The 56,656-nt window shown below is 63.9% G+C and carries 50 protein-coding genes and 1 pseudogene; 17 read left to right on the forward strand and 34 right to left on the reverse strand.

Features of this window, described 5'->3' with window-relative positions:
- Together Q0L30_RS14170 and Q0L30_RS14175 are read right to left on the reverse strand one after the other, a co-directional pair.
- Nucleotides 1–667 (reverse strand): AMP-binding protein (locus tag Q0L30_RS14170; RefSeq protein ID WP_296657322.1); only part of this gene is annotated, 667 nt, incomplete at its 3' end.
- A 635-nt stretch (nucleotides 668–1,302) separates the two neighbouring features.
- Complete coding sequence (locus tag Q0L30_RS14175; RefSeq protein ID WP_296657323.1) at nucleotides 1,303–1,806, reverse strand: hypothetical protein; 504 nt, start codon at nucleotides 1,804–1,806, stop codon at nucleotides 1,303–1,305.
- On the opposite strand from Q0L30_RS14175, the gene Q0L30_RS14180 reads away from it, so the two are divergent.
- Nucleotides 1,805–2,107 carry a hypothetical protein gene (locus Q0L30_RS14180; protein ID WP_296657324.1) on the forward strand — a complete coding sequence of 101 codons (303 nt, stop codon included), beginning with the start codon at nucleotides 1,805–1,807 and terminating at the stop codon, nucleotides 2,105–2,107. The two genes, Q0L30_RS14175 and Q0L30_RS14180, sit on opposite strands and share 2 nt — an antisense overlap.
- Nucleotides 2,108–2,148: 41 nt before the next feature.
- Here the strand turns inward: Q0L30_RS14180 and Q0L30_RS14185 are convergent, their stop codons facing one another.
- The 14 genes from Q0L30_RS14185 to gbpA all read right to left on the reverse strand — a co-directional run bounded on the left by Q0L30_RS14185 (nucleotide 2,149) and on the right by gbpA (nucleotide 14,340).
- A complete protein-coding gene (locus Q0L30_RS14185) occupies nucleotides 2,149–2,832 on the reverse strand; it encodes a response regulator transcription factor (protein ID WP_296657326.1) in 684 nt (227 codons plus the stop codon).
- Nucleotides 2,833–2,855: 23 nt separating this feature from the next.
- Nucleotides 2,856–3,395, reverse strand: a complete 540-nt coding sequence (locus tag Q0L30_RS14190) for a type II secretion system protein (RefSeq protein ID WP_296657327.1) — start codon at nucleotides 3,393–3,395, stop codon at nucleotides 2,856–2,858.
- Nucleotides 3,382–3,768, reverse strand: a complete 387-nt coding sequence (locus Q0L30_RS14195; RefSeq protein ID WP_296657329.1) for a type II secretion system protein — start codon at nucleotides 3,766–3,768, stop codon at nucleotides 3,382–3,384. Before Q0L30_RS14195 ends, Q0L30_RS14190 begins: the two co-directional genes overlap by 14 nt.
- Nucleotides 3,743–4,231 carry a type II secretion system protein gene (locus Q0L30_RS14200; RefSeq protein ID WP_367277826.1) on the reverse strand — a complete coding sequence of 163 codons (489 nt, stop codon included), beginning with the start codon at nucleotides 4,229–4,231 and terminating at the stop codon, nucleotides 3,743–3,745. Before Q0L30_RS14200 ends, Q0L30_RS14195 begins: the two co-directional genes overlap by 26 nt.
- On the reverse strand, nucleotides 4,228–6,354 hold the full coding sequence (locus Q0L30_RS14205; RefSeq protein WP_296657331.1) for a secretin N-terminal domain-containing protein: 2,127 nt from the start codon (nucleotides 6,352–6,354) through the stop codon (nucleotides 4,228–4,230). Before Q0L30_RS14205 ends, Q0L30_RS14200 begins: the two co-directional genes overlap by 4 nt.
- Nucleotides 6,355–6,388: 34 nt before the next feature.
- On the reverse strand, nucleotides 6,389–6,940 hold the full coding sequence (locus tag Q0L30_RS14210; RefSeq protein ID WP_296657333.1) for a hypothetical protein: 552 nt from the start codon (nucleotides 6,938–6,940) through the stop codon (nucleotides 6,389–6,391).
- Complete coding sequence (locus Q0L30_RS14215; protein ID WP_296657334.1) at nucleotides 6,937–7,491, reverse strand: hypothetical protein; 555 nt, start codon at nucleotides 7,489–7,491, stop codon at nucleotides 6,937–6,939. Before Q0L30_RS14215 ends, Q0L30_RS14210 begins: the two co-directional genes overlap by 4 nt.
- A 2-nt stretch (nucleotides 7,492–7,493) precedes the next feature.
- Complete coding sequence (locus Q0L30_RS14220; protein WP_296657337.1) at nucleotides 7,494–8,009, reverse strand: hypothetical protein; 516 nt, start codon at nucleotides 8,007–8,009, stop codon at nucleotides 7,494–7,496.
- A complete protein-coding gene (locus Q0L30_RS14225; protein ID WP_296657339.1) occupies nucleotides 8,006–8,809 on the reverse strand; it encodes a hypothetical protein in 804 nt (267 codons plus the stop codon). Before Q0L30_RS14225 ends, Q0L30_RS14220 begins: the two co-directional genes overlap by 4 nt.
- On the reverse strand, nucleotides 8,790–10,439 hold the full coding sequence (locus Q0L30_RS14230) for a GspE/PulE family protein (protein ID WP_296657341.1): 1,650 nt from the start codon (nucleotides 10,437–10,439) through the stop codon (nucleotides 8,790–8,792). Before Q0L30_RS14230 ends, Q0L30_RS14225 begins: the two co-directional genes overlap by 20 nt.
- Nucleotides 10,440–10,487: 48 nt before the next feature.
- Nucleotides 10,488–11,678, reverse strand: a complete 1,191-nt coding sequence (locus Q0L30_RS14235; RefSeq protein ID WP_296657344.1) for a type II secretion system F family protein — start codon at nucleotides 11,676–11,678, stop codon at nucleotides 10,488–10,490.
- Entirely contained in the window at nucleotides 11,675–12,199 is a 525-nt protein-coding gene (locus Q0L30_RS14240) for a lytic transglycosylase domain-containing protein (RefSeq protein WP_296657346.1), read from the reverse strand. The genes Q0L30_RS14235 and Q0L30_RS14240 overlap by 4 nt, the downstream gene beginning before the upstream one ends.
- A complete protein-coding gene (gene gspG, locus Q0L30_RS14245) occupies nucleotides 12,174–12,620 on the reverse strand; it encodes a type II secretion system major pseudopilin GspG (RefSeq protein ID WP_296657349.1) in 447 nt (148 codons plus the stop codon). Before gspG ends, Q0L30_RS14240 begins: the two co-directional genes overlap by 26 nt.
- A gap of 238 nt (nucleotides 12,621–12,858) precedes the next feature.
- Nucleotides 12,859–14,340, reverse strand: coding sequence for an N-acetylglucosamine-binding protein GbpA (gbpA, locus tag Q0L30_RS14250; protein ID WP_296657352.1), 1,482 nt, complete (start codon nucleotides 14,338–14,340; stop codon nucleotides 12,859–12,861).
- Nucleotides 14,341–14,726: 386 nt separating this feature from the next.
- Here gbpA and Q0L30_RS14255 point away from each other — a divergent pair, with 386 nt between their 5' ends.
- The gene (locus Q0L30_RS14255) at nucleotides 14,727–17,783 is read left to right on the forward strand and encodes a glycosyl hydrolase family 18 protein (RefSeq protein WP_296657354.1); all 3,057 of its coding nucleotides are present in this window, start codon (nucleotides 14,727–14,729) and stop codon (nucleotides 17,781–17,783) included.
- 135 nt (nucleotides 17,784–17,918) lie between these two features.
- On the opposite strand, the gene Q0L30_RS14260 is transcribed toward Q0L30_RS14255, so the two are convergent.
- The 11 genes from Q0L30_RS14260 to Q0L30_RS14310 form a co-directional block, all read right to left on the reverse strand.
- Entirely contained in the window at nucleotides 17,919–20,216 is a 2,298-nt protein-coding gene (locus Q0L30_RS14260) for a CHASE2 and HATPase_c domain-containing protein (RefSeq protein WP_296657356.1), read from the reverse strand.
- A gap of 534 nt (nucleotides 20,217–20,750) precedes the next feature.
- Nucleotides 20,751–23,828, reverse strand: coding sequence for an efflux RND transporter permease subunit (locus Q0L30_RS14265; protein ID WP_296657357.1), 3,078 nt, complete (start codon nucleotides 23,826–23,828; stop codon nucleotides 20,751–20,753).
- Complete coding sequence (locus Q0L30_RS14270) at nucleotides 23,825–24,946, reverse strand: efflux RND transporter periplasmic adaptor subunit (RefSeq protein WP_296657360.1); 1,122 nt, start codon at nucleotides 24,944–24,946, stop codon at nucleotides 23,825–23,827. The genes Q0L30_RS14265 and Q0L30_RS14270 overlap by 4 nt, the downstream gene beginning before the upstream one ends.
- 8 nt (nucleotides 24,947–24,954) lie before the next feature.
- Complete coding sequence (locus tag Q0L30_RS14275; protein WP_296657362.1) at nucleotides 24,955–26,364, reverse strand: TolC family protein; 1,410 nt, start codon at nucleotides 26,362–26,364, stop codon at nucleotides 24,955–24,957.
- A gap of 414 nt (nucleotides 26,365–26,778) precedes the next feature.
- Entirely contained in the window at nucleotides 26,779–28,080 is a 1,302-nt protein-coding gene (gene gltA, locus Q0L30_RS14280; protein WP_296657365.1) for a citrate synthase, read from the reverse strand.
- 103 nt (nucleotides 28,081–28,183) lie between these two features.
- Nucleotides 28,184–28,456, reverse strand: a complete 273-nt coding sequence (locus Q0L30_RS14285; protein WP_293034636.1) for a succinate dehydrogenase assembly factor 2 — start codon at nucleotides 28,454–28,456, stop codon at nucleotides 28,184–28,186.
- A 9-nt stretch (nucleotides 28,457–28,465) separates the two neighbouring features.
- Nucleotides 28,466–29,167: a succinate dehydrogenase iron-sulfur subunit gene (locus Q0L30_RS14290; protein ID WP_296657366.1), complete on the reverse strand. Its 702-nt coding sequence runs from the start codon at nucleotides 29,165–29,167 to the stop codon at nucleotides 28,466–28,468.
- Nucleotides 29,168–29,194: 27 nt separating this feature from the next.
- Entirely contained in the window at nucleotides 29,195–30,970 is a 1,776-nt protein-coding gene (gene sdhA / locus Q0L30_RS14295; RefSeq protein ID WP_296657369.1) for a succinate dehydrogenase flavoprotein subunit, read from the reverse strand.
- Nucleotides 30,971–30,973: 3 nt separating this feature from the next.
- Entirely contained in the window at nucleotides 30,974–31,342 is a 369-nt protein-coding gene (gene sdhD / locus Q0L30_RS14300; RefSeq protein ID WP_296657370.1) for a succinate dehydrogenase, hydrophobic membrane anchor protein, read from the reverse strand.
- A 3-nt stretch (nucleotides 31,343–31,345) separates the two neighbouring features.
- Nucleotides 31,346–31,762, reverse strand: a complete 417-nt coding sequence (gene sdhC / locus Q0L30_RS14305) for a succinate dehydrogenase, cytochrome b556 subunit (RefSeq protein WP_296657373.1) — start codon at nucleotides 31,760–31,762, stop codon at nucleotides 31,346–31,348.
- 140 nt (nucleotides 31,763–31,902) lie between these two features.
- Nucleotides 31,903–32,727 (reverse strand): GntR family transcriptional regulator, encoded by an 825-nt coding sequence (locus Q0L30_RS14310; RefSeq protein ID WP_296657374.1) that lies wholly within the window; start codon nucleotides 32,725–32,727, stop codon nucleotides 31,903–31,905.
- A 543-nt stretch (nucleotides 32,728–33,270) separates the two neighbouring features.
- Between Q0L30_RS14310 and Q0L30_RS14315 the strand changes: the two genes are divergently transcribed.
- The 5 genes from Q0L30_RS14315 (at nucleotide 33,271) to acnA (ending at nucleotide 40,649) form a co-directional block, all read left to right on the forward strand.
- Nucleotides 33,271–34,254: a malate dehydrogenase gene (locus Q0L30_RS14315; protein WP_293041090.1), complete on the forward strand. Its 984-nt coding sequence runs from the start codon at nucleotides 33,271–33,273 to the stop codon at nucleotides 34,252–34,254.
- 282 nt (nucleotides 34,255–34,536) lie between these two features.
- The gene (locus Q0L30_RS14320) at nucleotides 34,537–35,553 is read left to right on the forward strand and encodes an aldolase/citrate lyase family protein (protein WP_296657378.1); all 1,017 of its coding nucleotides are present in this window, start codon (nucleotides 34,537–34,539) and stop codon (nucleotides 35,551–35,553) included.
- Nucleotides 35,554–35,820: 267 nt separating this feature from the next.
- Nucleotides 35,821–36,357: a hypothetical protein gene (locus Q0L30_RS14325; RefSeq protein WP_296657381.1), complete on the forward strand. Its 537-nt coding sequence runs from the start codon at nucleotides 35,821–35,823 to the stop codon at nucleotides 36,355–36,357.
- 31 nt (nucleotides 36,358–36,388) lie between these two features.
- Entirely contained in the window at nucleotides 36,389–37,840 is a 1,452-nt protein-coding gene (locus Q0L30_RS14330; RefSeq protein ID WP_296657383.1) for a bifunctional 2-methylcitrate dehydratase/aconitate hydratase, read from the forward strand.
- A gap of 91 nt (nucleotides 37,841–37,931) precedes the next feature.
- The gene (gene acnA, locus Q0L30_RS14335) at nucleotides 37,932–40,649 is read left to right on the forward strand and encodes an aconitate hydratase AcnA (protein ID WP_296657386.1); all 2,718 of its coding nucleotides are present in this window, start codon (nucleotides 37,932–37,934) and stop codon (nucleotides 40,647–40,649) included.
- A 131-nt stretch (nucleotides 40,650–40,780) separates the two neighbouring features.
- On the opposite strand, the gene Q0L30_RS14340 is transcribed toward acnA, so the two are convergent.
- The 5 genes from Q0L30_RS14340 to Q0L30_RS14360 all read right to left on the reverse strand — a co-directional run bounded on the left by Q0L30_RS14340 (nucleotide 40,781) and on the right by Q0L30_RS14360 (nucleotide 45,412).
- Nucleotides 40,781–41,659: a hypothetical protein gene (locus Q0L30_RS14340; RefSeq protein WP_296657388.1), complete on the reverse strand. Its 879-nt coding sequence runs from the start codon at nucleotides 41,657–41,659 to the stop codon at nucleotides 40,781–40,783.
- Nucleotides 41,656–42,276: a hypothetical protein gene (locus Q0L30_RS14345; protein WP_296657391.1), complete on the reverse strand. Its 621-nt coding sequence runs from the start codon at nucleotides 42,274–42,276 to the stop codon at nucleotides 41,656–41,658. The genes Q0L30_RS14340 and Q0L30_RS14345 overlap by 4 nt, the downstream gene beginning before the upstream one ends.
- Before the next feature lie 25 nt (nucleotides 42,277–42,301).
- The gene (locus Q0L30_RS14350) at nucleotides 42,302–42,982 is read right to left on the reverse strand and encodes an HAD family phosphatase (protein ID WP_296657392.1); all 681 of its coding nucleotides are present in this window, start codon (nucleotides 42,980–42,982) and stop codon (nucleotides 42,302–42,304) included.
- Nucleotides 42,979–43,746 carry an AfsA-related hotdog domain-containing protein gene (locus Q0L30_RS14355; RefSeq protein ID WP_296657395.1) on the reverse strand — a complete coding sequence of 256 codons (768 nt, stop codon included), beginning with the start codon at nucleotides 43,744–43,746 and terminating at the stop codon, nucleotides 42,979–42,981. Before Q0L30_RS14355 ends, Q0L30_RS14350 begins: the two co-directional genes overlap by 4 nt.
- Before the next feature lie 733 nt (nucleotides 43,747–44,479).
- Nucleotides 44,480–45,412: a LysR family transcriptional regulator gene (locus Q0L30_RS14360; protein WP_296657399.1), complete on the reverse strand. Its 933-nt coding sequence runs from the start codon at nucleotides 45,410–45,412 to the stop codon at nucleotides 44,480–44,482.
- Between the two features lie 65 nt (nucleotides 45,413–45,477).
- Between Q0L30_RS14360 and Q0L30_RS14365 the strand changes: the two genes are divergently transcribed.
- Both Q0L30_RS14365 and Q0L30_RS14370 read left to right on the forward strand, forming a co-directional pair.
- Nucleotides 45,478–46,461, forward strand: a complete 984-nt coding sequence (locus Q0L30_RS14365) for an aldo/keto reductase (RefSeq protein WP_296657401.1) — start codon at nucleotides 45,478–45,480, stop codon at nucleotides 46,459–46,461.
- A gap of 2 nt (nucleotides 46,462–46,463) precedes the next feature.
- A complete protein-coding gene (locus tag Q0L30_RS14370) occupies nucleotides 46,464–47,693 on the forward strand; it encodes an MFS transporter (RefSeq protein ID WP_296657429.1) in 1,230 nt (409 codons plus the stop codon).
- Between the two features lie 162 nt (nucleotides 47,694–47,855).
- Here Q0L30_RS14370 and Q0L30_RS14375 read toward each other — a convergent pair whose 3' ends face one another.
- Nucleotides 47,856–48,470 carry a response regulator transcription factor gene (locus Q0L30_RS14375; protein ID WP_296657403.1) on the reverse strand — a complete coding sequence of 205 codons (615 nt, stop codon included), beginning with the start codon at nucleotides 48,468–48,470 and terminating at the stop codon, nucleotides 47,856–47,858.
- 192 nt (nucleotides 48,471–48,662) lie between these two features.
- Here Q0L30_RS14375 and Q0L30_RS14380 point away from each other — a divergent pair, with 192 nt between their 5' ends.
- From Q0L30_RS14380 to Q0L30_RS14400, 5 genes are read left to right on the forward strand one after another with little or no spacing between them, the layout of a single operon-like run.
- Complete coding sequence (locus Q0L30_RS14380) at nucleotides 48,663–49,406, forward strand: TetR/AcrR family transcriptional regulator (protein ID WP_296657405.1); 744 nt, start codon at nucleotides 48,663–48,665, stop codon at nucleotides 49,404–49,406.
- Entirely contained in the window at nucleotides 49,403–50,356 is a 954-nt protein-coding gene (locus Q0L30_RS14385; protein WP_296657408.1) for an HlyD family efflux transporter periplasmic adaptor subunit, read from the forward strand. Before Q0L30_RS14380 ends, Q0L30_RS14385 begins: the two co-directional genes overlap by 4 nt.
- Nucleotides 50,353–51,324 carry an ABC transporter ATP-binding protein gene (locus Q0L30_RS14390; protein WP_296657412.1) on the forward strand — a complete coding sequence of 324 codons (972 nt, stop codon included), beginning with the start codon at nucleotides 50,353–50,355 and terminating at the stop codon, nucleotides 51,322–51,324. The genes Q0L30_RS14385 and Q0L30_RS14390 overlap by 4 nt, the downstream gene beginning before the upstream one ends.
- 20 nt (nucleotides 51,325–51,344) lie before the next feature.
- The gene (locus Q0L30_RS14395) at nucleotides 51,345–52,475 is read left to right on the forward strand and encodes an ABC transporter permease (protein WP_296657430.1); all 1,131 of its coding nucleotides are present in this window, start codon (nucleotides 51,345–51,347) and stop codon (nucleotides 52,473–52,475) included.
- A 13-nt stretch (nucleotides 52,476–52,488) separates the two neighbouring features.
- Complete coding sequence (locus tag Q0L30_RS14400; protein WP_296657415.1) at nucleotides 52,489–53,973, forward strand: efflux transporter outer membrane subunit; 1,485 nt, start codon at nucleotides 52,489–52,491, stop codon at nucleotides 53,971–53,973.
- Nucleotides 53,974–54,053: 80 nt separating this feature from the next.
- Here Q0L30_RS14400 and Q0L30_RS14405 read toward each other — a convergent pair whose 3' ends face one another.
- Entirely contained in the window at nucleotides 54,054–54,998 is a 945-nt protein-coding gene (locus tag Q0L30_RS14405; RefSeq protein WP_296657416.1) for a LysR substrate-binding domain-containing protein, read from the reverse strand.
- 127 nt (nucleotides 54,999–55,125) lie between these two features.
- Here Q0L30_RS14405 and Q0L30_RS14410 point away from each other — a divergent pair, with 127 nt between their 5' ends.
- From Q0L30_RS14410 to Q0L30_RS14420, 3 genes and pseudogenes are all read left to right on the forward strand, one after another.
- On the forward strand, nucleotides 55,126–55,791 hold the full coding sequence (locus Q0L30_RS14410) for a TIGR00730 family Rossman fold protein (protein WP_296657418.1): 666 nt from the start codon (nucleotides 55,126–55,128) through the stop codon (nucleotides 55,789–55,791).
- Between the two features lie 321 nt (nucleotides 55,792–56,112).
- On the forward strand, nucleotides 56,113–56,499 hold the full coding sequence (locus tag Q0L30_RS14415) for an ectoine synthase (RefSeq protein WP_296657421.1): 387 nt from the start codon (nucleotides 56,113–56,115) through the stop codon (nucleotides 56,497–56,499).
- Nucleotides 56,500–56,524: 25 nt separating this feature from the next.
- Nucleotides 56,525–56,656: pseudogene (locus Q0L30_RS14420) on the forward strand (IS5/IS1182 family transposase); the annotation flags it as partial.

Consider the following 56,656-nt stretch of genomic DNA (forward strand, 5'->3'; position numbering starts at 1 on the left):
CGATCACGCTGTGCACCGCTTCGCAGCCGCCCATCGCGAGCGCTTCGTCAGCGATGTTCTTCAGCGGCAGCGCCTTGCCGCCGCGCATCTGCTCGTCGGCGGTGATGAGCGCGACCGCGCCCACGTCCACTACGCGCTCGTTGAGCGACTTCGACGAGAAGCCGCCGAACACCACCGAATGCGTCGCACCGATGCGTGCGCACGCCTGCATCGCAACCACGCCTTCAATCGACATCGGCATGTAGATCACGACGCGGTCGCCCTTCTTCACGCCGCGCTTTTTGAGCGCGTTCGCAAAGCGCGACACGCGCGCGAGCAGATCACGGTAAGTGACACGGGTGACGGCGCCGTCGTCGGCTTCGAAAATGATCGCGACGCGCTCGCCCAAGCCCGCTTCGACGTGACGGTCGAGGCTGTTGTACGAAGCGTTGAGTTCACCGTCCTCGAACCACGTGTAGAACGGCGCGTTCGATTCGTCGAGCACCTTCGAGAACGGCTTGTGCCAGCTCAGGGTTTCGCGTGCAAGACGCGCCCAGAAGCCCTCGTAATCGCGCTCGGCTTCCGCGCAGAGTGCCTTGTAGGCATCCATGCCCGACACCGTCGCGTTCGCCACCATTTGCGCGGACGGCGCGAACACGCGCTCTTCCCGCAGGACTGATTCCAGCATACGTTTGTCTCCTTCATGAATTCAGCTGCCGAGCAAGCAACAGAAGGCCATATATTTATTTCATTGCAATTGCAGACTGCGTTTTGTGTTTTATATAGCCTCGAACGACGATAACCGCACTCACTTACCCCAAACTTACGCACCACCCTTGCATTTACCCTGGTGTCCGCCAGGCGGATGTCATGGTGGCGTCGGGTTTTACCCGTGTGCGCCGGGTGCAGTTGCGCACGATCATTGCACAGGATCGCGCCCTGTGCTTGCTTTATGTGCGCAGTCACTCCCTCAAATTCCGCGCGATCGGCTCAAAATAACCCGCGCAGATGCAGCAACGTGTCTGTTCGCCCGCCGCACCCCACGCACCCCGCATAGGTCCATTCTTCACGCAACGCGCGCCACGGCGCACCGCCCCGATCGGGTGGCGCAACGCAGCGTCTCGAAGTCCACATGAAGCTCAAGGAAGCGCAACGCGTTGCATACGCACGCAAGCGCGCCGCATGGTGCTCATATGATTCTCGTTTTGATTGCGCACGCAATTTGATGCGGAGGCCCTGGTATCAAGGCTGCAAAGAAAGACTGGCTCCACGCCGCGGAACAAAAAGCGGGCGCCCGCGCAACCGCCCGCCATCGCCATGGCGTTAGCGATGATGCCCGCCGCCCATACCGCCCCGAATCATGTCGCCGCCGTGAAAGCCACCGCGAAAGCCGCCTCGAAAGCCGTCGCCTCGAAAACCATCGCCACGAAAGCCGTCGCCACGAAAGCCGCCATGCATGCCGGGCATGACGCGTATGCCGGGGTGGACGAACCGGACGGTTCTTATCGGGTGGAAACGATGAAAGCGGTCGATGAAGATGAACGACGCCCCAACCGCCACGGGCGGCCACCAGCCGTAGGCCGGCCACGCCTCCGCGGGATAGGAGAGCGTGCCGTAGTCGGCCTGCACGATGGTCCATGTGCCGTCCGGCTGCAGACACGCAAGGCCGCTGAACTGCTGCGGCGCGCCGTCAATGTCGGCGGTCCCCGTGACCGTCCGGCAGACGGGACCAGCAGACGGCGTGTCCATGACTTGCTGCGACACGGCCGATGTCGAACCGACCGCCAGCGCGCAGCACACAATGGCGAAGCCGGGAAGTTTGCGCATGATGTCGCCCCTGGCGATGGACCGGTCACGCGGCGTGCGCGATGCGCGCCGGTGCCGTGAAGACCCCATCGATACGCCTGGCACGCGGCGCGCATTCTGCCGTGGGCCGAGCGGCGACGCCGGACTGCACGTACGTGTCAACTCCAAAACGACCGGCGCCGGGGCGCTATTCCACCGTGGCGGCGGCGACAGACGGCTCATCCGTTACCGAATATTGGCGTCGATTCCGCGCATCGAGCGATGCGCCTCGTGGTGTGCGAGCGGCGTGGCTTGGCGCGACGCGTTGCTGACGAACTGCTGACGCGGACCGCCGATCCGGCCGCGCGCCGATGCGCCCGGGGATTACACCCGTTCAAGCCGATAGCCGTGGTTGTAGATCGTGGAAATGACGAGCCCGTTCTTCGAACGCAGCCCGAGACGCGAGCGCAGCTTGCTGACATAGGTCGCGAGCGTCGCGTCGTATTTACGGTCGATGCCGCCCCAGATCCGCTTGATCAGCGCATCCTTCGGCACGATCCGCCCGACGTTCTCGAACAACATCAGCGCGAGATCGAACTCGCGCTGCGACAGCTCGACCGGCACGTCCGCGACGAGCGCCGCGTGTGCCTCGGGATCCAGCGCGAAGTGGCCGATTTCGATGCGCTTGCCCTGGCGCTGCTCGGGGTAATACTTGCGCGCCTGCGCGCCAACGCGGGCGATCAGCTCGCGCTCGCGCAACGGCTTGATCAGGTAGTCGTCGGCGCCGTTGTTCAGGCCGTAGACGATGTCCTCCTCGCCGTCGTGATGCGTCATGATCACGATCGGCATCTGCCCGCCGAACTGGCCGCGCACCCAGCTCATGACCTCGACGCCCGACTTGCCCGGCACGTCCCAGTCGAGCAGCAGCACGTCCACGCGCTGGTTCTGCACGAGCGCGATGAAGCTGTCGCCGTCGTGGCGCACGATCACGTCATACCCCGCCTTCTCCAGCCAGGCAGCCACGGTATTCGCCTGGGTCACCATGTCTTCCAGAATACCGACAATCATTTCCACTCCCTGTTCGATGGGCTTTACGGACTGCCAGGCGATGCCGACGATGTCGTCGATGCCTGCGGTGAGGCGGCTATCGGCGACGGCAGATACACGAACGCCCAGTCAGCATACGCGTCCTTGCCGTCGAAGCCCGCATAGTCGTCCGGGAAACCCTGTTGCTTCAGTGGCCTGCCTTCCGCTTTGCTGTAGACGCCCATCACGCCGCCTTCCGGCGCCTCGATGAGGCCCCATTCGCGGCTGCGCGTCAGCGGGTCCGGATACACGCGCCGCAGATGGCGCAACGGCTGCGGACCGCGACGGTCTTCGACGAGCGCATCGAGCGACGCCGGGAACCGGCTGCCCTCCGCCGAATTGTAATAATGCGCGATCGCCTGGCGAATCTGGTCGCCGACGAACAGCAGTTGCGCTTCGCGGTCGCGCTGCTGGACCGTCTTCCAGATCCGCGCGGCCTGGGTCGCGCCGAGCGCCAGCGCACCGGTCAGCAACAGCACCCCGAGATACGCGATGCCGCGCGCCGAATCGCGCCGACTATGCGGCCCGCGCTCACCACGCCGCATACTCGCCCCCGTTCAGCGCACGGCCCTTCGCGCCGCTCCTCACGTCGTACACACCACCGGTTTCGCCCGGCACGAGCACCCAGGTGGTGCGCCTGCCGGTCAGCGGATCGATCGGCACGTCGCGTAGATAGCGGCCATCGACGAGCGCCTGCAGCGAGTCCGGATCGCGCCCGTGATCCGCGCGGTAGTCGTCGATCGACTCGCGCAGCGTGTTCAGATTGTGGCGCAGCACGGTTTCCTTCGCGCGGTCGCCCTGCTTCAGATAGCCGGGCGCGACGAGCGCCGTCAGCGCCGCGATGATCGCCATCACGACGAGCAGTTCGATCAGCGTGAAGCCGCGCGTGCGCCTACCACTGGTGGTACGGGACGCCATTCAGCCCCTCCATTCGGTTGCGTGAGCGCACATCGAACACGTCGGCGCCCGGCGAGAACGCGTCCGGATCGCTGGCGTAGCTGCGGGTTTCCCACATCGCTTCCGGCGCAGTGCCTTCGCATTCGCACATCGGGTCGACCGGAATCCGCCTCAGGAAATAGAGACGTTCGCCATTCGCACTCTTCTTGTCCTCGACGCCGTCGACAAGCGTGCGCAGATCCTCCGGATAGCCGCTCTCGTCGACACTGCGTTCGATGCGGCCCGCGTCAGCCGCGCGCTTGTATGCGTCGAGCGCGGTGCGGATCGTCACCAGCGCGCGCCGCAGTTCCGCCTCGTTCGCACGCCGCTTGACGAGATCGGACAGCGGCAGCGCGACGGTCGCGAGCAACGCGAGCAGCGTCAACGCCACGAGCAGCTCGATCAGCGTGAAGCCGCGCGCGCGGCGGCGGGGCCGTGCCGTCACGTCAATGCTCCGGAGCGCACGGCTATGCGCGCCGACGTGCCGGGCGCGGCCGGAAGCCGTAAGGCCGCATCCAGCGCGCGCACGAATCGATCCGCGTTCGTTTGCGGATGCGGCGCCGTGGCTTCGGCGCCGCGCGTCCGCATCATTCCCGTGCCGTGCGGCGAATGCGCGTCGACATCCTCGGCCTCTGCATCGTCCGGGCGTGCGGCCGCCTGCGGTGCGTTCGATTGCTCCGCACCGGCCGGGCCGGTCGCTTCACCCGCCGCTTCATCGGCCGCTTCATCCGCCGCTTCATCATCCGCATCGCCGGGCAGAATCGGCTCGTCGAGTTCGGGCGGCGTCGTGCGGGCCGCAGCGCCCGGCGCGAACGCGGCATCGAGCGTCAGCGCCTCGGTTGTGATGCGGGTTTCCGTGCCGGACAAGAACGTCGTCACGGCCGCTTCCGGCAGGTCGAGGTTGCGCTCGATGTGCGGCGTGACCAGCAGCACGATCTCGGACTTCTCGCTGGCCGTCGCGTTCGTACCGAACAGGCGGCCGATCACGGGCAGCCCGGACAGCCCCGGCAGCCCGATGATGTCGTCGCTTTCGCTGCGCTTGACGAGGCCCGCGAGGATCTGCGTCTCGCCGTTCTTCGCGGTCATCAGCGTCTCGGCGTTGCGCGTGCCGAGTGCATACGCAACGAGGCCTGTCTTCGTCGTTTCCTTCGACAGAATGCTGCTGACTTCGAGGTTCACCCTCACGCTCACTTCGTCGTTCAGGCTGATGCGCGGCTCGACCTTCAGGATCAGGCCCACGTCCTGGTAGCTGACCGATTCGCTGACGACGCCGTTCGCGTTGGTCGTCGTGACGATCGGCACGCGCTCGCCGATCTTGATGTTGGCCTTCTCCATGTTGCGCACGCGGATCTTCGGATTCGCGAGCGTCTTCGTCTTGCCCTGCTTCTGCAGCATATTGATCGCCGCCGACAGCACGCCGGTATCGCCGGACACGCCGATCCGGTCGCGGTTGATCCGGAGCAGGTCGCCAAGCGTCGTCGGCAGCGAACCGTCGCCGCCGGGCGCGTTGAACTGGATCCTTCCCGGATACTGGACGCCCAGATCGATCTTGTCGTTCATGTTGAGTTCGAGCACCTGCACGTCGAGCGTGACTTCCGACTGCGCAATGTCGAGTCCCATCACGATGCGCTCGGCGACCTGGATCGTTTCCGGCGTATCGCGCACAACGACCGCGTTGATGCGCTCGTCGACGTACACGTCCTTCGGCTTGATCATCTGGCGCAGCGCGGCCATCACGGATTTCGCATCCGCATGCGACAGGAAGAACGTGCGCAGCGCGAACTCCTGGTAGTTGCGCACCTTGTCGGGTTGCGCCGGGTAGATCAGCAGCGTGTGCTTGTCGAGCACCTTTTTGTCGAGCTGGTTGGTGCGCAGCAGCAGGTTGATCGCGTCCTCGGCGGTCGTGCGCCCGGCGAGCAGCGTCGCGGGCTGATCGACCTGCACGTCGCGGTCGAACACGAAGTTCACGCCGGACATGCGCGAGATCACGTCGAAGATGCCCGACAGCGGCTGCGAGCGGAAATTCAGCGACACCGGCTTGCGCAGCGCGTCGGCGAGCTGCGGCCGCGTGGTGCGGCTCGCCTTCGACGCGCGCAGCAGCGCGTCGTTCAGGCGCTTCGACTCCGGGTGGTTCGGCTGCTCCGCGAGGATGCCGCGCACGATTTCGAGCGCTTCCTGCGGGCGGCTGTCGCGCAGGCGCGCCGCGCGCGCATAGTCGATCTGTATCTGCTGGCGGCGCTCGATCCGGTGCAGATCCTGTTGCGCCTTCAGGTTGCCGGGCTCCTCGCGCAGCACGTTGGCGAGATGCTCGATCGCGGCCCCGTATTCGCCTTGCGACGCATCGGCTTCGGCCTCTTTCAGCTCGATGCGCACGTAGTCCTGCTGGCGCGTCGGCACGGCGGCGGCGAGATCGAGATCGTCCGGGGCGGCCTGCTGCCGCGTCTTCAGCGCGGCGAGTTCGTTGGCCGCGGACGCGGTATCCGGCGCAACGGAGTGGAATGCGGTGCCCGCGCAGCCCGTCAGCGAGAACGCTGCGAGCAGGACGAGCAGACTGGCGACACGTTTCATGATGAGGTTCGATGCAGGTTGAAAGGAGCCGGACTCAGGGCGTGAGTCCCGGCGTGGGCAGCGCGATTTCGGCGCCGTTGGCGTCGACAATCAACGCCTCGCGATCGGTCAGGTGCTTCAGCCGGTAGCCGGGGGCGATCTCGTCGCCCGGTCCGACCGCGCCGCGCACGTCGCAGCGACGTTCGCAGAGGAGCCGCAGTTCGGGTCCGGTTTCGGGCGCGGCCTGGAGCATGGTTTCGAGCACAACCACGCGCCGCCCGCCCTCGCGCCATTCGCCTGTCACCGCGAACGGCGGCGCAGCCGGTTCGGGTTCGGGCTCGGGCGCGGCGACGTCGGCGCCGCCGAACGCGTCGGGATCGATCTGCGCAGGCATCTCGGGAATCTCGGGTGCAGCAAGCTCGCCGAGCGCGTCCCAACGTTGCGCAGGAAACAGATCGACCGATGCGGACACATCGGTTGTGTTGCCAACGGGTTCGTCAGCGAATGCAACGGACGTGAGGGGCGCCACGGCAGCTAACGCCGCCACGGCAAATGCGAGCGACGCCGCGCGCGCGACGCGTTGCCGGGTGCGAAGCGAGGCCGTCATGCGTCCGGCCCCAGCAGGCTCACGCGCAGGTTGATCTCAAGCTGCGCGGTGTCGATCCTGTCGCGTTCGAGCGCGACGCTCTCGACCCTCGCCATCGGTTGATCCGCGATCGCACGCAATGCCTCGCGCAGCCCGGCATACGGTCCCGACGCGGCGATGTCGATCGTCAGCCGACGCAACTTGCCTTTCGCCTCGATCTCGTGCCGGTAGGTCGCGTGTTTGCGCGCGATGCCGTTCTGCTCAAGCAGCTCGAACACCGAATACGCCTGTTCGCGCACCCGCAGCTTCTGCACGTCGCGCAGCGTCATGCCGTGCGCGTTCTGCGCCGCGCCCGGCTTCTGTATCGCGGCGAGCGCCTTGCGTGCGGCGGCCCGCTCTGCATCGAGCCGTTCCGTCTCGGGGTTGAAATAGCAGGCGCAGGCAACCGGCACGGCGGCGAGCACGGCCACAGCCGCGAGTCCTGGCACGCCGAGCCGGCGTCCAGCCGCGTAAGCGCGCCAGCGGGCACGCTCGCGCAACTGGCCGAAATCGATGCGGGTCCTGATGTTCATGTTCATTCGACGCTCACGCTGAAGAGATGGATCGTCCGGCCATCGACCACCTTCGCGCGGTGCTGCAGCAGGCCGGTGCGCCGTTCGGCGCGCCCGTCGTTCAAACGTTCGACGAACTGATAGATATGCGACAGGCTTGCCGCGCCGCCTTCGATCCGCGCGACGGTGCCTGCCTTGTCGACGCTCAGCGAGGTCAGCGCGAGGTCCGGCGTCCAGGCGCGCTCGATCCGGTCGACGACCGGCAGCGCCGAGCCTTCCGTGTGCGTCTGCTGCGCGGCGATCACACGCTCGATCCGTTTCTGCTCCGGCGTCATGCTCTTCCGGCGGCGCTGTTCGCGTTCGTGCGCGCGCTGCCGCTGGTCGAGCTGCGCCTGGATCTGTTCGACTTCGTCATTCAACGCATCGACGCGCACCGCCTCCTCGGCGGCGAATGCGGCGGTGAGCGCCGCCGCGCCGATCATGGCGGCGGCCCATGGCGTAATCCGGCGCCGCACGGGCGCGAAGTCCAGCGACCTCATGCCGCCACCTCGGCCTGGAGCCGATCGAGCAGCGTCGCGCCGCCATCGTGAACGTGAGCGTCGTCCTTGCCATCGCGCATGTCGATGCACTCGTCGATGCGCTCGTGCGCGTCGAGCATGCTCACGAAGGTCCGGCCATCGGGCGGCTGAGCGCACATCAGCGCCGCGGCGCCAATCAGATCGCCGAGATGCTGCCCGGCATGGCGCGGCAGCGTGACAACATCGCGCCATTCGCCATCGCAGCGGAACAGGCACGTCACGACACCGGGCTGCAACAGCACGAAGCAGCAATCACCCGTCCCGAGGCTCGCCCGTTGTTTCCGCAGCGCAGCAGATAACGCTGCCGAAAGTGCATCGCGGCAGCCCGCGAGTTGCCAGCCCGCCGCACGGCTGACCTCGGCGCAGGCGCGCAGCACGTCGTCGTGCAGCGCAACCGCGAGCCGCGCGCTGCCGAAGCGCGCATACGCGACGCGCACCGCAAGCGGCACGCGCAGCGCACGCGCCTCGAACAGTGCGCGGGCATAGGCTTGCCACGCGGATTCGGAGCACAGGCCCGACTGCCACGGCAACACCGCCGCATGCGCCCACGGATGCCCGATGCGCAGATAGAGCCGGTTGCGAAACGCGCCGCGCACCTTCGGCAGCGCGCCGAGCACCGTTGCGAGCGCAACCGCCGGATCGCCGCCGTGCTCCGCCGCGAACGCCGGCTCGCCGGCGTAATCGCGCGCCCCGGCGCCGGTCCAGACGCGCAGCCGCTGCGCATCCGCGACGGCATGGACATCATTGAAGATCGATTGCACGCTGCACCTCCTGGAACGTGGTCAAGCGCTGGCGAATCGCCGCCAGCGCGGCGTCGCGCATGGACTGGTAGTCAGCGTTGCCCGCAAGCGCCTGCTCGCGCCTGTCGAGCGAGCGCGCAAGCAGCGCCGATTTCATCGCCGCGTCGAGCGTCAGAATCTCGGCAAGTCCGATCCGGCCGTGATAACCGGTGCCGCGGCACGCGTCGCAGCCCGCGCCCGGCGTCACGAATTGGCGCAGATCGTCGAGCGACGCGCCCTCGAGCGCGCTGCCGTCGCCGTGCGCACCGCCGTCCGTGTTACCGCACGTGGCGCAGATGCGCCGCACGAGCCGCTGCGACACGACGCCGTTCAGCGCCTCAAGAAACGTCGACGGTTCGACGCCCATGTAGATGAAGCGATCGATCACGCTGAAGCCGTCGTTCGCGTGCACGGTCGACAGCACGCGGTGGCCGGTCAGCGCGGACTGCACCGCAATCGAGGCCGTTTCCTCGTCGCGGATCTCGCCGACCATCACGGTGTCCGGGTCGTGCCGCAGGATCGCGCGCAGCCCGCGCGCGAAGGTCAGTCCCTTGCGCTCGTTGACGGGAATCTGCAGCACGCCGGGCAGTTCGTATTCGACCGGGTCTTCGATGGTGACGATCTTGTCTTCGCCGTGATTAAGCTCGGACAGCACCGCATAGAGCGTCGTCGACTTGCCGCTGCCGGTCGGGCCGGTTGCGAGCATCAGCCCGTATGGCCGGTTGGCGAGCGCACGCACGCGCCGCGCGGTGCGCGCGTCGAAACCGAGCACGTCGAGGCTGATCCGCTCGCCGCGCTGCGACTTGTCGAGCACGCGCAGCACCGCATTCTCGCCATGCGTGCCCGGAATGACCGACACGCGGTAATCGATCTCGCGCCCTTGCAAAACGACCTTGAAGCGGCCGTCCTGCGGCACGCGCTTTTCGGCGATGTCGAGCGACGCGAGCACCTTGAGGCGCGACATCGTCTGCGTCGCGACATCGACGCCCGGAATGCGCCGGATCGCCTGCAGCACGCCGTCGATCCGGTAGCGGATTGCCAGCCCGTCCGGCGCCGCTTCGAGGTGAATGTCGCTCGCACGGCTTTGCAGCGCGTCGTACAGCGTCATGTTGACGAGCCGGATGATCGGGCTTTCGTCCTTCGCGATGCTCGCGGGCGTGATCGACTCGATGGCCTGCGCGAGCGAATCGCCGTGCGGGCCGAGCGTCACGTCGCCGTCCATCAGCCGCTCGGTCGCTTCGGCATCCTGCAGCAGCCGCTCGACTTCGCCCGGCATGCTCATCGCGGTCACCGCCGACGCATTGGGAAAGCGCGCGAGCAATGCGTCGCGCGCCGCACGCGAAAACGGATCGGCCAGCACGAAATACGGCGCGCCGTCGAGCTCGACCGGCAGCACGCGCAGCGTCAACGCGTCATGCAGCGGCAGCAGGTCGAAACGCGTCCCGGCCGCTTGCAGCACATCCGGCTGAAACGCGTGCACGCCGAGCGCGACGGCCGCTTCGTCGAGCAGGCGCGGGTCGCTGGCGATCAGGCGCGAAACGTAGTCGGCGATGCCGAGCCCGGCGTCGGCCGCTTCGGTTTGCCAGAGTCCGGCGAGAAAATTCGTAGGCATGTTCAGTTATCCTGCCCGGTTCGGGCCGCGCATCACGCTGCGGAGCGGTCAGCCAATGCTGCCCGCGAGTTCGAAAATCGGCATATAGAGCAGCACGACCACCGCGCCAACGATGCCGCCGACCACGAGCATCAGCACCGGCTCGAACACCTTGCTGGCCATTTCGATTGCGCGGTCGAGCGCCGAATCGTGGAACTGCGCGATGTGCTCGCACATCCCGCCGAGATCGCCGCTCTGTTCGCCGACCCGCAGCAGCCGTTCGGCGACCGGCGTCGTCAGCGCGTGCTGCGCGAGCACGGCCGATACCGTTCGGCCCGCACGCAGCTCGACGAGCGCGGTATCGAGCCGTGCGCGATGCTGCGCGGGCAGCGTCTTGCCCGCAAGTTCGAGCGCGCCGAGCGCGGGCGTGCCGCCTTCGATGAGAAGACCCGTCGTGCGGTAGAAACGCGTCAGCGCGAATAGCCCGGCGATGTCGCGCACTTTCGGCACGCGCCACATCAGCCTCGCGCCCAGCCGCTTTGCCGCGCCGCCGCGGATTGCGCCGACTGCGAGCACTGCCGCCGCCGCGAGCGCGACGCCCATCGCGCCGCCGTGCTTCGCCAGCAGGTTCGACCACGCGAGCATCGCGCGCGCGGTCGCGGGCAGCGTGTTCATGGTTTCGAACACCGTCGCGAAGCGCGGAATCACGAAAAACGCCATGAACATCAGAATCGCGCAGCCGATGCCGATCACGAGCGCCGGGTAGACGAGCGCGTCCGTCACCCGCTTGCGAATCTGCGCAATGCGCATTTCGTACTGCAGATAGCGCTTCAGCACGACCGGCAACTGGCCGCTGCCTTCCGCCGATTCGATGGTGGCGACGAGCAGCGCCGGAAACACGTCCGGCTGCTTCGCAAGCGCCTTCGAGAACGGCTGACCCTCGACCATCACCCCGACCACGCGGTCGAGCACGGGTTTCGATCCGCGATCCGCGCCCGCCTTGTCGCGCAGCGCTTCGAGCGCCTCGATCAGCACGAGGCCCGCGTCGAGCAGCGTCGACAGCTCCTGCAAAAACAGCGTGAGCGCGAAAGCCGGCGCCTTGCGGCGCGCGCCAAAGCGCGCGCGGCGGCCGATCTTCAGCACGATCCCCGACGACGCGCCGAGCTGCGCGCGCACATCCGCTGCGTCGCGGCCGTGAACGACGCGCTCGACCAGCTTGCCGTCGACAAGCAGGCGAACGTCGAATGCCTGCGTGCTCATTGCGCCCACTGCGCGAGTTCGGCCATGCTCGTCGCGCGATCTCGCGTGAGCTCGGTGTACGTTTCCCACACCTTCGTCGCATACGCCTTGCGAGCCGGCGCGCGCTTCGGCGACGAACCGGCGTTGTACGCGCCGACCGCATTCCACGTATAGCCGTGGCGGTCGATGAAGCCCGCCAGGATCGACGCACCCGTGTCGATCGACGTGCACGGCTCGTCGATCAGCCGCTTGCGCGTCACGCCCACTTTGACGAGGCGCGGCAGGTGCGTGCTGTTGATCTGCATGAGGCCGATGTCGTAGGTGCCGTTGCTGTTGCGATTGAACGCACGGGGGTCCATCGAGGATTCGACCTTCGCAATGGCCGCGAGCAGCAGCGGATCGATGCCGTAACGTTCGCCCGCGCGGGTCCAGCAATCCTTCGCGGCGGCGCAGGTCGCGCACACCGCCATGCCTGCCATCGCGAGCAGCTTGCACGCTTGCGCGCGCAAGCTGCGCTTACATGCCGTAGACGAGATCCGCATCGACCCCACTCCCGCCCTGTCGGCCATCACGCCCCAGCGAGACGATTTCCGCCTCGCTGTCGCGGCCCGGCACGTTCCATTGATACGCACGCCCCCACGCGTCCCTCGGCACCGCCTTCGCGAGATACGGCCCGTTCCAGCCTTCCGCGGCCTGAGGCTCGGCAACCAGCGCGTCGAGCCCTTCCTCCGCACCCGGATAGCGGCCCGTGTCGAGACGGAACTGCGTGAGCGCGTCGCCGAGCGTCTTCATCTGCGCCTCGGTCGTCTTGACCTTCGCCTTGTCGACCTGCGAAAAGAGCTTCGGGCCGACATAGCCCGCGAGCAGCGCGATGATGAGCAGCACGACCAGCAGTTCGAGCAGCGTGAAGCCTTGTTGCGCGCGCAGCGGTCTGCCCGCGCGAAATGCACGATTGAGTTTCAAGATTTCTGTCCTCGTTGGGATGACGATCGGTGTCGATCGAGGTCCGGTGCGGCGCGCCGGGTTGCAACGCCTGCATGGCGCGGCGCCAGAAGAGATGCGTGAAGACTGTCGATGAAGGCATTTTCCCGGCTGATCGACATCGCCTCAATCAAGCTCAACGAAGTCTCAAAAGTCGCCGGGGAAACGAAAAAAACCGCGCATCGAGCCGATGCGCGGTCTTCGAAGTCAAAGCAACGACTTACTTGCTGCAGGTGCCCAGATCCCGCCAGACCTTGCCGGAGTAGTCCGGGCCGGTGGTCGCCGGATCGCCCGGCATCTCGCCGCGAGTCCACCAGCGAGCCTGATAAACGCGGCCCTTGTACTGCACCTTGCCGTTGGTCTTGTACGCCGTGCCGTTCTTCCATTCAGCGTGGCACTTCGCGCCGGTGCCGCCGGTCTCGCCGCCAGTGGCTTCGCCGATCAGCTTGAATGTGATGGTTTCCTGCTTCAGCGTGCCGCCGTCGATCTGCGACGTCGCAACCGCCGTATGCGCACCCGCCTTCGCGTTCGCGATGTCGACGCTCACGTCGCCCTGCGTCTGCATCTTCAGCGACTTCGAGCCGACCAGCGAATTCGCTGCGTCGTACACCTTCACTGCGACGTTCGTGTCCTTCTGGTGGTTGAACTTCACGAAGAACTTCGCGGTCGCCTTGCCGTTCTGGATCTTGAACTCGGAGTTGCTCGTGATGCTGAAGCCTTCGTCAATGCCGACTTCGGGCTTTTGCTCGATCGTCGTCTCGGTGCGCACGACGCCGCTGCCGCTCTTCGCATACACGTCGTTCTTGCCGAGCGCCGGTTCGATGACGCCGTCACGCTCGATGCCTGCAAGCAGGCTCGCGCTTTGCGCGCGGTTGATTTCCTTCGCGAGCAGCATCGACCACATGTTGCGCTCGCCCTGCTCCGCCTTGTCGATCGTCACCGTCGTCTTCATCGACGGCACTTCGCCGCTCGACTTGAACACGCGGTTCGTGACCGTGTCGCCGACGTTCAGGTCCATCGTCGGCGCAATGCTGCCGACCGTCGACCACTCCGGCTTGGCCGGCTCAACCGGCTCGACCGGCTGGGCGCCGCCGCCGTCCGACTTGATGTTCAGGTCGGCGACGTTGTACCACATGTTGGACGTATCCGCGACGTGCCACGTCGCCAGCATCACGTGATGGCCGGTGCGATCCGTTGGAATCGTGCAGTTATGCGCGCCGATAGCATCGGCTTTCTTGCCGTGGGCGTCGATCGTGCAGAACGGCGTGAGGTCGAACTGATCGCGCGTGAGCTTCGCGTTCGGGTTCCAGCCCTGCTTCGTCAGGTAGTACTTGAAATCCTTCGTCTTGTGCGGTGCGGTGAACACCCACTTGAAGTTGTGCGCGCCCTGCTTGATGTCGTTGATCTTCCAGCGGTCGACCGACTGCGCGTTCAGTTCGCTGAATTGCGAAACGCCGCCGCTCGCGATCTGGCCGTCCGGCGCGCCGGCTTGCGGGAAGCCCTGCTTGCCTTCGACGCTTTGCGGTTCCCAGGTGACCTGGCCGCAGTTGAAGTTCTGGGCCTTGCCCGCGTGCGAGCTGCACAGCAGGTTGCGCGACGGCGGCTCGGACAGATAGCCGTGCGCAGCCGCGTGCTGGGCGAAGAACATGGATGCGCACGCGACGAGCGGCGACAGTTTGAAGAGGGTACGGCGATTACTCATAGTCTGGTGTCGAATGAACGGTCAGTCGATATCGCTTTCGATAGCAATGTGGATCGTTGCCGGCAAATCTTCCGGCGCGAATACGCTGCCGGATGCGTCGCCGAATGCGTGACCCATTGGCAATCCGTGCAGCGCGGAACGGAGTTTCGACGAAGGCTGTCGCACCGGAAATCATCCTTAACAATTCCTCAAAGAATCGCCGCAGCGGCGTGCATCGGGGTTTGGGGCCGGAAACGCTGAGACAACGCTGAGACAACGCTGAGACAACGCTGAGACAGCGTTGAGACAACGTTGAGGTTGATTGGCGGTCCCGTCCGGGATGAAAACAATGCGCAGGGCTTCCCAGCCCCCCATTTCATTCATCAAGGACGACGATTAAATTGAGCTTGAAAAAATCTTCCCGCCACCCGATGCCCGCCATCGCGGCCGGCGGAATCCCTGCACTCGTCACCGCGACGATTGCAGCGGCCAGCGCGCTTTGTTTCGCGAACGCGGCGCTCGCCGCGCCCGGCACCCCCAACCTCAAGGCGTACGAAATCACGTCGCAGCCGCACGGCTTCGTCGAGATCAATCTGGAAAAAGCCAATAGCGGCGCACCCGCCTACAAGGACGTCGTCAAGCTGAACCAGCAGGTCAACGTGCCGCTGCCGTTCAACATCTGGAGCGGCGGCACCGCGGTGAAGGCCGTCGCCGTGGTCGACGGCGTGGTCGACCCGTCTTCCGAGATCCAGTTGACGCCGGGCACGGCGCAAAGCGGCACCGTCTTCGCGAACGTGGCGACGCCCGGCGTGAAGAAGATGCAGGTGCGCGCAATCGACGCGAACGGCGCATCCAGCGACAGCACGCCGTTGTCGGTGACCGTGTTCGACACCGTCTCCGAACTCGCGGACGACCTGCCGAACAACGCGAGCTCGCATCACAAGCCGTATGCGAACAAGTCGGGCTCGGTGGTCGGCAGCTACTTCGCGACGTGGTCGATCTATGAACGCAAGTTCAATGTGGACAACGTACCGGTCGAGAATCTCACGCACCTGCTCTACGGCTTCGTGCCGATCTGCGGCGGCGCGAACGTGAATGCGTCGCTCGCGCATGACATGCCGAGCTCGTTCAGAACGCTGCAGTCGAGCTGCGCCGGTCTGCCCGATTTCAGCGTCGCGATCCACGACATCTACGGCGAAATGGCGAAGTCGCTGCCGGGTCAGGGCACGAACTCGAAGCTCAAGGGCGTGCTCGGCCAGATGATGGCCGCGAAGAAGCGCAACCCGGACCTGAAGATCCTGCCGTCGATTGGCGGCTGGACGCTTTCGGACCCGTTCTTCCAGATGCACGATGCGGCCAAACGCAAGGTGTTCGTCGATTCCGTCGAGCAGTTGCTGCGCACGTGGAAGTTCTTCGACGGCGTCGACATCGACTGGGAATTCCCCGGCGGCAAGGGCGCGAATCCGCAAATCGGCGATCCGGTGAAGGACGGTCCGCTGTACGTCACGCTGATGAAGGAACTGCGGCAGATGCTCGACGGCCTGTCGCAGGAAACCGGCAAGACCTACCAGCTGACGTCCGCGATCGGCGCGGGCAAGGACAAGATCGACGTGGTGAACTACAAGGACGCCACGAAGTACATGGACTACATCTTCGACATGACGTACGACTACTACGGTGCGTTCAGTCTGACGAAGCTGGGTCACCAGGCGGCGATGTACGCACCGGCATGGAGGCCGGACACCGTGTACACGACCGACAACTCGATCAAGGCGCTGATCGCGCAGGGCGTCGATCCGAAGAAGCTCGTCGTCGGCGCGGCGGCCTATGGCCGCGGCTGGACGGGCGTGTCGGGCTACACCGACGGCAATCCGTTCACCGGCACGGCGAAGGGGCCGCACGCCGGCCAGTGGGAAAAGGGCGTCATCGACTACAAGGAACTGAAGGCGAAGATGATCGGCGCGAACGGCGTCGGCATCAACGGCTACGAGTACCACTACGACCAGGCCGCGGAAGGCCCCTATGTGTTCAACAAGAGCACGGGCGACCTGCTCACGTTCGACGATCCGCGCTCGGTGCGCGCGAAGGGCGACTACGTGCGCGCGCAACAACTGGGCGGCCTGTTCTCCTGGGAAATCGACGCCGACGACGGCGACATCCTGAACGCGATGCACGCGGGTCTCGGCCACGATGAAGGCGGCAGCGCTCCGGCCAACCATCCGCCGGTCGCCAACGCCGGTCAGAACATGACGGTGAACGGCGCGCAGACCGTCACGCTCGACGCATCGAAGTCGCGCGATCCGGATGGCGACAAGCTGACCTACCAGTGGGAGCAGGTACAAGGCGCGCCGCTCGCGATTGCCGACGCGGCCAGCGTGAAGGCGAGCGTCGCGATCCCGGCCGTCGAGCAGGAGACGAACTTCGTGTTTCAGGTCACGGTGACCGATCCGGCCGGACTTTCGTCGAGCGCGCGCGTCACGGTGACGGCGCAGGCCGAAGCGACGATCGCACCGCCGGCCGAGAACCAGCCGCCCGTCGCGCATCTGAGCGGCCCGGCAACGGCCGACGCGGGCCAGACAGTCACGCTGTCCGCTGCGAAATCGAGCGACCCGGACGGCGACAAGCTCACGTTCGCCTGGACGGTGCCGGGCGGCATCGAAGCGCAGAAGAACGGCGCGACGCTGACGTTCACGGCGCCGCCGCTCAGCGCCGACAAGACGTTCACGTTCGAGGTGAAGGTCAGCGACGGAAAGCTGTCGGCGACGGCGAAGCATTCGGTGCTCGTGAAGGCTGCGCAGACCGGTGGCGGTGAAAGCGGTGGTAACGGCGGCAATGGTGGTAACGGTGGTGGTGAAAGCGGCGGTAACGGTGGCAACGGCGGCGGTGAAAGCGGCGGCAACGGCGCACATCCGCAGTACAAGCCGGGCACGCAGTACAAAGCTGGCGACGTCGTGACGAACGGCGGCAAGCTGTATCAGTGCAAGCCGTTCCCGTTCAGCGGCTGGTGCTCCGCTGCGCCGAGCGCGTATGAACCGGGCAAGGGCTTCGCGTGGTCCGACGCGTGGACGCTCATCGGCGAAAGCAGCGGTTCGGGTAATGGCTCCGGCAACGGCTCGGGTGGCGGCGAAAACGGCGGCTCGGGTAACGGTTCCGGCAACGGTTCGGGCAGCGGCGAAAGCGGCGGCTCGGGTAACGGTTCCGGCAACGGTTCGGGCAGCGGCGAAAACGGCGGCTCGGGCAACGGTTCCGGTAACGGTTCCGGCAACGGCGAAAGCGGCAGCTCGCACCCGTCGTACAAGGAAGGCACGAAGTACGGCCCGGGCGACATCGTCTCCAACCACGGCAAGCTCTACCGCTGCAAGCCCTCGCCGTTCGGCGGCTGGTGCTCGCTGGCTGCGTGGGCGTACGAACCCGGCAAGGGGACGGCGTGGGATCAGGCGTGGGAGGTCTACCAGGGTCGATAACCCCGGCTGAAAAATGACGTGCGCCGCGTGCCGGAATATCGGCCGCGGCGCAGGCGGCAGGCATCGAAGGATGCACATGCCGTTTCTCATCCCGCCCCGCGAACGCAAGCTCGCGGGGTTTTCTCGCTGAACGCGCTATTCGGCCAGCGCGTCCGCCTCGACCCTCGGCAGACGAATCGTGAAGCTGCTGCCGCGGCCCGGCGTCGACGCGACGTCGATCCGGCCGCCGTGTCGCGTAACGACCGCCTGCACGAGCGGCAACCCGAGACCGACGCCGAGCGCGGGATCGTCGCTCGCACCCGCTGCCTGAAAAAACGGCTCGAACAAATGCGGCAGCGCGTCGGCGGCAATGCCGATGCCGCGATCCTCGACGCGAATCACCACGTCGACATCCTGCGTCTCGACGTGGACATCGACCGTCGTTCCAGGCGGCGAGTACTTGATCGCGTTGTCGAGCAGATTGATGAGCGAACGCAACAGCATGTCGCGGTTGCCGAGCACGAAGGCCTCGTCGCCGTGCACGTGCGGCCCCTCGACGTCGATCTTCTTCGCCGCCGCGCCATGCCAGACCTGATCGACGGCCTCGGCCGCGAGATCCGCGGCGGCCAGCGGCACATAGGTGCGGGCATCGAGATGCTCGGCGCGCGACAGTTGCGTGAATTCCTGCGCGACGCGCAGGCTGTAATCGACGAGCCGCTGCAGGTTCGCGAGAAAATCCGCGTCCGTGCGGCGCCCGCTCGCCCCGTGTTCGTTGAGCAGCAGCAGCATCGTCGCGAGCGGATTACGCAGATCGTGCGCCATGTGCCGCAGCGTCATCCGGTCCCGCTCCGCCGCGGCCTTGATCTCGTGCACGTCGACGAAGCAGATCATGCTGCCCGCGTCCGCGAGATCGGCGCCGTCGCCGAACGGCGTCACCATCATCATCTGCGTGCGCCCGTTCAGCGTCAGCTCGGCCGTGCGGATTTCGCACGACGCCTTTGCAGCGGCGCTTTCCTTGCGCGCGAGCGAGAGAATCGCGCGATGCGCCTCGTCCTGATCGTCGCCCGCGAGCAGGTCGAGCAACTCGCGCCCCTGCTCGTTGCTCAGCACGAGCTTCGAGCCCTGCTCGACGAACACCGGATACGGCAGCGACTGAATCAGTTCGACATACGCGGTGCGGGATTCGCGAATGCGGCGCATCAGGTCGCCGATCTCGTCGATGGGCCGCGAATCGTCCGAAACCGGCGGCAGCACGCCGCCCGCCGTGCCGGAACGCAGCACGTCCAGCTCGCGCTGCAGCGCACTGTGCGCATTGTTCGCGCGCCGCCAGCCATACACCGCATAGACGAGTACGCAGATCGCCAGCGCCGGTCCGACCGGCATCCAGTGATGGCTCACCTGCGGCAGCACGGACAGCGCCGCGATGACGAAGACCGCCCATCCGAATGCGAACAGGTTCAGACGGCGGCGCGGCGTGAGCACGCAGATCGCGATCATGCCGAGCGCGATGCCCACGCCGATCGCCATCTGCGCGAGCGGCGGCACGCGCAGGTCGATGCGGCCGTGAAGCAAGGCATTGGTGGCGATTGCGTCGATCTGCACGCGGGCCAGCGGCGCGCTCGCTGCGGACAGCCGGTATGGGCCGCCCGCGAGATCGGTCGCCGTGTCGCCGACGAATACGATCCGCCCCGCCAGCGCGCTGTCCGGCACGCGCCCTTCGAGCACGTCGATATAGGAATACTGATCGAGATTGAAATGCGTCGGCAGCGCGAGCGCCAGTGCGCCGGGCACGATCTGCCCCATCGACGACACCTGCGCCTGGATGAAGCGGCGAATATCGCGCAGCGGCTCGACGTCGCCCGCGACGCGCAGCGCCTGCAGCACCACGTGCGGCTCCTCCTCGCCCGTCGCACGCACCTTGAGATACGGCACGATGCCCTGCACCGTATGGCCCGCCCCGACGAGCAGATTGCGCTGGCCGATTGCGGCAGCCGCCGCGGCTAGCGCCGGCGACGGCGGCAGCACCACCTCCGCGTGGCCGACCTGCGCGCTCGACTGCGCGCTCAGCACGACGCGCCCATGCCGGGCGATTGCGGGCGCGAGCAGTGCGTCCTCCGGTTGCGGCGTCACCATCGCGAAATCGAGACACACGGCCGCCGCGCCATGCAGGCGCGCGAGCAGCCGCACATCCGTCGCCCGCGAATAGGCAGCGACCGGCCCGAGCGCCGCGACCGTGCGCGCATCGATCACGACGGTCGCGACCCGGCTACGGCTGACCGGCCGCGCGCGCGGCGCAACGAGCCCCCAGTGAAGGCGGTCGAGCGGCGCGAACAGCACCTCGCCGGCCGGCGTATAGCCATACGCGGCAGCGGCGAGCAAACCGATCGCGACGCCCCAACTGGAAAAGCCCGCGCCGACGATCTGATCGAGCACGCGCGCGAATCCTCTACGCATGTACGTTTTTCCTCTGTCTTATTCGGACATCCGCATTCGGTGCAATCGATCCGCACAGCCGATCCGCACAACTGCACCGCTTGATCGTCGTGATGACGGCATGGCCTGCTCCGGATGGGAATCACAGCAAGAACAATGCATCGGGGTGCAACGTGCAGCGGGCCGGATGATGTCCGGCGAATGCGCAATAGGAACCGAACGATCCCGAACGGGAATCGCGGCTGGAACAATGAATCGGGATGCAATATGCGGCGGACCGGACGATATCCCGGCGGATGCGGGAGCCGGTCCGAATGACCCTGGATCGGGCTGGATCGGGATCGGGAGACTCAGCGATGGTATCCAATCGCTACTGGAAAAAGCGCCTCAAAGCCTGTTTTTAGTTCTTGTCCTGGTTATATCGCCAACTCATTAGGACGAGTCCTGGGTTTTGTTGTGGGCTCTATCCTGGATTTTGGCGCGCGCCGATCCGCCGCTGCTTACGCAGCGGCGAGTCTGTTGCATCCTCCGGTTGAATCCGCGGCCCGTTTCGACCTATCGCCGTGCAGCGGGGAGCGCATGCCGCACGCCCAGCAGCAGACGCAGCAGCACCGGCAGCACCACCAGCACCAGCGGCATTTGCACGATCAGGCCCGAGATGATGGCCACCGCGAGCGGCTGCTGCATCGCGGCGCCCTGGCCCAGTGCGAACGCGAGCGGCAGGAGCGCGAGGATTGCGGCAATGGTCGTCATCGCAATGGGGCGCAGGCGGTTGCGGCCCGCGGCCTGCAGCGCCTCGTGAACGCCCATCCCTTCGTCGCGCACGAGGCCCTGAAATTCCGACACGTAGAAGATCGCGACTTCCGTCACGATGCCGACGATCATCGTCATCCCCATCATCGCCGAGATATTCAGCTCGATGCCGGTGACCCACAGGCCGATGAACACCGCGCCGGCCGCAAGCAGCGGCATGGCCAAGACGGCCAGCGCCACGCGAAAGCGCTCGTAGAGGAACAGCAGCAGTCCGAACACCAGTGCGAGCGCGGCGCCGAACACGGCAATGAGGCCCTTGAAGGCAATTTGCTGTTGCTGATAGAGGCCGCCAAGCTCGTAATAAACGCCCGCTGGCAGCAGGTGCTGATCGGCGAGCGCGTGCTGCACGTCGGCGATGGTCGAGCCGAGGTCGCGCCCGTCGATGCGCGCCGTCACCGCCACCATGCGCTTGAGATTGTCGCGGCTGATCTCGGGCTGGCCGCTCACCGTCACGCGCTCGGCCACACGCGACAGCGCGAACATATGCCCGTCCGGCGCGCGTATCGGCAACTGGCCGAGCGCGGTATCGGTCATGTGCATCGCGCCCCGTGCGCGCACGCGCACGCCGATACTCTTCGGGCCGTCCTGATACTGCGTGGCCACGTTGCCGTCGAGCAGGTCGTTCACCTGCTGCGCGATAGCCTGCGGGTCCATGGCCTCGGCGGCCGCGGCATCGGCGCGGATGTGCAGGTCGATGGCGTCGCCGGCCGGGTTGATGCCGTCATCGACGTCGACAATGCCGGGAATCTTGCCGATGCGCGCGGCGACGCGCTCCGCGGTGTCGTCGAGAACGTTCTGGTCGTCGGAGTAGATCTTGATCTGCACGGGCTGCGGCACATCCGTGAGGTCGCCGATGAGATCCTCCATCAACTGCGCAAGCTCGATGCTCACGCCGGGAACCTGGGTTTCGATCTGCGAGCGGATTTCCTCCATCACGGTGTCGATGGGTTCGCGCTTGCCCGGCTTCAGGCGCACGAAGAAGTCGCCCATGTTGGGTTCGTTGAGGTCGCCGCCCAGGCCCGCACCCGTGCGCCGCGAGTAGGTGGCCACGTTCGGATTGGCGCGGATGATCGCCTCGATCTGCTGCATGAGGCGATCGGTCTCGGTGATCGAAGTGCCCGGCTTCGTGTGGTAGTCGAGCACGAAGCCGCCTTCGTCCATCGACGGCATGAATCCGCTGCCCACCCGCGTGAAGGCGAGCGCCGCAACGAGCGTGAGCGGCACGACGAGCGCCAGCACCCAGGCGGGCCGTGCGCTCACGGTTGCGACGAGTTGGGCGTAGCGGTGATTCAGCCACGCGGCGAAGCGTGTTTCGCTGTGCTCTTCGGCGTCTTTCGCGGTGAGCCAGTGGTCGCACAGAATGGGGATGGCCAGCCACGTCACGAGAAACGAGATGAAGAGCGCGCTCGCCATGGTGATGGAGAGCGCCTTGAAGAACGCGCCCGTCACGCCCGAGAGAAACGCCAGCGGCACGAAGATGATGAGCGTGGCCGCCGACGAGCCCGCAAGCGGTCGCGTGAATTCGAGCGCCGCACTCATCACCCGGCCATGGAAGGCGTGAGCGCCGGCCTCGCGCACGCGCCGCGCGATGTGCTCGATCATGACGATGGCGTCGTCAATCACGAGACCCACGGCAGCAGCCATGCCGCCGAGCGTCATGATGTTGAAGCCCATGCCGAAGATGTCGAGCATGAGAATGGTCGCGGCCATGACGACAGGCACGAGCGCGACGGCGATCAGCATCACCTTCACGTTGCGCAGGAATACGAAGAGCGTGAGCGCGGCGAGCACCAGGCCGATCATGATGGCATCGCGCACGCTCGTGGCCGAGGCGATCACGAGCTCGCTCTGGTCGTACCAGTTTGCGAGATGCACGCCGGGCGGCATCTGCCTGTCGAAGGCGGCAAGGCGTGCGCGGATGGCCTGCGCCATCGCCACGCTGTTTGCGCCCGGTTGCTGGAAGACATTGATCAGTACGGCATCCTTGCCGTCCGCCGTCACGCGAATCCACTGCGGCACGGTGCCCTGCGCGACCGTTGCAATATCGCCGAGACGTACCTGATTCGCCTGGTTCGTGCCGCGCGTGGCGACGACCACGTTTTTCAGCGCATCGAGGCCGTCCACGGGGGAATTCGCCACCACGAGATAGAGCTTGTCGTGGTCCTCGATGCGCCCGGTGGCCATCAGCACGTTGCCCGCTCCGATCGCCCGCGAGACATCGGCGACCGAGAGCTTGTACGCCGCGAGGCGCGCCGGATCGACGGCGACTTCGAGTTCGTCGCGCGCGCCGCCCGTGACCTCGACGCGCGCCACGCCTTCAACCGACGACAGCAGCGGGCGCAGCTGGAGCTGCGCGAGATCGTGGAGTTGCGACAGCGAGAGCCGCGACGACGTGAGGCTGTACGCGAGCACGGGAAACACGGTCGGGTCCATGCGGCGCACCTGCATGGTCGTGCCGGGCGGCAGCGTCGCGAGGATCTCGGCAATCGCCGATTGCGCCTGCAACGTGGCCTGCGACATGTCGGTGCCCCAATCGAAGTTCAGCGAAATTTGCGCTGAGCCCCGGCTGGTCGTCGATTTCACGTCGCGCACGCCCGGCACGCGCCGCAGCGCTTCTTCGACGGGCACGGTGACGAGCGTGGCCATCTGTTCGGCGGGGCGGTCGCCCGCATCGAGCGAGACGACCGCGCGCGGAAACGCGACGTTCGGAAAGAGCGAGATCGGCAGACGCAGGCCGGTGAGCGCGCCTGCAATGGCGCCAAGCGCGATCACGAACAACAGGGAGCGCCGGTGGCGCTGCATCCATTCGCTGAAATTCATTGCGCGCCGCCTTGTGCGACGCGCACGGCCATGCCGTCTTCGAGTTCGTAGTTGCCGCTCACAACCAGACCGCGCGTGGCGTCGAGCGCGCCGTCCACGCCGTACGTCCCGCCGTGCTCGACTTTCACGGTCACGTTCACGCGGTGCGCCTTGTTACCCGGCATCAACTGGTACACGTACTGGCCCCTGGCATCCTGCAGCACGGCTGCGCGCGGCACCTCCCACCAGGTGCCCGTCTGCGTGTCGATCTCGGCGCGCACGCGCATGCCCGGCAGGAACGCCGCGCCCGTGAGCGGCACGGCGGCGCCGACATTCACGAGCTGGGTCTGCGCATCGACGGCCGCCCCCACCATCGCGACCTGACCTTGCGCCTGCGCGGACGCCTGGGCGGCAGTCAGCGGATGCAGCACGACGCGGTCGCCCGCGTGGATCATCGCGGCATCGGCGGATTCCACGCCGAGCGAGACGTTGGCCGCGTGCGCGCCGGAAGCGTTCATGCTGACCAGTTGCGCGAGCGAGGTGCCGGCCTGCACCTGGTCGCCGGGTGCGACACTCATCTGCGCGACCACGCCGGAGGCCGGCGCCGTAACGGTCGTTGCGCCCGCAGCGATGCCCGACGCTTGCTGCGCGGCGAGCGCCTGCTGAGCGTCTTCGAGCGCCTTCTGCGCGGTGTCGAGCTGCGATTGCGTGGCCAGGCCATCGCGAAAGAGCGCCCCGGTGCGCGAGAGCTCGCCGCGTGCGAGCGTGGCGGCGCTCTTCGCCTGGGCGAAGGCGACCACCGTGCCGGGATCGCCCTGCACCACGACAAGCGGTGTGCCGCGTGCAACCGTCTGGCCCGGCTGTACCAGAACGCGCATCACACGCGCCACGTAGGGCAGGCTAACGGTGACCGCATTACCGGCGGTGCTGCCGACCACGCCGTAAGCGACGACCCGTTGCGAGACGGGCTTGCGCATGACCGGCACGACCTGCACGGCAACGGAGGCCGCAGGTTCGGCGGCAGCGGCATCATCGGCGTGCGCGCTGCGCGTGCACAGGAGCGCCGCGCCGGCAGCGATCGAACCGGCGGCACACAGGGCATACGCGGCGGCACGCAGGGAAAAGTAGCGTTCTGGCATGGGCATCATCAGCGAGTAGCAGGAGCGTTCGTGGCGGCGTCTGCCGGGGCATGCGCCGGACCGTTGGAGTTGCCGTGCGCGGCGGGTGCATCGGCGTACGGATCGGGGATCGCGCTGCCGAGCAGGGCTTGCAGCGAAATGCGCTGCTCGGCGAGCGCCTCGCGAGCCGTGGCGGCGTCCACCTGACGCGCGAGCGCGGCGCTTTGCGCATCGACGTATTGGCCGAGCACGATGTTGTGCGCCGCGTAGGCGTCGTGCGCGCGGGCAGCCGCTTCGTTCAGCCCGGGCAGCGCTGCTTCGTCCTGTGCGAGCTGCTGCCCGGCGAGTGTGTTAGCGGCGCGCAGATGCGCGATATCGGCGTAAGCGGTGTTCAGGCGGTCCTGGTATTCGTCGGCGAGACGCTGGCGCGTGGCCTGCTCGATGGCGATATTGCCGCGATTGCGGTTGAACACCGGCAGCGTGAGATTGATGGCGAAGCCGCTCGTGTAGATTTCCGATGTGTCGCGCTGACGGGTAAAGCCGACCGAAAGGCTCGGAAACTGATTGAGGATCGCCGCGCGGTACTTCTGCTCTTGCGCTTCATAGCCCGCCTGCAACGCGATCAGGTCAGGCCGGCGCTGCGGCAGTGCTGCGACGGCGGCGTCCAGCGTCGCCGCGTCGAGCGGCTCGACGGCGGCCGCGCCGACGAGCGGCAGGTCGACTTCCGGCGCGAGACCCAGCAGCGCGTTCAGGTCGTGGTGCGTCTGCTCGCGTGCCTGCTGTATGTCGCTGTATTGCTTGCGCGCGTCCTGCCAGGCCGTGAGGGCGGCGGTCGCGGTGTCGGCGGTTACGTTGTGCTCGCTCGCCGCGTGCGCCGTGCGCGTGTAGCGCGTTTGCGCGAGTTCGGCCTGCTGCGCGAGCAGAGGCAGCACGTCGTCCTGGAAGCGCATCTTCACGAAGAGCTGGCGCGCCTGCGCCACCACCTGCCATTCCTGCCAGAGCAGGCCGAGGTCGGTCTTGCTCACCGTTGCATCCGCGGACTTTTTGTTCGCGCTGCGCGTGACGATGGCCATGACGTCCATGCTCAGGCCATAGCTGAACGCGCGTGAAAATCCGGCCGCGCCAGGATAGTCGCTCGATATGCTCACCTGGGGATCGGGCAGCAGTCCCGCCGAAAATGCCTGCGCCCGAGCGATGCCGAGATCGTCGCGCGCGAGCCTGAGATCGGGATTGTTCGCGACCGCCAGTATCGCGACGTCTTCCATGTCGAAGCCATCGGATGGGTCGAAGCGGTGCGCGGCGAGCTCGGGCAGCGGCATCTTCGCAGGATCGATCCGTACGCGCGCGAGTGCTGCCTGGGTGAGCAGCGAGTCGCTCGAAGGCAGGGGTTTTGCGTGATAGACGGCGCAGCCGGAAAGCAGCGTGGTGGCAGACGCCATGACGGCCAGCGCGGCACGGATTGGGGAAGCAGTGGAGCCGCCGACACGATTGCGCGGCGCGTGAGGTAAAAGGCAATGCAACGTGTGCTCCCGGAAGCGAACCTGGATCGCGGGAAGGCAGCGTGCTGCCCGCGAAATCCGACTGCCGCGAGCTTTAGGGCCGCGCTGCAGACTCGCGGGGCATTCTATGGGACAGATGCTTATGCAATCCTTAAGCGCTGCGCGTCGCCGATCCGGCGTATAGCTTTCAGCGTGCGCAGCGCACTATCAATTCTGACGCAAATCCGGAAACCTCATCGGATGCACTAAAACCATCGCGCAAATAAAACACCCCGGCGGGCGAACCCGTCGGGGTGTTTGCGCAACATCTCGTGCACGGCGCGCCGCGGTGGGCGCGCCGCTCGACGCATATGCTTAACGCTGTGCGATCGGCTTGGCTTCGCGCGGCGTGTTGCCGATGAACAGCTGACGCGGACGGCCGATCTTTTGCTCGGGGTCGGCGATCATCTCGTTCCACTGCGCAATCCAGCCCACCGTACGTGCCATCGCGAAGATGCAGGTGAACATCGACGTCGGGATGCCCAGCGCGCGCTGAACGATGCCCGAGTAGAAGTCGACGTTCGGGTACAGCTTGCGCGACACGAAGTATTCGTCTTCGAGGGCGATCTTTTCGAGCGCCATCGCGAGCTTGAACAGCGGATCGTCGTGCAGGCCCAGTTCTTCGAGCACTTCGTGGCACGTTTCGCGCATCAGCTTCGCGCGCGGATCGTAGTTCTTGTACACGCGGTGACCGAAGCCCATCAGCTTCACGCCCGAGTTCTTGTCCTTGACCTGCTTGATGAAGTCGGGGATGTTGTCGACCGAGCCGATCTCTTCGAGCATCGTCAGCGCGGCTTCGTTCGCACCACCGTGCGCCGGGCCCCACAGACATGCGATACCGGCGGCGATACACGCGAACGGGTTCGCGCCCGACGAACCGGCCAGACGCACCGTCGAGGTCGACGCGTTCTGCTCGTGGTCGGCGTGCAGGATCAGGATGCGGTCGAGCGCGCGCACGAGCACGTCATTGACCTTGTACTCTTCGCACGGGTTCGAGAACATCATGCGCATGAAGTTCGCGCTGTACGACAGGTCGTTACGCGGATAGACGAACGGCTGGCCGATGCTGTACTTGTACGCCATCGCGACGAGCGTCGGCAGCTTCGCGATCATGCGGATGGCCGAGACTTCGCGGTGACGCGGGTTATTGATGTCGAGCGAGTCGTGGTAGAACGCGGACAGCGCGCCGACTGCAGCGACCAGGATCGCCATCGGGTGCGCGTCGCGGCGGAAGCCACGGAAGAAGAACTGCATCTGCTCGTGAACCATCGTATGGTTCGTGACGGTCTTCACGAACTCGGCCTTCTGCGCCTGGTTCGGCAGTTCGCCCTTCAGCAGCAGGTAGCAGGACTCGAGGAAGTCTGCGTTTTGCGCGAGGTTGTCGATCGGGTAGCCGCGATACAGCAGTTCGCCCTTGTCCCCGTCGATGTACGTGATCGCCGAATTGCACGCTGCCGTCGACATAAAGCCCGGGTCATACGTGAATTTGCCGGTCTGACCGTACAGTTTGCGGATATCGATCACATCCGGGCCCATCGAGCCCTTGTAGATCGGCATTTCGACGCTCGGCGAATTGTCGCTGAACGACAGCGTGGCTTTTACATCAGACGGAGTCATAGCACATCCTCAATCGAAGATTAATTCGGGATTCGATAATTTGCACGTCGGGCGCGGCGCAGGCTGGCGCCACTACGGGCGCCAGTGCGAACACCACTGCGAATCAGACGTTGCGAAGCAGGTCCAGCACGCGCTTCACGTCCGCGTCGGCAAGATTGCCCTCAGGTTCCTTGCGTGCGAGAAGCAAGTCCATCAGGTCGTTATCGCTCAGCTCGAGCAGGCGAGTGAGCGCACCCACATCTGCATCGCTGAGGTCTTGTTCGTAGCGTTCAAAAAAACGCTCGAAAATCAGATCGTTTTCGAGCAAACCGCGCCGCGAGCGCCAGCGAAGGCGCGCGCGGCGAAGGGGATCGGATTGGTGCGTTTCCATTTCCAGAATGCCGCGTCAAACCGCCCGGCGGACCATCAGTTCCTTGATCTTGCCGATCGCCTTCGACGGGTTCAGGCCCTTCGGGCAGACGTCGACGCAGTTCATGATCGTATGGCAACGGAACAGACGGTACGGATCTTCAAGATTGTCCAGACGCTCGCCGGTCGCCTGGTCGCGGCTGTCGGCGAGGAAGCGGTAAGCCTGCAGAAGACCTGCGGGGCCCACGAACTTGTCCGGGTTCCACCAGAAACTCGGGCACGACGTCGAGCAGCTTGCACACAGAATACACTCGTACAGGCCGTCGAGTTCGTCGCGCTGTTCGGGCGTCTGCAGACGCTCCTTCTCGGGCGGCGGCGTGTCGTTGATCAGGTACGGCTTGATCGAGTGGTACTGGTTGAAGAAGTGCGTCATGTCCACGAACAGGTCGCGGACCACGGGCAGGCCCGGCAGCGGGCGCAGCACGATCTTCTGCGGCAGGTCGTTCAGGTTCGTCAGGCACGCGAGGCCGTTCTTGCCGTTGATGTTCATCGCGTCCGAGCCGCACACGCCTTCACGGCACGAACGGCGGTACGACAGCGTCTCATCGACTTCCTTCAGCTTGACAAGGGCGTCCAGCAGCATGCGCTCGTGCGTGATTTCCAGCTCGTACGTCTGCATGCGCGGCGCCGCGTCCTTGTCCGGATCGTAGCGGTAGACTTCAAAAATTCGTTTGGCCATTTCCGATTCCTTTTGACTGGCTTTGGCTTAGAACGTACGCGCCTTCGGCGGCACAGACTCGACGGTCAGCGGTTGCATATGAACCGGCTTGTATTCGAGCCGGTTGTCGCCGCTGAACCAGAGCGTGTGGCGCAGCCAGTTTTCGTCGTCGCGGTGTTCGTGGTCGCTTAGTGCGTGTGCGCCGCGGCTTTCCTTGCGCGCGTCCGCCGATACCATCGTCGCGTTGGCCACTTCCACCATGTTGGCCACTTCGAGCGCTTCGACGCGCGCGGTGTTGAACACCTTCGACTTGTCCTTCAGATGGATGTGCTTGACGCGCTCGGACACCTTCCTGATTTCTTGTACACCTTCCGCCAGGATCTTCGACGTGCGGAACACGCCTGCATGCTTTTGCATCGTGCCGCGGATTTCGTTCGCCACGCTTTGCGCGTATTCGCCCGAAGTCGAGCTGTCGAGCGCCGCAAGACGCGAGAGCGAGAAATCGGCTGCATCGGCCGGCAGCGGCTTGTGCTCGCGGATTTCCTTCACGTGCTTGACGATGTGGTTGCCGGCCGCGCGGCCGAACACGACGAGGTCGAGCAGCGAGTTCGTGCCGAGGCGGTTCGCGCCGTGCACCGAGACGCACGAGCATTCGCCGACCGCGTAGAAGCCGTTGACCGGATCTTCGTGGCCCTTCTTCGTACCCACGACCTGGCCGTGGATGTTGGTCGGAATGCCGCCCATCTGGTAGTGGATGGTCGGAACGACCGGAATCGGTTCCTTGATGCAGTCCACGTTCGCGAACTTCAGCGCGATTTCGCGGATCGACGGCAGACGCTTCATGATCGTCTCGGCGCCGATGTGCGACAGGTCGAGCAGCACGTGATCCTTGTGCGCGCCCACGCCGCGGCCTTCCTTGATTTCCTGGTCCATCGAACGCGAAACGAAGTCACGCGGCGCCAGATCCTTCAGCGTCGGTGCGTAGCGCTCCATGAAGCGCTCGCCGTTCGAGTTGCGCAGAATGCCGCCTTCGCCGCGCACGCCTTCGGTAATCAGCACGCCCGCGCCGGCCACGCCGGTCGGGTGGAACTGCCAGAACTCCATGTCCTGCAGCGGGATGCCCGCACGCGCCGCCATGCCGAGGCCGTCGCCGGTATTGATGAACGCGTTCGTCGACGCCGCGAAAATCCGGCCCGCGCCGCCCGTGGCGAACAGCGTGGTCTTGCCTTCGAGGATGTAGACGTCGCCGGTTTCCATTTCCAGCGCGGTCACGCCGAGCACGTCGCCTTCCGCGTCGCGGATCAGGTCGAGCGCCATCCATTCGACGAAGAACTGCGTCTTCGCCGCGACGTTCTGCTGGTACAGCGTGTGCAGCAGCGCGTGGCCGGTACGGTCAGCAGCAGCACAGGCGCGCTGAACCGGCTTCTCGCCGTAGTTGGCCGTATGGCCGCCGAACGGGCGCTGGTAGATCGTGCCGTCGGCGTTGCGGTCGAACGGCATGCCGAAGTGTTCCAGCTCGTACACGGCGTTGCCCGCTTCGCGGCACATGAACTCGATCGCGTCCTGGTCGCCGAGCCAGTCGGAACCCTTGATCGTGTCGTAGAAGTGGAAGTGCCAGTTGTCTTCGCTCATGTTGCCGAGCGAAGCGCCGATGCCGCCCTGTGCAGCAACGGTGTGCGAACGCGTCGGGAACACCTTCGAGAGCACGCAGACCGACAGGCCCGCGCGTGCGAGTTGCAGCGACGCGCGCATCCCCGAGCCGCCGGCGCCGACGATGACCACGTCGAACTTGCGACGCGGCAGAGAATTCTTGATTGCAGCCATTCTTTACACTCTCCAGAGAATCTGCGCGGCGTAGCCGAGGCTCGCGACCAGCCAGACGATCGACAGCACGTACAGCGCGACGCGCACGCCGACGTGGTGGACGTAGTCCATCCAGATGTCACGGATGCCAACCCACGCGTGATAGAACAGCGCGAGCAGCGTGACGAACGTCGCGAGCTTCATCCACTGCGTGGCGAAAATCGACGCCCAGCCGTCATACGAAAAATCCTGCGCACCGAAGAACCAGGCAAGCAGAATGACCGTGTACACGGCCATGATTACCGCGGTGCCGCGTTGCACCATCCAGTCGCGCAGGCCGTAGTGAGCGCCTACGACAAGGCGCTTCGGGCCAATTCCGTTTTTTGCAGACATGTTTTAGAACGCTCCGAAGAGTTTCGCCGCGAAGGCGATCGTGAGAATCGTGGAGACGATCACGACAACGAGAGAAGTCGACTTGCCCTGCTGCTTGCCAGTCAGTTCATGGTTGAAGTCCATGCACAGATGGCGCACGCCCGCGCAGAAGTGAAACAGGAAGGCCCAGCCGAGCACGAGCACGACGAGCTTGATGATGATGCTGGAGAGGAAACCCTTGAATACCTCGAAGCTGAGTTCCGAGGTGAGACTTTGGTCAAACAGATACAAGAGGAAGGGCAGGAAGATAAACATCAACGCGCCACTGACACGGTGGCCGATGGATACGCGACCCGCGAGCGGCAGGCGGTACGCGAACAATATCTGCCCAAGCCCGATGTTCCGGATCACCGGCCTCGGTTTTTTTGCGGCTTCTGCCATGCTAGACCCCCAACTATGTAAAAACACCAATATGCAACTTGCAAATTTTAACGCTTTTTCATTTCGCGCTGCAGCGAAAACCGTGCTAACGGTCTATTGCTTGCGCGCGCAATGATTGCGCCGGGCGGGAGCCGCCCGTTTCAACTCAAATCGTTCTGATAGTAGTACCCGGTTGTGACATACCACCCGCGGCGCACCTCAACCGGCCGATCTCCATAGGTATAGGACACGCGCTCGACAGAAAGCAATGGGAAGCCGGACGGAACGTTGAGCAGGTCGGCTACCGCAGGCTCGGCGGCCACGGCGCGGATCTTTTCGGTCGCGCGTATCATGCGCGTGCCGAACTCCGTCTCGAACATGGCGTAAAGCGGGCCTTTGTACTCGGCAAGACGCTCCGTCGTGAGGCCCCGGAACACCAGGCCCGGCAGCCAGATTTCGTCGAGCACGGTGCTTTCGCCGTCGAACTGCAGAAGGCGGCGGATCAGCACGACCGGATCGGCGGGCTTCAGATCGAGCTGGCGGGCGATCTCGGCCGTCGCGCGCAGGCGCCGGCAGTCGAGCAGCTTGCTGATGTGAGGATGTTCTGCGCCGTCATCGGCCAGCAACCGGAGGAAGCGAAACTGGGCGCGGTCCTCGTTGTGGGTGGCGACGAACGTGCCCTTGCCCTGGCGGCGCACCAGCAGATTGTCGGCCGCGAGTTCGTCGATCGCCTTGCGCACCGTTCCCTGGCTTACCTTATAGCGGCCTGCCAGTTCGATTTCGCTGGGGATGATCTCGCCGGGCTTCCATTCGCCGGCTTCGAGGCTCTGCGTGATGAGCCCTTTGATCTGCTGATAGAGGGGACTGAACGTGGGCGACGGCGATGCAGCGGGCACAGCGGGTGTAGCGGAAGTAGCGGACGCGGACGCACCCACGCCGCTCTCAGGAGCGGGGGTTGTTGCGTTGCTGGCCGGGTTCGCACTCATGGCGCGCATTTCAACATAAAGCGGTCCCCGGCGTCCAGCGATTTCCCTGCAAAATAGATATATCTTATATAAGACATAAGATGCAGTTGACTTTGCCCTATGCCACTCCTAAACTCCCGATCGAGCAAGGGTTTGCGGGCGATTCACGGGATTCGCCGGCGGGATTCGCCGGCAGCATCTACCTGGTCGCGCACTGCGCTGCAGGCCGCCTTCGCATCATGCTGTTCCCTCACCGCAGTCGAGGTTTCGATCCGCCCCGCCAGCGCCTCTCGCGCCGCGCCTTCGTGGACCAGCCAAAGCGAGCTGTTGCAGGAGTCGGCACACTTGATGAGGCCAGCGCCAGGTCCCGGGCGTGCCCGTCCATCCTCGCTTTGTCGCACAGGTTACCGGCCCGACGGCCCTGCCGCGGCGCGCCGCCCGGCCGCAGAAGCCGCGAGACGCCAGCCCGGCAGTCCGTCAGCCCGTTTCACGAACGCTTTGCGTAACGCGCATATAAACTAGCGTTTTACGTTGGCGTATAACGCATCTTCCTGGAGATTTTCAATGGCTAAGCCCGCAAAGCGCGTTGCCGTCACCGGCGCCGCAGGTCAGATCGGTTACTCCCTGCTGTTCCGCATCGCGAACGGCGACCTGCTCGGCAAGGATCAGCCCGTCATCCTGCAACTGCTCGACCTGCCCCAGGCGCAAGCCGCCGTCAAGGGCGTCGTGATGGAACTGGAAGACTGCGCATTCCCGCTGCTCGCGGGCGTCGTGGTCTCCGACGACCCCAAGGTTGCGTTCAAGGACGCCGACGTCGCCCTGCTCGTGGGTGCCCGTCCGCGCTCGAAGGGCATGGAGCGTAAGGACCTGCTCTCGGCCAACGCCGAAATCTTCACGGTTCAGGGCAAGGCGCTGAACGACGTCGCCAGCCGCGACGTGAAGGTGCTGGTCGTCGGCAACCCGGCCAACACGAACGCTTACATCGCCATGAAGTCGGCTCCGGATCTGCCGAAGAAGAACTTCACGGCCATGCTGCGCCTCGACCACAACCGCGCGCTGTCGCAACTGGCCGCCAAGTCGGGCAAGCCGGTCGCATCGATCGAGAAGCTCGCCGTGTGGGGCAACCACTCGCCGACGATGTACCCCGATTTCCGTTTCGCCACCGTCGAAGGCCAGTCGCTGACCAAGCTGATCAACGACGACGAATGGAACCGCAACACGTTCATCCCGACCGTCGGCAAGCGCGGCGCAGCGATCATCGAAGCGCGCGGCCTGTCGTCGGCAGCGTCGGCTGCCAACGCCGCCATCGACCACGTCCGCGACTGGGTCCTCGGCACGAACGGCAAGTGGGTCACGATGGGCATTCCGTCGGACGGCTCGTACGGCATCCCCGAAGACATCGTCTACGGCGTGCCGGTGACCTGCGAAAACGGCGAATACAAGCGCATCGAAGGCCTTGAAATCGACGCGTTCTCGCGCGAAAAGATGGACGGCACGCTCAACGAGCTGCTCGAAGAGCGCGACGGCGTCTCGCACCTGCTCGGCTAAACCCGGCGCAGGCAAACCGGGACTCCGTTGTTCCAACGGGTTCCGGTTTTTTTGCGCGCCGCGCAGCAGGTCAACCAGTTGGCCAACGTTAGTGAATCGACTACTGACGGCGCGCAAAAAAATGTGCGCGCGCATGGCAGGACATCCCGCCTCGCGCCGCACCTGATCCGGACGCGCCTTGCCGCGTGCGCAGTGCTCTCGTTCAGGGCTCTCGCGCCGTGCTCTCACTCAGGGCGCATCCGAATCAGGCTTCACCTCCCCACTCGACACCTGACGCCGACGATGCGCGCCCTGACTCCCGCCGAAGTGCTCTTTGACGGCGAAGCGCCGCCCACTCTCCTGCCAGCCTGCGATCACTACGCCGGCAGCGAAAAGCTGATGCTCAAATCGCTCGCGCTCCAGCAGCAGCTCGGGCCGGTGTTCGACATCACGCTCGATTGCGAGGACGGCGCCCAGGTGGGCCGCGAGGCCGAGCATGCCGAACTCGTCGCCTCGCTGATCGGCAGCGAGCACGACCGCTTCGGGCGCGTCGGGGTCCGCATCCACGACTTCCATCACCCGCACTGGCGCGACGACGTGCGTCTGATCCTGCGCGCCGCAAAGCGCGCGCCGGCCTATATCACGCTGCCGAAAATCCGCGCCGCAGGCGACGCCGCCGAAATGATCGCCTTCATCGAGGCGACGCGCGTGGAACTGGGCATCGCGAAGCCGATCCCGGCGCAGCTGCTGGTCGAAACGCACGGCGCGCTCGCGCGCGTATTCGATCTCGCGGCGCTGCGCGGCGTCGAGGCGCTCAGCTTCGGCCTCATGGACTTCGTTTCGGCTCACGACGGCGCGATTCCCGATTCGGCGATGCGCTCGCCGGGCCAGTTCGACCACCCGCTCGTGCGCCGCGCGAAGCTCGAGATCGCCGCGGCCTGCCACGCCTTCGGCAAGGTGCCCTCGCACAACGTAAGCACCGAGGTGCGCGACATGAGCGTGGTCGCCACCGACGCGGCCCGCGCACGCAATGAATTTGGCTACACGCGCATGTGGAGCATTCACCCGGCACAGGTGACCACTATCGTGGCTGCTTTCGCGCCCCGCGACGAGGAAGTGACGCTCGCGGCCGAAATCCTGCTGGCCGCCCAGGCCGCGCAGTGGGGCCCGACGCGCCACGGCGACACCCTGCACGATCGTGCGAGCTACCGCTACTACTGGTCCGTGCTGCGCCGCGCGCGCGCAACGGGCCGCAGCGTGCCCGCCGGGTGCGCGCCGCTCTTCGCACCGGGCGAGTGGCAGCAGGGAGCCGCGACGTGAATCGCCTGAGCGCTTCGACGATGCGCGCAAAAGTGCGCAAAAGTGCGCCGAAATGCGCGTGGAAGATCGGACAACGCATCAGCAACGAGGAGATCAGGCACGGTGCAACGAGCAACGAACGCGTGTCACCGATAATTACAAGCCAGAATCCGTAAATAGGTGAAAATAGTGTCCGCTGCGCGCTTTCGGGGCGCGCGTAGTGCTAGATGGCGACCGCAAACCCGGCCGCGCACTGATCAACCGACTTAGATATAAAGGTTTGACTCCATGAAGAAACTGCTTATCGCCGCCGTTGTTGGCGCACTGTCCTCGACGATGATGCTGGCCGCGACCGACGTCGCCGCCCAACCCACGACCACCGCCAAGAAGACCGCGACGCCGAAGAAGCCGGCCCCGAAGCACCGCATCATCAAGCGCAAGGTCAACCCGGCCAGAGAAGCCAAGGTCGACCCGATCCTGGCGGGCTCGGAGCACTGGAGCTGCGCCGAAGGCATGCAATTCGACATGAAGGGCGACATGGCGCGTGACCAGGTCGTCACCGTCCACTGGGCGAACAAGAACTACGCCCTGCCGCGCCAGGTCACCACGACGGGTGCTGACCGCTTCCACGACTCCGCCACGGGCCTCGACCTCGTCGTGATCCCGACGAAGGCCATGCTGTTCTCGGACCACGACAGCTCGCGTCTCGCCGACGAGTGCAAGACCGTTGCAATGCAGCAAGGCGCCATGGCGCCGACCCAGGCCGCCGCGCTGAACCCGGCGAACCGCGCTCCGGCAGCCGCCAGCGCCACAAGCGGTCAGTAAGCGCCGCACCTGCGCCTCACGGAGCGTCTCGATGTCCGCATCGATCGCCAATGTCCGGCCCGGGCCGGATCAGGTCCTCGTCGATATCGTCGACTATGTCCTGAGCTATTCCGTCGACAGCGCCCTCGCGCTGGCCACGGCGCGTCATTGCCTGATCGACACGCTCGGCTGCGGACTCGAGGCGCTCGCCTACCCGGCCTGCACCAAGCTGCTGGGACCGGTCGTGCCCGGCACGATCGTCCCACAGGGCGCAAAAGTGCCGGGCACCTCATTCCAGCTCGATCCGGTTCAGGCCGCGTTCAACCTCGGCGCGATGATCCGCTGGCTCGACTTCAACGACACCTGGCTCGCCGCCGAGTGGGGCCACCCGTCCGACAACCTGGGCGGCATTCTCGCGACCGCCGACTGGCTCTCGCGCACCGCCGTGGCGGCGGGCAAAGCGCCGCTCGCCATGAAGGACGTGCTCGTCGGCATGGTGAAAGCGCACGAGATCCAGGGCTGCCTCGCGCTGGAAAACTCGTTCAACAAGGTCGGCCTCGACCACGTGCTGCTCGTGAAGCTCGCCTCGACCGCGGTGGTCGGCCAGCTCATCGGCCTCACGCGCGACGAGCTGATCAACGCAGTCTCGCTCGCGATGGTGGACGGCCAGTCGCTGCGCACCTACCGGCACGCACCCAACACCGGCTCGCGCAAATCGTGGGCCGCCGGCGACGCGACCTCGCGCGCCGTGCGTCTCGCGCTGATCGCGAAGACGGGCGAGATGGGCTATCCGTCGGCGCTCACGGCGAAGACCTGGGGCTTCTACGACGTCTCGTTCAAAGGCCAGCCGTTCGGATTTCAGCGTCCGTATTCCACATACGTAATGGAAAACGTGCTGTTCAAGATTTCGTTTCCCGCCGAATTCCACGCGCAAACGGCAGCCGAAGCCGCGATGAAGCTGCACGGCGTGCTCGCGCAGCAAGGCAGGACGACCGCGGACATCAAGCGGATCACGATTCGCACCCACGAAGCGGCGATCCGCATCATCGACAAGACCGGCCCGCTCGCGAACCCCGCCGATCGCGACCACTGCATTCAGTACATGGTCGCCGTTCCGCTCCTGTTCGGGCGCCTCACGGCGGCCGACTACGAGGACGACATCGCGTGCGACCCGCGCATCGACGCGTTGCGCGCGAAGACGGTCTGTGTCGAAGACCCGCAGTTCACGAAGGATTACCACGACCCCGGCAAGCGCTCGATCGCCAACGCGCTGACCGTCGAACTGAACGACGGCACGACGCTCGACGAAGTCGTGGTGGAGTACCCGATCGGTCACCGGCGGCGCCGCGACGAAGGCATCCCGCTCCTGATCGAGAAGTTCCGGACCAACCTCGCACGCCGCTTCCCCGCGAAGCAGCAGCAGGCGATTCTCGATGTCTCGCTCGATCCGGCGCGGCTCGATGCCATGCCGGTGAACGAATACGTCGACTTGTATGTGATCTGAGCAGTCAAGCAACTATCAGGTATAAACCTCAGGCTACAGCAGCAAACGTGTAATCAAGCGTTATTTCCGCGATTAAACGAAGGAAAACACCATGGCTCACAACCTCCACAAAACGCTGAAGGAATTCGACAGCGGTTCCGGCAAAGGCAAGTTCTACTCGCTGCCGCAACTCGGCAAGCAGCTGGGCGTGAAGATCGATCGCCTGCCGGTCTCGATTCGTGTCGTGCTCGAATCTGTGCTGCGTAACTACGACGGCAAGAAGATCGCGGAAGAGCACATCGAGCAGCTGGCCAACTGGAAGCCCACGGGCACCCGCGTCGATGAAATCCCGTTTGTCGTGTCGCGCGTCGTGCTGCAGGACTTCACGGGCGTGCCGCTGCTCGCCGACATCGCCGCGATGCGCGGCGTCGCGAGGCAGGTCGGCAAGAACCCGAAGGTCATCGAGCCGCTCGTGCCGGTCGATCTCGTCGTCGACCACTCGGTCCAGGTCGACTACTTCCGCCAGAAGGATGCGCTCGACCTGAACATGAAGCTGGAATTCGAGCGCAACAACGAGCGCTACCAATTCATGAAGTGGGGCATGCAGGCATTCGACACGTTCAAGGTCGTGCCGCCGGGCATCGGCATCGTGCACCAGGTCAACCTGGAATACCTCGCACGCGGCGTGCACAAGAAGACGGAAGGCACTGACACCGTCTACTACCCGGATACGCTCGTCGGCACGGACAGCCACACGACGATGATCAACGGTATCGGCGTCGTGGGCTGGGGCGTGGGCGGCATCGAAGCGGAAGCCGGCATGCTCGGCCAGCCGGTGTACTTCCTCACGCCGGATGTCGTCGGCGTCGAGCTGAAGGGCAAGCTGCGCGAAGGCTGCACGGCAACCGACCTCGTGCTGACCCTCACCGAAATGCTGCGCAAGGAGAAGGTGGTCGGCAAGTTCGTCGAATACTTCGGCGAAGGCACGTCTTCGCTGTCGCTGCCGGACCGCGCGACGATCGGCAACATGGCGCCGGAATACGGCGCGACGATGGGCTTCTTCCCGGTCGACGAAAAGACGATCGATTACTTCCGCGGCACGGGCCGCACGCAAGCGGAAATCTCGGCCTTTGAAAACTACTTCAAGGCGCAGGAACTCTTCGGCATTCCGAAGGCCGGCGAGATCGACTACACGAAGACGGTCACGCTCGACCTTGCGACGGTCACGCCGTCGCTGGCCGGTCCGAAGCGCCCGCAGGACCGCATCGAAATCGGCAACGTGAAGTCGACCTTCACCGACCTGTTCTCGAAGCCGGTCGCGGAAAACGGCTTTGCCAAGAAGGCCGCCGACCTCAAGGCCGAGTACACGACCTCCGACGACGTCAAGCTGCACAACGGCGACGTGCTGATCGCCGCGATCACGTCGTGCACGAACACCTCGAACCCGAGCGTCCTGCTGGCTGCCGGCCTGCTGGCGAAGAAGGCGGTGGAAGCGGGCCTCACGGTCGCGCCGCACATCAAGACCTCGCTCGCCCCGGGGTCGCGCATCGTCACCGAATACCTGACGAAGACGGGCCTCTTGCCGTACCTCTCGAAGCTCGGCTTCGAACTCGCGGCGTATGGCTGCACGACCTGTATCGGCAACGCGGGCGACCTGACGCCGGGACTGAACGACGCCATCACGAAGAACGATGTCGTCGCGGCGGCGGTGCTCTCGGGCAACCGCAACTTCGAAGCGCGCATCCACCCGAACATCCGTGCGAACTTCCTCGCCTCGCCGCCGCTGGTCGTCGCTTACGCGATCGCGGGCAACATCACGCGCGACCTGATGACCGAGCCGGTCGGCAAGGGCAAGAACGGCCGCGACATCTACCTCGGGGACATCTGGCCGACCAGCGACGAAATCAACGCGCTGCTCAAGTTCGCGCTCGACGCCGACGCCTTCCAGAAGAACTACAGCCAGCTCACGAAGAAGGGCGACCTGTGGAGCAAGATCGAGGGCGAAGAAGGCCAGGTCTACGACTGGCCGAAGTCGACCTACATCGCCGAGCCGCCGTTCTTCGGCAAGGAATTCTCGATGACGCCGTCGTCGGCGGTGGCTGAAGTCAAGGGCGCGCGCGCGCTCGGCATCTTCGGCGACTCGGTCACGACCGACCACATCAGCCCGGCCGGCTCGATCAAGGAAGACTCGCCCGCCGGCAAGTGGCTCAAGGCCAACGGCGTGCAGAAGTCCGACTTCAACAGCTACGGCTCGCGCCGCGGCAACCACGACGTGATGATGCGCGGCACCTTCGCGAACGTGCGGATCAAGAACCTGATGATTCCGGCGAAAGCGGACGGCACGCGCGTTGAAGGCGGCCTGACGATCCATCAGCCGAGCGGCGAACAGATGTCGATTTACGACGCCGCGATGAAGTACATCGACGCCGACACGCCGACCATGGTGTTCGCAGGCGAAGAGTACGGCACGGGTTCGTCGCGCGACTGGGCAGCCAAGGGCACGCAGTTGCTGGGCGTGAAGGCCGTGGTTGCACGCAGCTTCGAGCGTATCCACCGCTCGAACCTCGTCGGCATGGGTGTTCTGCCGCTGCAGTTCAAGGGTTCGGACAGCGTGCAGTCGCTCGGCCTGACCGGCGAGGAAACGTTCGATGTCGAAGGACTGACCCACGACTTCAAGCCGCAACAGGACCTGACGCTCGTGATTCACCACAAGGATGGCAAGGAGCAACGCATCCAGGTGCTGCTGCGCATCGATACGCCGATCGAAGTCGACTACTACAAGCACGGCGGTATTCTGCCGTTCGTGCTGCGCTCGCTGCTGGCAGCGTAAGCGAGAAGCTTGCAGGTACCGCATCCGGCAACGGATGCGGTTACATTTGGGAGCCCGACGTGAGTCGGGCTTTTTTTTGCTTTTTCACGGAGCGCATGAGCTGGCAGGAGCGTCATGCGCACCATCGCCCACTACTCCTCACGCGTAATGAGTTCAGAAAATGCGAGGCGAGGAATCTTCAGCTGGGCGTGGATGTCCGCGCCCAGACCGTGAAGACCAATTGCGCCTCCATAAGACGCCTGGGTGCTCATGAACAGAACGACAATGTTCACGATGCGGTTACCCGTGCCCGGTGCCGGAAATGGATTGCGCATGCGCGCCACATATCGTGCATGCCCCCTCTCGTCCGTGACGAAACAGTTGGGAATGCCTAGCGGACCGGGGCGCGTCGGATTGGATTTACGTAGATCAAATTCGCGCAACGACATGACGGTATACAAGCTCCGCGGAACAAGACTGTCCATCTCGATACAGAACGTTGCATGAATGCCGTCGGTATCTAAGTCGACGGTTACCTGTCCGCTAGCTTTAACCCACTGACCCAGCGTGATGGGATGCGGATGCTGTCTCCCATCTTCAACGCGAAAGTCCGGCACCGCATCGTGCAATGGTTTGCTCGGGGCGACGAAGTTGTGAGCATCGGGGCATTGCTCCGGTGCGAACAACATCTGGTAGTTGGTGCACGGCAAAGGTAACGGCAACGTGTGCAGGAGGCAGTCCGCGTCAGTGCCGAGACTATCGAGTGACAGCATGCGAAGGATCGTGTACGGAGCGATTTCACCAAATGGCGGAATGGGTGACTCGGAACTCACGATTGCGGCGCCCCATTCCGTGGTCACTTTCCCGTCCGATTTCGTGCGAGGGATGGCCCCCACGACGACGAAATTCCCCTCCGAATCACAAATTTCACTGGGCGGATAGAGAGGTCCCTGGGTAGTGACAGCAAGCGGTTCGGTTACGCTTGTCACAACACCTGTACTGGCCCGATCGACATGTGCGCGCTGGTTCATGATTCCTCCCGCACGAAGACTCGCGTGTACAGGCCATTTTCGCCGCCGGCGATAAAACGGCTACCAGCCTGCTTGACAATTTCCTGATACCGTTCGGTCTCAAAGACGTCCTTCGAATAACTCACGGTGTCCCCTTCGAACGCGGACAGGAACATGACTCCAGGCTGCATGCTGAGCAGCGTGTGGTAGGCCGCGAAGGAGGACACCTGGGGCGCATTTCGCACTACGTCGAAGATGGTCGATTCGCGCCAGGCAAGGTACTCGTCCTGCACACTCAGCGGCACTTCGATATAACGCAGTTGAAGCTTTCCCGCCCTCGGCAGCGGCGCCTCACCGGGTTTAACTTCATTGACGAGCGTAAGCACCTGCTGATGCCAGTCCGATGCCAAGGTATTTCGCATGTTGCGTACGAATTCCTGCCGCCCTTCGAGCACGGAAAAAAGAGACTCAACGGTGGGCAAGGCGATCAGTTCGAGAAAACGCTGAGGTTCAGATTCCCCGCGATATGCCTCTCGATGAAAACCGGCGATTTCACCGTTTTTCCAGAGGTCCCACGCGTCCTGGGCCGCCTCTTTGTGAACGATAATTTCGCTGCTCAATATCAGACTTGCCGACATCTTGTTTTCCTCTACGGTTGTGACGTTAAACGGTGTTGATTGCCCAATTACGCTGCCTGGCTAATTCGATAAGCTCGGCGCACTTGCCTCCAACAACGACAGCTGATCCGACTGCCTCCAGCATCGCGCGATCGCTTATATGGTCGCCAAATGCTATGCACTGGTTGCGGTTACTCCCGAGCATGGCCATCAGTCTCTCCACAACCTTGGCTTTGCCGTCGCCAATGGTTTGCTCCAGGAGCCTTCCAGTTACACGCCCGCGAACCACTTCAAGCTCGGTACACAGAACGTAATCAGCACCCACGCGCTCGGCGAGCGGAGCGAGACAAGGATGGAAAGAGCCGGAAACAAGTGCGATCTGATAGCCACGTTTCTTGAGTACCGCCAACTCCGATCTTGTTGACTGGATGTAAAAGCCCGGCTGCACTTCCTGTGCCGCGAACCATCGTCTGCCCGCCGCTGCGAGGGCATCCCATCGGACGCCCTCGTACATGCTGTAATAGCGACGATTGACTACCTCTCTGCTACTGCCGCGCCTGGACATTCGCCGAATGAGCCCCATGCGCCAGGCGAACACAAGCCCACCCACTGGCCCATAACGCTCACGGAGAAAGAAGCGCATAAACGTAAACATGCTCTTCTGGTCGATAAGCGTCTCGTCGACGTCGAAGAACGCGAGCACTGGCGATCTCAATGACGCGGTCATGCCGCTTCCGCTGCGCTGCGCTCAACCTCCTGCATATTGCGGTAGCGAGTCAGCGCGGCCGTCGCCAATTCATGCTCCTTGCGCGAAAGCTGGGACTTCGGATATGCGGCGAAGTCAATTTCGACGCGCGCAACAACCTGCCCTGCTTGCGAAAACTCGCTCACGCAAGATGCCTTGATCGGGCCATTGGTCTTGCGCTTGTAATCGGTCAGCGTGAAGATGCAGTCCGTTTCGATCGGAAACGCGAATGCGAGAAAGGTGGTGCGCATCTCATTGAGCACGAAATACGAGGACAGTCGAGCATGCTCGTCGAGAACGTACTTTTCTGTTACGCAAAGCATCAACTGGCGAGCGGCTTCGACAAACACCATCCCCTGGATATGCTGCCCCGTAACGTGATCGGCGAGCTCAGCGCAGTCGTCATGGAGCTGAAGCTTCGCGCCAAATCGAGTCTCGTCGATTCGCTCTGGAGGGGTAACCAGGACATTATGTCCGTACTGCTTATGAACCAATCGACGATGAGATTCGTCGTGGTGGCAATCGACAACCTCCGCTGGTTCGACTCGAACTCCTTCTTGACCCGATAGTCGAATCGTTTCGCTGAGACGATGCAAGTCAACCCCTTGCCCAACCACGATGCCATGTTCGGGGAATTGGTCCGACTGAACCACTAGCTGAAGCATCGAATACGTCTTGACGCCCTGCTGCAATGACGCGAAATTGGCGAACTTGTCGCCAACAAGGACAATCACCTCATTATTCATAACCGCCTCTCAGATTCTGCTCGAGCCGATTCCTCAAGGCGAATCCTCGCCTTGCCGGCCACGGGCAATGTGTTGGGGATTTGGGGTGGATCTTCGAACAGTCCCGCCTGACATGAAGGGGACAGCTCCACATCATACAGAGAGGCTACGAGGTGTAAAGTGGGCTATGCAAATCAGCTTAACTAATGAATAAATGCGGCACTGCCTTTACATTCCTTCATCCTGCCTTCATCTTGTCGACTTTTTAATATGCCGTGCGGCGCAGCGCGCCGAAGCTGCGCTTGAGTCAGTGTCCAGATCCATTGCAAAAAACTCCCCTCAGGAGCGACCGAAGGAGCTTCTGTTTGGCACGATCAGCGGTACAAGGCCAAGGATTTTAATGGCTGTCCGTTTGCGAGTGCACCTTCCGAATTTCACAGTAAATCTGGTGAAATTATTCGAATCTAGATGGAGAAAAATCCACTCGGCGATTTTTTATAGAAGCTCTACTTACAGACCTGGCTCCTTCAACTCAAACAGATAAAATATTCCGCCAAATCGTCATGCATCTCGATGGGTCAACGCTCTCTGTCGCCGCTGTCAATCAGACTGACTCCGCACGGGAAGCCTGGCTAGCGCCGAGAAGCTTTTAAGCCGCAGGAGACGAAACCATTAACGCTCTTATTCCGGTATCGGCCAATCAGCAATTGAGAAACCCAGATTGAGATCTCACTGATTTCGTATCCATCGCAACCTATCGCAGCTGCGTAGCCTGGCGCAATACGAGATCGCTTAAAAAGTCGGCCAGGAGGCGCACGCGTCGAGAATGCGCCAGGTCGGCGTGGACAGCGAGCCAGATAGGCTGATCGCAGCCGATGTCATTGCGTACGCACGTCAGTCCCTGAATTCGCGCGAGGAAATGCGGCAGTACCGCCATGCCCAGTCCGGCACGCACCGCGGCGAGTTGCGCGGAGAGCGTGGTGGCAATCAAGCGGCATGGTCTCCCGCGCAAAGTGCGCTCCAGCCATTGCGCGGCGGGTAGATGCTGCTGTCCTTCCGACCAACCGATGAAGTCTTCGGCTTCCAGCGACGTCGTCCGCTCTGAAACCGGGTGTCGGCTTAAGTAGTCAAGCGAGGCGTATAAGCCAAAGCCAAGCACGCCGAGCCGGCGGATGCTCACGTTTCCCCGTTCCGGCCTGACCATGCGGATCGCAAGATCCGCGTCTCTTCGGTGCAGGTTGACCGTGGTGACGCCCGTGACAATTTCTACGGTCAGCGCAGGATTGGATTCCAGAAGCTCCGGTAACGCGGGGATGATGAGATGATCGGCCACTCCCTGTGCAGTGGCCAACCTGACATGACCTGCCACCTGTTCTGTGCGGCCCTGCCCGGCCGCGCCAAAGGCGTGTCCCGCCAGTTCAAGCGCCTCGGCCCGTGCAACGAGCGCCGCACCGTCGTCAGTCAGGCTGTGGCCGCCCTGATTGCGCGTAAACAGTGCAACACCTAGCGCCGCTTCAAGCCGCTCCAGACGGCGAGATGCGGTCGCGAGGCCCAGTCCCAGCATTTTCGCTGCCCCACTGAGCGTGCCGACGCGAGCGATGGCCAAGAACACTCTGGCGTCATCCCAAAGCAACTCATTTCCAGACTGCTTTCCAGATTCGGAAAGCAGTCCTGCATTCTTGTGCATATCGTCCTCCATTCCTGAGCAGCATACTGGCGCCCATCTCACTGCACAAGGAAGGAGATTGAGATATGCAAAATCGCACACTTGGAAAGGACCTGACCGTTTCGGCGATAGGTCTCGGGTGCATGGGAATGAGCGAGTTCTATGGTCCGCGCGACGACGTCGAGGCGATGACCGTGCTCCACCGTGCAGTCGATCTCGGTATTACGTTTTTCGATACTGCGGATACCTATGGAAATCACCACAACGAAGAACTGTTGGGGCGCTTCCTGGCCGGAAAAAAGGCAGACGTACGCGTTGCAACCAAATTTGGCATCGTGCGCCGTCCCGGTGAATATCAGCGTCGGATCGATAACAGCCCCGACTATATCCGGCAGGCCTGCGAGGCGTCGCTGCGGCGTTTGGGCGTCGAGTGCATCGACCTTTATTACGTCCATCGCATCGACCCGAACTCGTCCATCGAGGCGACGATGCAAGCACTGGCTGACCTCGTCGCCGAAGGCAAGATCGCGCATCTCGGCTTGTCGGAAGTCAGTGCCCTCACGCTTCGGCGCGCCCATTCTGTTCATCCCGTCACCGCAGTGCAGACCGAGTATTCGCTCTGGACGCGTGACGTCGAATCCGAGGTTCTGCCGGCGTGCCGTGAGTTGGGAATTGGTTTTGTGCCGTATTCGCCGTTGGGACGTGGTTTTCTGACCGGCGAGTTCCACCGCGACACGGTGTTTGCCGAAGACGATGTGCGAGGCGCGCTGCCTCGCTTCACGGCGGAAAACCTGCAAGCCAACCAACCGCTTGCCCAGGCTGTTGCATCCCTCGCTCATAGCAAGTCGTGCACGCCTGCCCAGATCGCGCTCGCCTGGCTGCTAGCGCAGGGCGAAGACATCGTGCCGATTCCTGGCACCAAGCGGGTTCCGCATCTGGAGGACAACGTCGGCGCCGCTACGCTCGCCCTTACGGAAGCGGAGCTGGCTGATCTCTCGATTGCACTCAGGAACTTCCGGGCGGTCGGTGATCGCTACACCGAAGCAGGCATGAAAGGAGTCAACGCGTGACTATGGCACAGCACAACTCCACAATGCGCGACTGGATGGCCGTGGTTGCACTGGCTGTTGGCGCCTTCATCGTGGTCACCACCGAGTTAGCCCCCATCGGAATGCTCTCCGGGATTGCGGACAATTTTTCGCAAAGCCCCGGACGAACGGGATTGGTCGTAACAGCGTACGCGTGGATTGGCGCAGTGGCGGCGCTGTTCTCCGTTCTGGCGATTAGTGGATTGCGACGGAGGCCATTGATGGTGAGCCTGATGCTGCTACTGGCGCTCTCCAATGCAATCGCCGCGGCGAGTAGCACGTTCAACATGTTGTTGATGGCTCGCCTCTTTGGCGCGCTTGCTCATGGTGCGTTCTGGACAATGGTGGGTACGTTGGGCGCCCAACTCGTTTCAACACGCCAGGTCGGCCGCGCCACAGCCATCATTTTTGGCGGGGTGTCGGCCGCAAGCGTAATTGGCGTCCCGCTTGTTAACCTGATCTCCAACCACGGAGGGTGGCGTGTCGGCTTCACATGCCTCGCGGTTCTCTCGTTACTGACAGGCCTTGCGTTGGCTGCCCTGTTGCCGCGCATACCCGGAAGCGAGCCGTTGAATCGCTCCGTTTTTAAGGTGGTCCTGAGTAACAAGCAATTGCGGCGACTCTACGCGATCGCCGCTTTGGTCATTGTGGCGCATTTCGCAGCTTTCACTTTCGTCGAAGTGTTGCTGTCTTCCCGGTTGAACGTATCGGCCTCAAGTATCGCGATCTGCTTGTTTGCCTTCGGGGCTGCCGGCATTGCCGGAAACTTTTTGTGCGGAGCGCTGATCGACCGCCATCCGAAATACCTGCTCGGATCGGCCCTGCTATTGATGTCTCTGTGCCTCATCGTCATCGGCTCCGGCATCGCGGGCGGCACGACGGTTGCCACGATACTGGTTTTCGGCTGGGGGATGGGCATCGCCATGGTGTTCGTGAGCATCCAGACGTCGGTCCTTCGCGTCGCGGGGGATGCTGCATTGCCCGCATCGGCCATCTACGTTGCAATTTTCAACGGAGCAATCGGCACCGGCGCATTCGTTGGCGCGGGGATACTCGACAACTGGGGTGTCGGACTACTGTGCACGGGAGCGGCTGCACTATCGCTGATCAGTCTCGCAGTCGTCCCGCGTCTGCAGGTCACGAGCGTTGGGGGCGCCAGTGGAGCCGCCAACGGCATGCACAAAGCTGAATCCGCCCTGGAAAAGCAGGCATGATCCGATGAACTTGCTTCTGTTTGACGTATCCATCCGCTGAGGCAATCGGGCCGCCTGCTCTTGCTGAGCGGCGGCCCGACTCTTCTCGAACGTCATCGGGCTGGCGTAGTTCGATGTCGAATGCTGCGCACGCTGTTTCAAGCAAGCGCGGCTTTTCGGCCGCTATTCGATGAGCTTGTTAAGCGTGGCGAACTCGATGAGCGCCGCCAGCGACGACACGCCGAGCTTGTCGAGCGCGCGCGTCTTGTAGGTGCTGACTGTCTTGTCGGAGAGCCCGAGGCGCTCGGCAATGCTCTTGTTGCTCACGCCGCGCGCCAGATATTGCAGCACCTGCACCTCGCGCGGCGAGAGCCCGTTGAGCGACGCATCGCGCGCGGTGCCGCAACAGCCTGCCGGAAAGCAGTCGTAGCCGATCAGCACCGCCTTGACGATGCTGCACAGCTCCTCCACGCCCCGGCTCTTGCTGACATAGCCGCTCGCACCGGCAATGCGCGTGTGATTCGCCATCACCAGTTCCGGCTTGGCCGACAGCACGAGAATGCGCGCGTCCGGCTGCGAGGCGCGAATGGTGCGAATCAGGGAAAGGCCATCGAGCTTCGGCAACTCGAGATCGAGAATCGTCAGATCGGGCTTCAGCGTCTGCACGATCCGCAGCCCTTCTTCGCCGTCGCCACATTCGCCGACAAGTTCGTATTCCGCCTTCAGCACGTTGACGAGCGTCTTGAGCACGATAGGTTGGTCGTCGATCACGACGATGCGCTTCATTTTCTGGTCCATGTTTCTCAGGATCTGAACTCGAAAGCCTTTCGGCACGAACCCCAAAGCCTGAAGGACGCAGCGATACTTTTGTATCGGATAAGTCTGAAACGAATACGGAACCGTTGATCCGGGTTAACCCTCGATGTCGCCCTGAGCAGCACCCGACGCAGGGACTTTGAATTTAACTAATGCGTGAATTAGACTACACGCATGCTCAAACGTCCCGCTGCCCCTGCCAGGCCGCACGCGTCACAGCCAGAGAGCGCGCAGCCCCGGCCGCGCGGGCGACGCCGCGCCAATGCCGATCTCGACGTGCGCGAACGGCTGCTCGCCTGCGCCACCCAACTCTTCGCCGAGCGCGGCATCGCCGCCACGACGATGGCGCAAATCGCCACCGCGGCGGGCGTCACGTCGGCGATGGTCCACTACTACTTCACCAACCGCGAAAAGCTGCTCGATGCCGTCGTCGACGAGCGCATCGCGCGTTCGATCGCCTTCGTCTGGTCGAGCGTGGAGAGCGGCGAGGATCGGGACGCGCACGCGCTCGTGGAAGACCTCGTCGCGCGCATGTTCGACGTGACCGCGCGCATGCCGTGGCTGCCGCCGCTGTGGCTGCGCGAGATCGTCAACGAAGGCGGCCTGCTGCGCGAGCGCATGCTCAAGGTCCTGCCCATCGATCAGTTGCAGCGCTTCGCGTCGCGCATCGGCGCGGCACAGCACGACGGCACGATCAATCCCGCCCTCGAAGCACCGCTGCTGTTCATGTCGATTCTCGCGCTCGTCATGCTGCCGCTCGCCACCGCCAAAACCTGGCAGAGCACGCGCGGCCTGCCGAAAATCGAGCGCGACGTATTGCACCGGCACGTCAGCGCGCTGCTCTCGGCAGCGCTGCAGGTCCCGCCCGACAACACCGTGACGCCGCCGGAACGTCATACTTCGAGGAATGCAACATGAAGCGTGCATGGCCCGCACTCGCCCTGTGCGCCGCAGGCGCTCTCGCGGGCTGCTCGCAGCACCAGGCACCGGCGTGGCAGGGCTATGTCGAAGGCGAATACGTGTATCTGTCGTCGTCGCAATCGGGTGCATTGACAGAGCTCGACGTGCAGCGCGGCCAGAACGTTGCAGCCGCAACGCCCGTCTTCGCACTCGAATCCGGCAACGAAACCGCCGCACGCGACGAGGCGCGCCATCAGCTCGCCGCCGCCGAATCGCAGCTTGCCGATCTGCAGACCGGCAAGCGTCCGCCCGAGGTGCGCGTCACCGAGGCCCAGCTCGCGCAGGCCGTTGCGAACGCAAGCAAGGCTGCGTTGCAGCTCACGCGCGATGAAGCGCAATTCACCGCGGGCGGCATCCCCAAAGGGCAACTCGACGATTCGCGCGCCAACGCCGCCGCAACCGCCGCGCAGGTCCGCGAACTGCAAAACCAGGTGACGGTCTCCAGGCTCCCCGGCCGCACGGCGCAGCTCGCCGCGCAGGCGGCTCAGGTCGAAGCGTCCCGTGCCGCGCTCGCACAGGCCCAGTGGAAGCTCGACCAGAAGCATGTGGCCGCGCCGAGCGCGGGGCTCGTGCATGACACGCTCTTTCGCGTCGGCGAATGGGTGCAGGCGGGCAACCCCGTCGTGCAACTCCTGCCGCCGCAGAACGTGAAGGTCCGCTTCTTCGTACCGGAATCCGTGGTCGGCACGCTTGCGACGGGCCGGCACGTCACCATTCACTGCGACGGCTGCAGCGCCGATATCCCCGCGACGATCACGTGGATCTCGAATGCCGCCGAATACACGCCGCCCGTCATTTACAGCAACGAGAGCCGCGCAAAGCTCGTCTTCATGATCGAAGCGCATCCGTCGCGCGACGACGCCGTCAAGCTGCATCCGGGCCAACCCGTCGCGGTGCGGCTGCAATGACCACGACCGGACCTCGCGACGACGGCCGCGCCATCGAACCCGGCTATGCGATCGACGTCCAGAAGCTGAACAAGCGCTTCGGCGACAAGCACGTTGTCAACGACGTCTCGCTGCAAGTCGCGCACGGCGAAATCTTCGGCTTTCTCGGCCCGAACGGCAGCGGCAAGACCACGTCGATCCGGATGATGTGCGGCCTGCTCACGCCCGACTCCGGTTCGGGCACCTGCCTCGGCTACGACATCCGGCGCGAGAGTGAGCAGATCAAGCGCAATGTCGGCTACATGACGCAGCGCTTCTCGTACTGGGAAGACCTGACGATCCGCGAGAATCTCGACTTCGTCGCGCGCATCTACGAGATGCCCAACCGCCGCGAAGCCGTTGACCGCGCACTCGAATCGCTCGGGCTCGCGAGCCGCGCGAGCCAGCTCACCGGCGCGCTCTCGGGCGGCTGGAAACAGCGTCTCGCGCTCGCGGCGTGCATGCTGCACGAGCCGAAACTGCTGCTGCTCGACGAACCCACCGCGGGCGTCGATCCCAACGCGCGCCGCGATTTCTGGGAGGAACTCCACCGGCTCGCCGCGCGCGGCATTTCGGTGCTCGTAAGCACGCACTACATGGACGAAGCCGAGCGTTGTCACAAGCTCGCGTACATCGCCTACGGCAAGCTGCTCGCGCAGGGCACCGCCGCCGACATCATCGCTTCGCAGGACCTCCAGACGTGGGCGATTCACGGCGAGCAGCTCACCGCGCTCTCGACGCAATTACGCGCGATGCCAGGCGTCGATCAGACCGTGGTGTTCGGCTCGGTGCTGCACGCGAGCGGACGCGATCACGCGGCGCTCGCCGCCGCCATCGAACGCGTATCGGCGGGCAAATCGCTGCGCACCGAGCGCATCGGCACCGGCCTCGAAGACGTCTTCATCTATCTGATGAGCCACGTCGCGGACAACTACGGAGCAGCGTCGTGAAGCGGCCCGGCGGATTCTCGATGGGGTTCTCGCTGGCGCGCTGGTGGAGCATCGTGCTCAAGGAATTCCTGCAACTGAAGCGCGACCGCATCACCTTCGCGATGATCATCGGTCTGCCGATCATTCAGCTCACGCTGTTCGGCTACGCGATCAATACCGATCCGAAGCACATGCCCACCGCAGTCGTGATCGGCGACGACAGCGTGTTCTCGCGCAGCTTCATCGCGGGAATGAAGAATTCGGCCTATTTCGACGTGATCGAAACGCTGCCCGACGAAGCCGCCGCGCGTCACGCGCTCGCACGCGGCAAGGTGCAGTTCGTGCTGAGCATTCCAGCCGATTTTTCGCGGCGGCTGCTGCGCGGCGAAAAACCGTCGCTGCTCGTCGAAGCCGACGCAACCGATCCCACCGCGATCACCACCGCCATCGCGGCGCTGCCGGGGCTCGTCGCGCCCGTGGCCGCGAAGGATCTCACGGGTCCGCTCGCGCATCTGAACGGCACGCCCGCCGCATTCGACGTGCAGATCCACCGTCTCTACAACCCCGAAGGCATTACGCAGTACAACGTCGTGCCGGGCCTCATGGGCGTGATCCTCACGATCACGATGGTGATGATGACCGGCCTCGCAATCACGCGCGAACGCGAGCGCGGCACGATGGAAAACCTGCTCTCGACGCCGGTGCGCCCATTCGAAGTCATGACCGGCAAGATCGTGCCGTATGTGGCGATCGGCCTCGTGCAGGCCACGATCATCGTGCTCGCCTCGCGCTTCGTGTTTCATGTGCCGTTCGCGGGCAGTCTTCTCGCGCTCTATGTCTCGGCGCTGCTTTTTATCGCCGCGAATCTCACGGTCGGCATCACGCTTTCGTCGCTCGCGCAAAACCAGTTGCAGGCGATGCAGCTCACCGTGTTCTATTTCCTGCCGAACGTGCTGCTGTCCGGCTTCATGTTCCCGTTCGCGGGCATGCCGCGCTGGGCGCAATACATCGGCAACCTGCTGCCGCTCACGTACTTCAACCGGCTCGTGCGCGGCATCCTGCTCAAGGGCAACGGCTGGAGCGACCTGTGGCCTTCGGTGTGGCCGCTCGTCGTGTTCATGGCGATCGTCATGACGATCGCCGTGCGCTTCTACCGGCGCACGCTCGACTAGGAGGCTCGCGACAATGACACGCTTCGCGCTCTCCGCCACCACACTCGCGCTGATGCTCGCGGGCTGCGCCGTCGGCCCCGATTTCCACACGCCGGCGCCACCCGCGACGGCCTCCTTCACGCGAGAGACGACGACAGCAACGCCCGCCGCGACCGCGGCACCCGGCGGCGCGGGCGGCGGCGCGCAGCACTTCGTCGCCGCCTCGACTGCGCCGCACGCGTGGTGGACGCAGTTCGGCAGCCCGGCGCTCGATCAGCTCGTCGATACCGCGCTCGCAGCCAGTCCGACGCTCGATTCCGCACGCGACAAACTCGTTCAGGCCCGCGAAAACTACAACGCACAGGCGGGCGCGACGCTGTTCCCGTCTATCGACGCCAGGCTTTCGGGCACGCGCCAGAAAGTCGACCTCACGTCGTTCGGCATCAACTCCGTGCCGAAGCCGCCGCCGTTCACGCTCTATGACGCGTCGGTCAGCGTGTCGTATGTGTTCGATGTCTTCGGCGCCAATCGCCGCGCACTCGAAGCGACGCTCGCCCAGGTCGATTACGCGGCCTACGAACTCGAAGCGGCGCGTCTTTCGGTGGCGGGCAACGTCGTGTCGGCGGCGGTTCGGCGTGCATCGCTGCGTCGTCAGATCGAACTCACGCAGCAACTGGTCGACGCGCAGTCGCGTCAGTTGTCGATCATGGAAAAGCGGCTCGCCGCAGGCGGTGTCGCCGATGTCGACGTGCGCAGCCAGCGCACGCTGCTCGCGCAAACGCGCGCCTCGCTGCCGCCGCTTTCGACCCAGCTTGCCCAGACCGATCATCAGCTTGCGATCCTGCTGGGCGTCGAGCCGTCGAGCACCCAGTACGCGGCACAACTCGACGCGCTCTCGCTCGATACGTTGAAGCTGCCCGACACCGTTGCGCTCACGCTGCCTTCGACGCTCGCCCGCGAGCGGCCCGACATTCGCGCCGCCGAAGCGTTGCTGCATCAGGCAAGCGCAAACGTGGGCGTCGCGACGGCGAATCTGTATCCGCAGATTTCGCTCTCCGCAGGCGCAGGCACGGAGCGCACGCGCGTCGCGGACCTCCTCGACGGGCTGAACGTCTGGAATATCGGACTCGGGATAACGCAGCCGCTTTTTCGCGGCGGCGAACTGCACGCGAAAAAGCGCGGCTCGGAGGCCGCCTTGAACGCTGCGTTCGCGGACTATCGGCAGACAGTGCTGCAGGCGCTGCAACAGGTCGCCGATACGTTGCGCGCGCTACAAGACGATGCGCTCGAACTGCAGTCGCGCAACGACGCTGCGCGCGAGGCGCAGGCGAACGCGACGACGGCCTACGCGCGCTATGCGGCGGGTGGGGTTAGCGAGTTCAATCTGATCGATGCGCAGCGCACGGCGCTTCAGACCTCGCTCGACAGGACGCGTGTGCAAGCCGAACGGCTCGCCGATACCGCCGCGCTCTATCAGGCCCTGGGCGGGGTCGCGTTGCCGGATAAAACCGCGCAATAGCGCAAAGCAGGGCAAATCGGCCGGCTTCAACCGGTGGGGCCGCGCCGAAGGAGAACCGTCGAATGAAGCGACTTCAAACCTTAAGGATGGCCACCGCGATCTCCGTCGACATCGTTGTCGTTACGACATGGTCGGAGGCCGCTGTCACGCGGCAGATCGTTGCTGCATTCTTCTAGTAGCCAATCCTGAAAGATCGCAACATCGCTTTCCTGCGATTGAGACGCACGCACGTAAAGATAGGTCGATCGCTCAACATGCACAAACCCCACCGGTGCAATCAACCGGCCGTCCGCAAGATCGCGCCGAACCAATAATTCCGGAGCGATTGCGAATCCCATCCCGCTTCTTGCTGCTTCAATAGTTAAGGACAAGCTGTCCAGTACCTGTTCGCAGCGCGAATCGACAGCAACTCCAACAGCTTGACTCCATTCGCTCCATGCCTTCATACGTGATCTTGCGTGCAGCAGGCGTAATCCGCCGACGTCGCGCGGCAACCTGGGGGGATTCGGCCAGTCAGGCGTGCAGACTGGCCCTATCATGTCTGTCGTCAAGCGGGTCGCCTTGATGGCCAACGACGGGAATCGGTCGGTAACTATCAAGGCATCGACTTCCCGTCCCAGCAATGCAGCGACATCCCCTTGCGCCTGAAAATTCAGTACGACCTCCGGCGCACGCCTTGAGAATCCGTCGATTCTGGGAAGAAGCCAGTGAGCGAGAAAGCTGCCACAACAGCCAATCGTGAGCTTCCGCTCCGGCGCTTGATCACGAATACCGGCACATTCGTCTTCGAGCAGCGCGAGTGCGGCCGAACATGCCCTCTTCAGCCGCTCCCCCTCTTTCGTCAGTCGCACGCCGCCGCTGTGGCGAACAAAAATGTCCTTTCCAAACCAGGCTTCCAGCGACCGGACCTGGTGGCTAACCGCGCTATGCGTTAAACACAACTCATTTGCCGCTTTGGTGAAGCTCTCACAATTGGCTACGACTTCGAAACTTTGAATAGCCCGGAGTGGAGGCAATGCACGCATGATTAGATCTACAAAAAAATTCACACCGATTGTGCAACTATTTCGCTACTCCGTCCAGTTGGATGTCGATAGACTGACCATCTGTTTTGTTACGAACTCCTATTCACACCATAAGTAACGTCAGTCCATGCATGCAACCATCCTGCGAGAGCTTGAGAGCATCGAAGAGCTTTCAGATCGCGTCGGTACTGCGATTAGCATATTCGGCAGCGCACGCATTAAGCCCGGCCACGAAATATTCACACTCACTCATCAAATTGCTTCTCGATTGTCAAATGAGGGCTACACCGTAATTTCCGGTGGAGGGCCCGGGATCATGCGGGCCGCCAATGAGGGTGCGCGCACGGGAAAAACGCATACCATCGGCTTCAATGTCGTACTCCCTTTCGAGCCAGCCGATTTCCAATTTCAAGATGTATCTCTCGTCTTCGAGAATTTCTTCACGCGAAAAATCGCTTTCTGCAAACATTCACATGCATTTATTGCAATGCCGGGTGGTATGGGAACGCTGGATGAGTTATTCGAAATCTTGACACTCATGCAAACGAAGAAAATTGCCCCCATGCCAGTCGTGCTGGTCGGTTCGCAGTTTTGGGGAGGACTTGTCGACTGGATGAGAACGAATCTGGAAGCAGCCAACCTCATCAGCGCGGGCGAGCTCGACGACATCAAAGTAATTGACGATGCAGATAGCGTCGTCAATTACTTGAAGCAACGCGTCCCAATTCCAGCTGCGTCAATCACGCCACCTTCCTCAATCAGACCGGTCACGCGTCAGTCTGACGGCAGTTGAATCAACGCTTTAGTCCCCGCCCATAAGCCATGAACAGAATTCCAATAGCTCGTCGCCGGGGTTGCCCACCCGTTAATGAGACATGTGAATTGGCATCCTAATTTCATACCTACAGACACGGAATCTTAAAATGGCCACGACATAAAGGCCATCCATGATGTCATGCGGCTGGCTTGGATCTGGAATTTCGCGAATCCTCCCAAGTTACCAGGTCCGGCAGCAAGTGGATAACTCGTTCCAGTTTCGTCCCGGATACAGTCAGATTCCGGTGGATCGCTGCCCTCCTGTCGCTTCCCAACACGTTGTGCAAATGGAGTGAGCATGTTTGTGCGCAGTTTGTCGGACGTTGAGAAAACGGAATATTTCGTCGAATGGGGCGCTGGAACCAGTCATCGCCTCCTTACCGAACGCGATGGCTTCGGCTACACGATTTGTCATACCGTCGTGCGAGCCGGAACCGAATCGCTGCTGCAATATCGGAACCATCTCGAAGCGTGCTATTGCATCGTCGGCTATGGCGAAGTGGAAGACTCCGAAGGCAATATCTACTCGATCCGGCCGGGCGATATGTATGCGCTCGACCGGCACGATCTGCACTATCTGCGAGGCGGAAAAGACACAGATCTCGTGCTTGTCAGCGTGTTCAATCCTCCGCTGAATGGAACCGAGCGTCACAAGCTCGACAGTGCGTCAGGGTCCGCGTATTGAGCGTCTGCCACGCAGACACACGGCCATGCGCTTCGCCGCTCCGTACCTGACCTTGATGAACAAGGACGCTCCGCAGCGCCGCTACGATTTGCGGGAGATGTTCAACGCGCTGCACCGGAAGCAGACGCAACGCTGGATTCAGGCGGGCTGTTTCGAG

It is taken from the genome of Paraburkholderia sp. (genome assembly GCF_024281035.1).
Taxonomy (GTDB): domain Bacteria; phylum Pseudomonadota; class Gammaproteobacteria; order Burkholderiales; family Burkholderiaceae; genus Paraburkholderia.

Bases quoted from the DNA above. Each gene is read 5' to 3' on its own strand.
- Q0L30_RS14180 (WP_296657324.1), top strand. From the start codon at position 1,805: ATGATGTCGCCCCTGGCGATGGACCGGTCACGCGGCGTGCGCGATGCG.
- Q0L30_RS14175 (WP_296657323.1), bottom strand. From the start codon at position 1,806: ATGCGCAAACTTCCCGGCTTCGCCATTGTGTGCTGCGCGCTGGCGGTC.
- Q0L30_RS14185 (WP_296657326.1), bottom strand. From the start codon at position 2,832: ATGATTGTCGGTATTCTGGAAGACATGGTGACCCAGGCGAATACCGTG.
- Q0L30_RS14190 (WP_296657327.1), bottom strand. From the start codon at position 3,395: ATGCGGCGTGGTGAGCGCGGGCCGCATAGTCGGCGCGATTCGGCGCGC.
- Q0L30_RS14195 (WP_296657329.1), bottom strand. From the start codon at position 3,768: ATGGCGTCCCGTACCACCAGTGGTAGGCGCACGCGCGGCTTCACGCTG.
- Q0L30_RS14205 (WP_296657331.1), bottom strand. From the start codon at position 6,354: ATGAAACGTGTCGCCAGTCTGCTCGTCCTGCTCGCAGCGTTCTCGCTG.
- Q0L30_RS14210 (WP_296657333.1), bottom strand. From the start codon at position 6,940: ATGACGGCCTCGCTTCGCACCCGGCAACGCGTCGCGCGCGCGGCGTCG.
- Q0L30_RS14215 (WP_296657334.1), bottom strand. From the start codon at position 7,491: ATGAACATCAGGACCCGCATCGATTTCGGCCAGTTGCGCGAGCGTGCC.
- Q0L30_RS14220 (WP_296657337.1), bottom strand. From the start codon at position 8,009: ATGAGGTCGCTGGACTTCGCGCCCGTGCGGCGCCGGATTACGCCATGG.
- Q0L30_RS14230 (WP_296657341.1), bottom strand. From the start codon at position 10,439: ATGCCTACGAATTTTCTCGCCGGACTCTGGCAAACCGAAGCGGCCGAC.
- Q0L30_RS14235 (WP_296657344.1), bottom strand. From the start codon at position 11,678: ATGAGCACGCAGGCATTCGACGTTCGCCTGCTTGTCGACGGCAAGCTG.
- Q0L30_RS14240 (WP_296657346.1), bottom strand. From the start codon at position 12,199: ATGCGGATCTCGTCTACGGCATGTAAGCGCAGCTTGCGCGCGCAAGCG.
- gbpA (WP_296657352.1), bottom strand. From the start codon at position 14,340: ATGAGTAATCGCCGTACCCTCTTCAAACTGTCGCCGCTCGTCGCGTGC.
- Q0L30_RS14260 (WP_296657356.1), bottom strand. From the start codon at position 20,216: ATGCGTAGAGGATTCGCGCGCGTGCTCGATCAGATCGTCGGCGCGGGC.
- Q0L30_RS14265 (WP_296657357.1), bottom strand. From the start codon at position 23,828: ATGAATTTCAGCGAATGGATGCAGCGCCACCGGCGCTCCCTGTTGTTC.
- Q0L30_RS14270 (WP_296657360.1), bottom strand. From the start codon at position 24,946: ATGCCAGAACGCTACTTTTCCCTGCGTGCCGCCGCGTATGCCCTGTGT.
- Q0L30_RS14275 (WP_296657362.1), bottom strand. From the start codon at position 26,364: ATGGCGTCTGCCACCACGCTGCTTTCCGGCTGCGCCGTCTATCACGCA.
- gltA (WP_296657365.1), bottom strand. From the start codon at position 28,080: ATGACTCCGTCTGATGTAAAAGCCACGCTGTCGTTCAGCGACAATTCG.
- Q0L30_RS14290 (WP_296657366.1), bottom strand. From the start codon at position 29,167: ATGGCCAAACGAATTTTTGAAGTCTACCGCTACGATCCGGACAAGGAC.
- sdhA (WP_296657369.1), bottom strand. From the start codon at position 30,970: ATGGCTGCAATCAAGAATTCTCTGCCGCGTCGCAAGTTCGACGTGGTC.
- sdhD (WP_296657370.1), bottom strand. From the start codon at position 31,342: ATGTCTGCAAAAAACGGAATTGGCCCGAAGCGCCTTGTCGTAGGCGCT.
- sdhC (WP_296657373.1), bottom strand. From the start codon at position 31,762: ATGGCAGAAGCCGCAAAAAAACCGAGGCCGGTGATCCGGAACATCGGG.
- Q0L30_RS14310 (WP_296657374.1), bottom strand. From the start codon at position 32,727: ATGAGTGCGAACCCGGCCAGCAACGCAACAACCCCCGCTCCTGAGAGC.
- Q0L30_RS14315 (WP_293041090.1), top strand. From the start codon at position 33,271: ATGGCTAAGCCCGCAAAGCGCGTTGCCGTCACCGGCGCCGCAGGTCAG.
- Q0L30_RS14320 (WP_296657378.1), top strand. From the start codon at position 34,537: ATGCGCGCCCTGACTCCCGCCGAAGTGCTCTTTGACGGCGAAGCGCCG.
- Q0L30_RS14325 (WP_296657381.1), top strand. From the start codon at position 35,821: ATGAAGAAACTGCTTATCGCCGCCGTTGTTGGCGCACTGTCCTCGACG.
- Q0L30_RS14330 (WP_296657383.1), top strand. From the start codon at position 36,389: ATGTCCGCATCGATCGCCAATGTCCGGCCCGGGCCGGATCAGGTCCTC.
- acnA (WP_296657386.1), top strand. From the start codon at position 37,932: ATGGCTCACAACCTCCACAAAACGCTGAAGGAATTCGACAGCGGTTCC.
- Q0L30_RS14340 (WP_296657388.1), bottom strand. From the start codon at position 41,659: ATGAACCAGCGCGCACATGTCGATCGGGCCAGTACAGGTGTTGTGACA.
- Q0L30_RS14345 (WP_296657391.1), bottom strand. From the start codon at position 42,276: ATGTCGGCAAGTCTGATATTGAGCAGCGAAATTATCGTTCACAAAGAG.
- Q0L30_RS14350 (WP_296657392.1), bottom strand. From the start codon at position 42,982: ATGACCGCGTCATTGAGATCGCCAGTGCTCGCGTTCTTCGACGTCGAC.
- Q0L30_RS14355 (WP_296657395.1), bottom strand. From the start codon at position 43,746: ATGAATAATGAGGTGATTGTCCTTGTTGGCGACAAGTTCGCCAATTTC.
- Q0L30_RS14360 (WP_296657399.1), bottom strand. From the start codon at position 45,412: ATGCACAAGAATGCAGGACTGCTTTCCGAATCTGGAAAGCAGTCTGGA.
- Q0L30_RS14365 (WP_296657401.1), top strand. From the start codon at position 45,478: ATGCAAAATCGCACACTTGGAAAGGACCTGACCGTTTCGGCGATAGGT.
- Q0L30_RS14370 (WP_296657429.1), top strand. From the start codon at position 46,464: ATGGCACAGCACAACTCCACAATGCGCGACTGGATGGCCGTGGTTGCA.
- Q0L30_RS14375 (WP_296657403.1), bottom strand. From the start codon at position 48,470: ATGGACCAGAAAATGAAGCGCATCGTCGTGATCGACGACCAACCTATC.
- Q0L30_RS14380 (WP_296657405.1), top strand. From the start codon at position 48,663: ATGCTCAAACGTCCCGCTGCCCCTGCCAGGCCGCACGCGTCACAGCCA.
- Q0L30_RS14385 (WP_296657408.1), top strand. From the start codon at position 49,403: ATGAAGCGTGCATGGCCCGCACTCGCCCTGTGCGCCGCAGGCGCTCTC.
- Q0L30_RS14390 (WP_296657412.1), top strand. From the start codon at position 50,353: ATGACCACGACCGGACCTCGCGACGACGGCCGCGCCATCGAACCCGGC.
- Q0L30_RS14395 (WP_296657430.1), top strand. From the start codon at position 51,345: ATGGGGTTCTCGCTGGCGCGCTGGTGGAGCATCGTGCTCAAGGAATTC.
- Q0L30_RS14400 (WP_296657415.1), top strand. From the start codon at position 52,489: ATGACACGCTTCGCGCTCTCCGCCACCACACTCGCGCTGATGCTCGCG.
- Q0L30_RS14405 (WP_296657416.1), bottom strand. From the start codon at position 54,998: ATGCGTGCATTGCCTCCACTCCGGGCTATTCAAAGTTTCGAAGTCGTA.
- Q0L30_RS14410 (WP_296657418.1), top strand. From the start codon at position 55,126: ATGCATGCAACCATCCTGCGAGAGCTTGAGAGCATCGAAGAGCTTTCA.
- Q0L30_RS14415 (WP_296657421.1), top strand. From the start codon at position 56,113: ATGTTTGTGCGCAGTTTGTCGGACGTTGAGAAAACGGAATATTTCGTC.